The 56673-nt window shown below is 73.0% G+C and carries 53 protein-coding genes and 1 riboswitch (1 of these 54 only partly in view); of the genes, 25 read left to right on the plus strand and 28 right to left on the minus strand.

Going from position 1 to position 56673, the window contains the following annotated elements:
- Positions 1-531: 531 nt before the first annotated feature.
- On the minus strand, positions 532-1107 hold the full coding sequence (locus ABT360_RS21460; protein ID WP_444852295.1) for a flavin reductase family protein: 576 nt from the start codon (positions 1105-1107) through the stop codon (positions 532-534).
- Between the two features lie 297 nt (positions 1108-1404).
- Here ABT360_RS21460 and cdgB point away from each other — a divergent pair, with 297 nt between their 5' ends.
- Together cdgB and ABT360_RS21470 are read left to right on the plus strand one after the other, a co-directional pair.
- The gene (gene cdgB, locus ABT360_RS21465) at positions 1405-3063 is read left to right on the plus strand and encodes a diguanylate cyclase CdgB (RefSeq protein ID WP_351818713.1); all 1659 of its coding nucleotides are present in this window, start codon (positions 1405-1407) and stop codon (positions 3061-3063) included.
- Positions 3064-3128: 65 nt separating this feature from the next.
- Positions 3129-4094 (plus strand): carbohydrate-binding protein, encoded by a 966-nt coding sequence (locus ABT360_RS21470; protein ID WP_351818716.1) that lies wholly within the window; start codon positions 3129-3131, stop codon positions 4092-4094.
- Between the two features lie 23 nt (positions 4095-4117).
- Here the strand turns inward: ABT360_RS21470 and ABT360_RS21475 are convergent, their stop codons facing one another.
- From ABT360_RS21475 to ABT360_RS21495, 5 genes are all read right to left on the minus strand, one after another.
- Entirely contained in the window at positions 4118-4969 is an 852-nt protein-coding gene (locus ABT360_RS21475; protein WP_351818719.1) for a class II fructose-bisphosphate aldolase, read from the minus strand.
- Positions 4970-4983: 14 nt separating this feature from the next.
- A complete protein-coding gene (locus tag ABT360_RS21480; RefSeq protein ID WP_351818722.1) occupies positions 4984-5910 on the minus strand; it encodes a 1-phosphofructokinase family hexose kinase in 927 nt (308 codons plus the stop codon).
- Positions 5911-6040: 130 nt separating this feature from the next.
- Complete coding sequence (nagA, locus tag ABT360_RS21485; protein WP_351818725.1) at positions 6041-7309, minus strand: N-acetylglucosamine-6-phosphate deacetylase; 1269 nt, start codon at positions 7307-7309, stop codon at positions 6041-6043.
- Entirely contained in the window at positions 7309-8244 is a 936-nt protein-coding gene (locus ABT360_RS21490; RefSeq protein ID WP_351818728.1) for an ROK family protein, read from the minus strand. Before ABT360_RS21490 ends, nagA begins: the two co-directional genes overlap by 1 nt.
- A 76-nt stretch (positions 8245-8320) precedes the next feature.
- The gene (locus tag ABT360_RS21495) at positions 8321-9220 is read right to left on the minus strand and encodes an SIS domain-containing protein (protein ID WP_351818731.1); all 900 of its coding nucleotides are present in this window, start codon (positions 9218-9220) and stop codon (positions 8321-8323) included.
- Positions 9221-9350: 130 nt separating this feature from the next.
- Here ABT360_RS21495 and ABT360_RS21500 point away from each other — a divergent pair, with 130 nt between their 5' ends.
- The 3 genes from ABT360_RS21500 to otsB all read left to right on the plus strand — a co-directional run bounded on the left by ABT360_RS21500 (position 9351) and on the right by otsB (position 11779).
- Positions 9351-10619 (plus strand): extracellular solute-binding protein, encoded by a 1269-nt coding sequence (locus tag ABT360_RS21500; protein WP_444852296.1) that lies wholly within the window; start codon positions 9351-9353, stop codon positions 10617-10619.
- Positions 10620-10632: 13 nt separating this feature from the next.
- Positions 10633-10866 carry a DUF3263 domain-containing protein gene (locus ABT360_RS21505; RefSeq protein WP_351818734.1) on the plus strand — a complete coding sequence of 78 codons (234 nt, stop codon included), beginning with the start codon at positions 10633-10635 and terminating at the stop codon, positions 10864-10866.
- Positions 10867-10927: 61 nt separating this feature from the next.
- Entirely contained in the window at positions 10928-11779 is an 852-nt protein-coding gene (gene otsB / locus ABT360_RS21510) for a trehalose-phosphatase (RefSeq protein ID WP_351818736.1), read from the plus strand.
- 256 nt (positions 11780-12035) lie between these two features.
- Here otsB and ABT360_RS21515 read toward each other — a convergent pair whose 3' ends face one another.
- The gene (locus ABT360_RS21515) at positions 12036-13481 is read right to left on the minus strand and encodes an alpha,alpha-trehalose-phosphate synthase (UDP-forming) (protein ID WP_351818739.1); all 1446 of its coding nucleotides are present in this window, start codon (positions 13479-13481) and stop codon (positions 12036-12038) included.
- Positions 13482-13526: 45 nt separating this feature from the next.
- Positions 13527-14471 carry a glucosyl-3-phosphoglycerate synthase gene (locus tag ABT360_RS21520; protein ID WP_351818742.1) on the minus strand — a complete coding sequence of 315 codons (945 nt, stop codon included), beginning with the start codon at positions 14469-14471 and terminating at the stop codon, positions 13527-13529.
- Between the two features lie 115 nt (positions 14472-14586).
- Positions 14587-14731, plus strand: a riboswitch (SAM riboswitch).
- Here ABT360_RS21520 and thrC point away from each other — a divergent pair.
- The 5 genes from thrC to ABT360_RS21545 all read left to right on the plus strand — a co-directional run bounded on the left by thrC (position 14716) and on the right by ABT360_RS21545 (position 19523).
- Entirely contained in the window at positions 14716-16032 is a 1317-nt protein-coding gene (thrC, locus tag ABT360_RS21525; protein WP_351818744.1) for a threonine synthase, read from the plus strand. It overlaps the preceding riboswitch by 16 nt.
- A 38-nt stretch (positions 16033-16070) precedes the next feature.
- Entirely contained in the window at positions 16071-16349 is a 279-nt protein-coding gene (locus ABT360_RS21530) for a ubiquitin-like small modifier protein 1 (protein ID WP_351818747.1), read from the plus strand.
- A gap of 442 nt (positions 16350-16791) precedes the next feature.
- Positions 16792-16998, plus strand: coding sequence for a cold-shock protein (locus ABT360_RS21535; protein WP_008743607.1), 207 nt, complete (start codon positions 16792-16794; stop codon positions 16996-16998).
- A 364-nt stretch (positions 16999-17362) separates the two neighbouring features.
- Complete coding sequence (gene groL, locus ABT360_RS21540) at positions 17363-18985, plus strand: chaperonin GroEL (RefSeq protein WP_351818749.1); 1623 nt, start codon at positions 17363-17365, stop codon at positions 18983-18985.
- Between the two features lie 91 nt (positions 18986-19076).
- The gene (locus ABT360_RS21545) at positions 19077-19523 is read left to right on the plus strand and encodes an SRPBCC family protein (protein WP_351818751.1); all 447 of its coding nucleotides are present in this window, start codon (positions 19077-19079) and stop codon (positions 19521-19523) included.
- A 31-nt stretch (positions 19524-19554) separates the two neighbouring features.
- Here the strand turns inward: ABT360_RS21545 and ABT360_RS21550 are convergent, their stop codons facing one another.
- Positions 19555-19797 (minus strand): DUF397 domain-containing protein, encoded by a 243-nt coding sequence (locus ABT360_RS21550; protein WP_351818754.1) that lies wholly within the window; start codon positions 19795-19797, stop codon positions 19555-19557.
- A complete protein-coding gene (locus ABT360_RS21555; protein ID WP_351818756.1) occupies positions 19778-20620 on the minus strand; it encodes a helix-turn-helix domain-containing protein in 843 nt (280 codons plus the stop codon). The genes ABT360_RS21550 and ABT360_RS21555 overlap by 20 nt, the downstream gene beginning before the upstream one ends.
- 115 nt (positions 20621-20735) lie before the next feature.
- On the opposite strand from ABT360_RS21555, the gene ABT360_RS21560 reads away from it, so the two are divergent.
- From ABT360_RS21560 to ABT360_RS21580, 5 genes are all read left to right on the plus strand, one after another.
- On the plus strand, positions 20736-20933 hold the full coding sequence (locus ABT360_RS21560; RefSeq protein ID WP_351818759.1) for a hypothetical protein: 198 nt from the start codon (positions 20736-20738) through the stop codon (positions 20931-20933).
- Entirely contained in the window at positions 20930-21133 is a 204-nt protein-coding gene (locus ABT360_RS21565; protein WP_351818762.1) for a hypothetical protein, read from the plus strand. The genes ABT360_RS21560 and ABT360_RS21565 overlap by 4 nt, the downstream gene beginning before the upstream one ends.
- 117 nt (positions 21134-21250) lie before the next feature.
- Positions 21251-21874: a Uma2 family endonuclease gene (locus tag ABT360_RS21570; RefSeq protein WP_351818765.1), complete on the plus strand. Its 624-nt coding sequence runs from the start codon at positions 21251-21253 to the stop codon at positions 21872-21874.
- A 75-nt stretch (positions 21875-21949) separates the two neighbouring features.
- The gene (locus ABT360_RS21575; protein ID WP_351818768.1) at positions 21950-23377 is read left to right on the plus strand and encodes an ABC transporter permease; all 1428 of its coding nucleotides are present in this window, start codon (positions 21950-21952) and stop codon (positions 23375-23377) included.
- 30 nt (positions 23378-23407) lie between these two features.
- Positions 23408-24091 (plus strand): ABC transporter ATP-binding protein, encoded by a 684-nt coding sequence (locus tag ABT360_RS21580; RefSeq protein ID WP_351818771.1) that lies wholly within the window; start codon positions 23408-23410, stop codon positions 24089-24091.
- Here the strand turns inward: ABT360_RS21580 and ABT360_RS21585 are convergent.
- The 3 genes from ABT360_RS21585 to ABT360_RS21595 form a co-directional block, all read right to left on the minus strand.
- Entirely contained in the window at positions 24069-25454 is a 1386-nt protein-coding gene (locus ABT360_RS21585; protein WP_351818774.1) for a PTS transporter subunit EIIC, read from the minus strand. The genes ABT360_RS21580 and ABT360_RS21585 overlap by 23 nt on opposite strands.
- 68 nt (positions 25455-25522) lie before the next feature.
- Entirely contained in the window at positions 25523-26425 is a 903-nt protein-coding gene (murQ, locus tag ABT360_RS21590) for an N-acetylmuramic acid 6-phosphate etherase (protein WP_351818777.1), read from the minus strand.
- Between the two features lie 22 nt (positions 26426-26447).
- Positions 26448-27392, minus strand: a complete 945-nt coding sequence (locus tag ABT360_RS21595) for a MurR/RpiR family transcriptional regulator (protein ID WP_351818780.1) — start codon at positions 27390-27392, stop codon at positions 26448-26450.
- 65 nt (positions 27393-27457) lie between these two features.
- Here ABT360_RS21595 and ABT360_RS21600 point away from each other — a divergent pair, with 65 nt between their 5' ends.
- Together ABT360_RS21600 and ABT360_RS21605 are read left to right on the plus strand one after the other, a co-directional pair.
- A complete protein-coding gene (locus ABT360_RS21600; protein WP_351818783.1) occupies positions 27458-27814 on the plus strand; it encodes a hypothetical protein in 357 nt (118 codons plus the stop codon).
- Complete coding sequence (locus ABT360_RS21605; protein ID WP_351818786.1) at positions 27811-28080, plus strand: DUF4031 domain-containing protein; 270 nt, start codon at positions 27811-27813, stop codon at positions 28078-28080. The genes ABT360_RS21600 and ABT360_RS21605 overlap by 4 nt, the downstream gene beginning before the upstream one ends.
- On the opposite strand, the gene ABT360_RS21610 is transcribed toward ABT360_RS21605, so the two are convergent.
- From ABT360_RS21610 to ABT360_RS21625, 4 genes are all read right to left on the minus strand, one after another.
- A complete protein-coding gene (locus ABT360_RS21610) occupies positions 28034-29257 on the minus strand; it encodes a Cmx/CmrA family chloramphenicol efflux MFS transporter (protein ID WP_351818845.1) in 1224 nt (407 codons plus the stop codon). The two genes, ABT360_RS21605 and ABT360_RS21610, sit on opposite strands and share 47 nt — an antisense overlap.
- 54 nt (positions 29258-29311) lie before the next feature.
- Entirely contained in the window at positions 29312-29971 is a 660-nt protein-coding gene (locus ABT360_RS21615; RefSeq protein ID WP_351818789.1) for an HD domain-containing protein, read from the minus strand.
- A 700-nt stretch (positions 29972-30671) separates the two neighbouring features.
- Positions 30672-31373, minus strand: coding sequence for a copper homeostasis protein CutC (locus ABT360_RS21620; RefSeq protein WP_351818792.1), 702 nt, complete (start codon positions 31371-31373; stop codon positions 30672-30674).
- Between the two features lie 39 nt (positions 31374-31412).
- Complete coding sequence (locus ABT360_RS21625; protein WP_351818795.1) at positions 31413-32267, minus strand: hypothetical protein; 855 nt, start codon at positions 32265-32267, stop codon at positions 31413-31415.
- Positions 32268-32446: 179 nt separating this feature from the next.
- Here ABT360_RS21625 and ABT360_RS21630 point away from each other — a divergent pair, with 179 nt between their 5' ends.
- On the plus strand, positions 32447-34696 hold the full coding sequence (locus ABT360_RS21630; RefSeq protein ID WP_351818798.1) for a heavy metal translocating P-type ATPase: 2250 nt from the start codon (positions 32447-32449) through the stop codon (positions 34694-34696).
- A 243-nt stretch (positions 34697-34939) separates the two neighbouring features.
- Here ABT360_RS21630 and ABT360_RS21635 read toward each other — a convergent pair whose 3' ends face one another.
- Positions 34940-36886: a HelD family protein gene (locus tag ABT360_RS21635; protein ID WP_351818848.1), complete on the minus strand. Its 1947-nt coding sequence runs from the start codon at positions 36884-36886 to the stop codon at positions 34940-34942.
- Between the two features lie 302 nt (positions 36887-37188).
- Here ABT360_RS21635 and ABT360_RS21640 point away from each other — a divergent pair, with 302 nt between their 5' ends.
- Positions 37189-37362: a hypothetical protein gene (locus tag ABT360_RS21640; RefSeq protein ID WP_351818801.1), complete on the plus strand. Its 174-nt coding sequence runs from the start codon at positions 37189-37191 to the stop codon at positions 37360-37362.
- A gap of 18 nt (positions 37363-37380) precedes the next feature.
- Here the strand turns inward: ABT360_RS21640 and ABT360_RS21645 are convergent, their stop codons facing one another.
- From ABT360_RS21645 to ABT360_RS21655, 3 genes are all read right to left on the minus strand, one after another.
- A complete protein-coding gene (locus ABT360_RS21645; protein WP_351818804.1) occupies positions 37381-39048 on the minus strand; it encodes a DNA repair helicase XPB in 1668 nt (555 codons plus the stop codon).
- A 151-nt stretch (positions 39049-39199) separates the two neighbouring features.
- Positions 39200-39352: a hypothetical protein gene (locus tag ABT360_RS21650; RefSeq protein WP_351818807.1), complete on the minus strand. Its 153-nt coding sequence runs from the start codon at positions 39350-39352 to the stop codon at positions 39200-39202.
- A gap of 349 nt (positions 39353-39701) precedes the next feature.
- Positions 39702-42356 carry a helicase C-terminal domain-containing protein gene (locus ABT360_RS21655; protein WP_351818850.1) on the minus strand — a complete coding sequence of 885 codons (2655 nt, stop codon included), beginning with the start codon at positions 42354-42356 and terminating at the stop codon, positions 39702-39704.
- Positions 42357-42452: 96 nt separating this feature from the next.
- Here ABT360_RS21655 and ABT360_RS21660 point away from each other — a divergent pair, with 96 nt between their 5' ends.
- Together ABT360_RS21660 and ABT360_RS21665 are read left to right on the plus strand one after the other, a co-directional pair.
- A complete protein-coding gene (locus ABT360_RS21660; RefSeq protein ID WP_351818810.1) occupies positions 42453-43412 on the plus strand; it encodes a hypothetical protein in 960 nt (319 codons plus the stop codon).
- Positions 43413-43493: 81 nt separating this feature from the next.
- Entirely contained in the window at positions 43494-44123 is a 630-nt protein-coding gene (locus ABT360_RS21665; RefSeq protein WP_351818812.1) for an HAD family hydrolase, read from the plus strand.
- Here the strand turns inward: ABT360_RS21665 and ABT360_RS21670 are convergent.
- Complete coding sequence (locus ABT360_RS21670) at positions 44102-44350, minus strand: hypothetical protein (protein WP_351818815.1); 249 nt, start codon at positions 44348-44350, stop codon at positions 44102-44104. The genes ABT360_RS21665 and ABT360_RS21670 overlap by 22 nt on opposite strands.
- Before the next feature lie 151 nt (positions 44351-44501).
- Between ABT360_RS21670 and ABT360_RS21675 the strand changes: the two genes are divergently transcribed.
- Positions 44502-44885 (plus strand): cold-shock protein, encoded by a 384-nt coding sequence (locus ABT360_RS21675; protein WP_189550285.1) that lies wholly within the window; start codon positions 44502-44504, stop codon positions 44883-44885.
- A gap of 141 nt (positions 44886-45026) precedes the next feature.
- Here ABT360_RS21675 and ABT360_RS21680 read toward each other — a convergent pair whose 3' ends face one another.
- The 4 genes from ABT360_RS21680 to ABT360_RS21695 are packed head-to-tail and all read right to left on the minus strand — an operon-like array spanning position 45027 to position 48537.
- Positions 45027-45854, minus strand: coding sequence for a 1,4-dihydroxy-6-naphthoate synthase (locus tag ABT360_RS21680; RefSeq protein WP_444852298.1), 828 nt, complete (start codon positions 45852-45854; stop codon positions 45027-45029).
- An 11-nt stretch (positions 45855-45865) separates the two neighbouring features.
- A complete protein-coding gene (locus ABT360_RS21685; protein ID WP_351818853.1) occupies positions 45866-46678 on the minus strand; it encodes a futalosine hydrolase in 813 nt (270 codons plus the stop codon).
- Positions 46679-46680: 2 nt separating this feature from the next.
- Complete coding sequence (locus tag ABT360_RS21690; protein ID WP_351818822.1) at positions 46681-47163, minus strand: DUF2771 domain-containing protein; 483 nt, start codon at positions 47161-47163, stop codon at positions 46681-46683.
- Between the two features lie 27 nt (positions 47164-47190).
- Positions 47191-48537 carry an MFS transporter gene (locus tag ABT360_RS21695; protein WP_351818825.1) on the minus strand — a complete coding sequence of 449 codons (1347 nt, stop codon included), beginning with the start codon at positions 48535-48537 and terminating at the stop codon, positions 47191-47193.
- Positions 48538-48823: 286 nt separating this feature from the next.
- Here ABT360_RS21695 and ABT360_RS21700 point away from each other — a divergent pair, with 286 nt between their 5' ends.
- A complete protein-coding gene (locus tag ABT360_RS21700) occupies positions 48824-49747 on the plus strand; it encodes a DUF3027 domain-containing protein (protein ID WP_351818828.1) in 924 nt (307 codons plus the stop codon).
- Between the two features lie 264 nt (positions 49748-50011).
- Positions 50012-53119: a sacsin N-terminal ATP-binding-like domain-containing protein gene (locus tag ABT360_RS21705; RefSeq protein WP_444852297.1), complete on the plus strand. Its 3108-nt coding sequence runs from the start codon at positions 50012-50014 to the stop codon at positions 53117-53119.
- A 17-nt stretch (positions 53120-53136) separates the two neighbouring features.
- Here ABT360_RS21705 and ABT360_RS21710 read toward each other — a convergent pair whose 3' ends face one another.
- Both ABT360_RS21710 and ABT360_RS21715 read right to left on the minus strand, forming a co-directional pair.
- Positions 53137-55596 (minus strand): HAD-IC family P-type ATPase, encoded by a 2460-nt coding sequence (locus ABT360_RS21710; RefSeq protein WP_351818831.1) that lies wholly within the window; start codon positions 55594-55596, stop codon positions 53137-53139.
- A gap of 93 nt (positions 55597-55689) precedes the next feature.
- A complete protein-coding gene (locus ABT360_RS21715; RefSeq protein ID WP_351818834.1) occupies positions 55690-55962 on the minus strand; it encodes a DUF2530 domain-containing protein in 273 nt (90 codons plus the stop codon).
- A 193-nt stretch (positions 55963-56155) separates the two neighbouring features.
- Here ABT360_RS21715 and ABT360_RS21720 point away from each other — a divergent pair, with 193 nt between their 5' ends.
- On the plus strand, positions 56156-56673 hold the start of the coding sequence (locus ABT360_RS21720; RefSeq protein ID WP_351818836.1) for an NCS2 family permease. The gene runs 940 nt beyond the window's last position; 518 of the gene's 1458 nt are visible here — the first part of the coding sequence; its start codon is at positions 56156-56158; its stop codon lies beyond the right edge, outside the window.

A 56673-nucleotide genomic window follows, 5' to 3' on the forward strand; every position in this document is an offset into this window, starting at 1 on the left:
CCCACCGGCGCGGGCGTGGCCGTGCCCTCCTCCCGCGTCCCGCACCCGCCCACCGGCGCAGGCGGGGCCGTGCCCTCCTCCCGCGTCCCGCACCCGCCCTCCGGCGCAGGCGGGGCCGTGCCCCCTTCGCGCGTCCCGCACCCGCCCTCCGGCGCGGGCGGGGCCGTGCCCCCTTCCCGCGTCCCGCACCCGCCCTCCGGCGCAGGCGGGGCCGTGCAGGGTCGCCCCCGCAGAGGTCGGCGGCGCCGACACGGCTCCCGTGTCCGGGGCCCAGGGCCGCCGGCCTCGAGGAGGTGAGCCCGGAGGGGCCACGCCCCACCCACCGGCGCAGGCGCCGCCCCGGCCGGTTACCGGGAACGAGCACCGCCCCGCCCGTTGTGCCCACCCGTTCCGCCCTGCGGAACGACTGCCCACAACGGGGGGCGCCGGTGGGGACGACTGCCCACAACGGGGGCCCCGAACGGGAACGACTGCCCACAACGGGGGGCGCCGGTGGGGGCCGCTGGCCGCGGCAACTACCGCCCCCGGCCGTCAGGACAGGTGGCGGTAGTTGCCGCGGAAGTACGTCAGGGGGTCGCCGTCCCCGCCGGGGAAGCCGACCGTGAGGACGCGGGCGATGACCAACGTATGGTCGCCCGCCTCCACGCGCTGTTCCGTGCGGCACTCCAGCGTCGCCAGCGCCCCGCCGACGAGCAGCGCGCCGCTCGCCGCGCCTCGGGTGGTGGGGATGTCGGCGAACAGCAGCCGGTCGCTGACGCGGCCCTTCATGGCGAACCGGCCCGCGATCTGCCGCTGGCCCTCCGCGAGGACGGAGACGCCCCACAGCGGCTGCTCCGCCAGGAGGTCGTCCATGCGGGAGCCGTTGCGGAGGCTCACCAGGACCAGCGGCGGGTCCAGGGACACCGACAGGAAGGCCGTCGCCGTCATGCCGACGTCCTCCCCGCGCGGGCCCTCGTCCGGGTCGTGGGCCGTGACCAGCACCACACCGGCGGCCAGGCGGGACATCGCGGCCCGGAACTCGTCGTTGCTCACCCCCTCAGGATGAGGGACGCCAGGAGCGGCCGGGGTCTGGGTCTGGGTCTGGGTCGTCGGCAACACACCGGGCACGCTAACCCCGCCCCCGCCCGGCCCGCATCGGGCCAGGGGACCAGCCGCAGGTCCTAGGTCCAGAAGCGGTCCCGGCCCCATACTGTGCGTTCACCAGGAGTTCGGTGGCCGGTCACCCGCAGTTCGGCCATCCTCCGTAACCAACATCATCCTTTGTGACTTGAGTCACAGAGCGCAGGTTTTGTTGACCCTGTGTACCTGGGGCACAGCTCGCTGTGATTCAGTGGCGGTGACAGTGCAACAAGAGCGCCGATGAGAACCCTGGAGTTGCTGTCGAGGTCTCAGGGAGAGCGAGCAATGGAGACCGAGTCGGAGCCGTACGTCCGTCTTGCGACCCTGCGGCAGCTGCATCAGGTCGTCGCCAACCTCAACACGGCCCGCAGTCTGGCCGACACGCTGCAGACCGTCGCCGACGGCGTCACCGCCGGTCTCGGTTACGAGCTGGCCTGTGTGAACCTCGTACGCCCCGACGGTGACCTCGTCGTCGCCGCCTTCGCCGGCAGCCCCGCCGCCGAGGCGCTGATCACCGGCCGGGTCGGCTCCCGGGCCTCCTGGGAGCGGCGGCTGAGCATGGGCGAGGCGTGGGGCGAGCTCCGCTTCATCCCGCACACCGAGGGCTGGGTCCTGATAGAGGACGACGTACCCCAGTGGCACACCGATGGTCCCGAGCCCCGCTTCGAGGACGAGTGGCACCCCCGCGACCGCCTCTACGCCCCCATGTATGCCTCCGGCAGCGGCCGCGAGCTCCTCGGCGTCATCTCCGTCGACCGCCCGCGCAACGGCCGCCGCCCCGGCCCCTGGGGTCAGGAGGCGCTCCAGATGTACGCCTCCCAGGCCGCCATCGCGATCAGCAACGCACGCCTCCGCGCCAACATGCAGCGCGCCCTGGTCCGCCTGGAACGCGAGCAGCAGGCGCTGCGCGCCAGTGAGGAGTCGTTCCGCCAGGCCTTCGAGTACGCCCCCTCCGGCATGGCGATCGCCGAGATGGGCGGCGACCAGCACGGCCGGCTGCTGCGCGCCAACGACGCGCTGTGCCGGCTGCTCGGCCGCCCCGCCTCCGTGATGCGCCGCTATTCCTTCGCCGACCTCGTCCACCCCGAGGACATCGGCACCCTGCTGCGCACCTCCGCCGAGGGCGGCCGCGCCGAGCTGCGGCTGGCCCGCCGGGACGGCACCTACGTGTGGGTGTCGCTGCGCAACTCGGTGGTCGCCGACACCGCCGACGGACCGCGCTTCCTGCTCACCCACGTCGAGGACATCGAGGAGCGCAAGCGCCACGAGCTCCAGCTCGCCCACCGTGCCTCCCACGACGCGCTGACCGGCCTGCCCAACAGCGCCGAGCTGCGGGCCCGCCTCAGCTCCCGGCTGTGCTCCCGCCCGCACGCGGTGCGGGCGACGGCCGGGACGCACGAGGTCGACGCCTACGACGGCGGGGACTACGAGTACGGCGAGCACGCCTACCGGGGCGACGGCTTCGACTTCGGCGCCCGCGCGGAGGCCGGCGCGTACGACCACCATGTGCACGCCGTCGCCCCCGACACCGAGGTGGACGACGGTACGAAGGGCCTCGCCGTCCTCTTCTGCGACCTGGACGGCTTCAAGTCGATCAACGACCGGTTCGGGCACCACACCGGTGACGCGGTCCTCATCGAGGTGGCCCGCCGCCTGAGCGCCGGGGTCCGGGACGGGGACACCGTCGCCCGGCTCGGCGGTGACGAGTTCGTCGTCCTCGCCGACGGGCTGGGCGCCGCCGACGCCGCCGACCTGGCCGTACGCCTGCGCAACGCGATCATCCCGCCGATCCGGGTGGACGGGCGCGCGGTGCGCGTAGGGGCCAGTTTCGGGATCGGCTGGGCGGAGTGCGGAATGTCCGTCGAAGAGGTGCTGAACTCCGCTGACCAGCGGATGTACATCGAGAAGCGCTCCCGCTCGAAGGTTCACCGCCGAGCGGGGTAGGCCGTTCGAGGTAGGCTCGCCCGGGTCGGTGACCGCTGGCGAGCAGGGATGAGGAGTGACCAGGGATGGCTGCCGGTAACAACGGCGCGAGCACGCCCGAGGACGACGATCCGTTCGGCTACCTCTACGCGGACGGACAGACGGCGGGCGCGCAGTCGTCGCGTCAGGGCGGCGGCTACGGCTACCCGGGTCCGGCCGCTCAGCCGGGAGTGCCCAGAACGTCGTACAACCAGGTTCGGGCGGTCGGCGAGCGGCAGTACGGCGGTGGTGGCCAGGTGCCGCCGCAGCAGCAGTACCAGCAGCAGTACGCCCAGCCGAGCCCCCAGTACGCGGCCCCGGAGACCTACCCGGGCGCGGACCGGACCCGCCCGGTGCCCCAGGCACAGCCCCCGCAGCGCGGCGGCCAGGGCGGCGGCCCCAACACCAGGGGGCTGCTGATCGGCGCGGTCGCGGTCGTCCTGGTCGTGGTGATCGGCATCACGGTCGCCGTCCTGACGAACACCAAGGACGACGACAAGAACAACCAGGCCACCCCCTCGGCGCCCGCGACCCAGGTCCAGCAGTCCCCGAGCCCGGACGCCTCCAAGGCCGACGACAAGGAGCCGGTGGAACTGCCGAAGCAGGACGCGGCGACGCTCCAGCTCGGCGGCCCGGCCCGGCTGGGCACGGAGGTCAAGGGCGCGAAGGGCGCGGACGGCGCGTACGTCATGTTCAACGGCGCCGGCGGCTCCGCGAGCTGGACGGTCGACGTTCCGGAGGACGGCCCGTACACGCTGTTCCTGAGCTACAGCGTGCCGGGCAAGGACGCCAACGCGACCCTGTCCGTCAACGGTGAGGCGCCGCGCGAGATCAGGATGAAGAACTTCGCGCACGCGGCGGAGGGCGAGTGGGAGAAGGGCTGGACGTACACCTACTCCTACGCCGAGCTCAAGAAGGGCACGAACACGATGAAGATGTCGTGCGAGCCGGGCAACCAGTGCGAGGCGTACCTCGACCAGGTCTGGCTTCAGCAGGGCCACGTCAAGGGCTGATCACCGTCGTGGGCTGATCCCCGTCATGGGCTGATCACCGTCAGGAAGTGCGCCACCGTCCCCGTCATCGCCTCGCGAGCGGGGGCGAGGTATTTCCGGGGGTCCACCGTCTCGGGGTGGTCGGCCAGGAACGCGCGTACCGCGCCGGTGAAGGCGGTGTTCAGGGCCGTACCGACGTTGATCTTCGTCATGCCGGCCGCGATCGCCGCGCGGAGTTCGTCGTCCGGGACGCCCGACGATCCGTGCAGGACCAGCGGGACGGGGACGGCGTCGCGCAGGGCGGTGATCAGGGCGTGGTCGAGGGCGGCCGTGCGCTCGGTCATCGCATGGCTGGAGCCGACCGCGACGGCCAGGGCGTCGACGCCGGTGTCCGCGATGTACGCGGCGGCCTCCGCCGGGTCGGTGCGGACGCCCGGGGCGTGGGCGTCCAGCGGCGGCTCGCCGTCCTTGCCGCCGACCTCGCCCAGTTCGGCCTCGACCCAGATGCCCCGTTCGTGCCCCCACCGCACGGCGTCGGCGGTCGCCTTGACGTTGTCGCCGTAGCTCAGTTTCGACGCGTCGAACATCACGGAGCTGAAGCCCTCGGTGTGGGCGCCGCGCAGCAGCTCCGGCGAGACCACGTGGTCCAGGTGCAGGCCCAGCGGTGCGGTGGACGCGCGGGCGACGGCGGCCGAGGCGGCCGCGACGGCGCACAGGTCACCGCCGTGGAACTTCACGGCGTTCTCGGAGATCTGGAGGATCGCGGGCCGCCCCACCCGTTCGGCCCCCGCCGCGATCGCCTCCGCGTGCTCCAACGTGATGACGTTGAACGCGGCGACGGCGCCGTCCGCGGACCTGGCCCGGGCGATCAGTTCGCCGGTGGGGACGAGGGGCATGTGCGGTACCTCCATCAAGCGGCCGTGGCGTGCTCCGTCACCGTGATCCTGGACAGCAGTTCCCGGTATGTCGTCATGTCGAACTCGCCCGCCGCCGGAGCCAGGACCGTCGCCGCCGACAGGGCGGTCGCCCGGGCCAGCCGCTCGGGCCACGCCGCGCCCTCGACCAGGCCGGCCAGCAGGCCCGCCACCGCCGAGTCGCCCGCGCCGGTCGGGTTGCCCTTCACCGCCGTCGGCGGGGCCGCCCGCCAGGTGCCGTCCGGGGTGACCGCCAGCAGCCCGTCCGGTCCGAGCGAGGCGACCACGGCGTGGGCGCCCCGGCGGCGGGCGTCACGCGTGGCGCGCAGCGGTTCGCGGGAGCCGGTGAGCCGGGCCAGCTCGTCGGCGTTGGGTTTGATCAGGTCGGGGCGGGCGGCGATGCCCCGGCGCAGCGGTTCGCCGCTGGTGTCCAGCAGGACGGGGACGGACGCGGCACGGGCGCGGCGCACCAGGTCCGCGTACGCCCCGACGTGGATGCCGGGCGGCAGGCTGCCGCACAGGGCGACGGCGTCGGCGTCGCGCACCAGTTCCTCGTAGCGGGTGAGGAAGGCCGACCATTCGTCGGGCGTCAGGGTCGGGCCCGGCTCGTTGAGCTGGGTGGTGTCGCCGGTCGAGGCGTCCACGACGGCGACGGTGCGGCGCGTGGTCCCGGCCACCGGGACGAGCGCGTCGCGCACGGGCAGCGACGCGAGCAGACCGCGCAGGATGTCGCCGGTGGGGCCGCCCGCGAAGCCGGTGACCACGGTGTCGTGGCCCAGGGCGGCGAGGACGCGGGCGACGTTGACGCCCTTGCCGCCGGGGCGTTCGGCGACGTCGGTGACGCGGTGCGAGGAATGGGGAACCAGCGCGTCCACCGTGTAGGTGATGTCGAGCGCGGTGTTGAGCGTGACCGTCAGGATCACCCGTAACACCCCCGGGAGTACGCGCTTGCTTCCGCCTCTTGCTTGAAGCTTTCGGGTCCTGATCATGCCAAACCGAAGGCGGTTGGCCCAGTCCCCCGGCCCAACCGCCTTGCAGTAATTCATTCAAAAATCAGCCCAGTTGGGGCTCAATCACCCATTCGCCCTTACGCATGACACCCACCAGGGTGAATGCACGGTCCAGGACCACCAGGTCGGCGTCCTTGCCGGGCTCCAGGGAGCCCACCTTGTCCTCCACGCCGAGCAGCTTCGCCGGGTTGGCGGAGACCGCGCGCACGATCGACTCGACGGGCAGCCCGTCGATGGTCGCCGCCCGCTTGAACGCGGTGTCGAGCGTCAGGGTGGAGCCCGCGATCGAGCCGCCCTCCACCAGCCGGGCGACGCCCTCGCGGACCTCCACCTCCAGGGGGCCCAGGTGGTAGACGCCGTCGCCGAAGCCGGCCGCGTCCATCGCGTCGGTGATGAACGCGACCCGGTCCGGGCCGGCGTGATGGAACGCCAGTTCCAGGGCGGCCGGGTGCAGATGCGTACCGTCGTTGATCAGCTCGACGGTGACCCGCTCGTCCTCCAGCAGTGCGGCGATCGGGCCCGGCGCGCGGTGGCCGAGCGCGGGCATCGCGTTGTAGAGGTGCGTGGCGACGGTGGCGCCCGCGTCGATGGCCTCGACCGTCTGCTCGTACGTGGCGTCCGTGTGCCCGATCGCGGCGATGACACCGTGCTCGGCCAGCAGGCGTACGGAGTCGATGCCGCCGGGCAGTTCGGTGGCGAGGGTGACCATCCTGGCGTGGCCGCGCGCCGCGTCGACCAGCTTGCGCACCTCGGCCGGGTCCGGGTCGCGCAGCAGGGCCTCGCTGTGCGCGCCCTTGCGGCACGGCGAGATGAACGGCCCCTCGAAGTGGATGCCCGCGATGTCGCCCTGCTCGGCCAGCTCCGACAGCTCCCCGGCGCGGTGCGCGAGGAAGTCCATCTCACCGGTGACGGTGGAGGCGACGACGGTGGTGGTGCCGTGCAGCCGGTGCGTGTGGACGCCCTTCAGGACCTCCTCCACGGTCCCGGAGGTGAACGACGCACCACCGCCGCCGTGGTTGTGCATGTCGACGAACCCGGGCACCACCCAGTACCCGGTGAGGTCGACGTCCGGCGCGCCCGGGGCGTCCGCCGGGGTGTGGCCGCCGGTGGCCTGCGCGGTGCCGGCCTGCGCGGCGGCCCGCGCGGGGGCGCCGGACCGGACGCCGGTGGGTCCGGACGGCTCGGGGTTGCCGGGCGGCCCCGCCGGGGTCACCTCGGCGATACGGCCGTTCTCGACGATCACCCGCCCGTTGTCCACGATCCCGGTCGGCAGCACCACGCGGGCGCCGGCGAGAACCTTGCGATCGGCCATCAGGCGGATACCTCCGAACTGGCGAGTAGGTCCCAGGCGAGCAGGCCCGCGCCCAGGCATCCGGCGGTGTCCCCGAGGGCCGCCGGCACGATGGCGGGCAGCTTCTGGAACGTCACGCGTTCCTCGACGGCCGCCCGAAGGGGTGTGAACAACGTTTCCCCCGCCTCGGCGAGACCGCCACCGATGATGAGCGTGCGGGGGTCCAGCAGCGTGAGCGCGGTGACCAGGCCGTCGGCGAGCGCGGCGACCGCGTCCCGCCACACCCGTACGGCACGCCCGTCGCCCGATTCGACGGCCTTGGCGCAGTCCGCCGCGTCCGCCTCGGGGTCGCCGCTCGCCGCCGCCCACGCCCGCGACACGGCCGAGGCCGAGGCCAGCGTCTCCAGGCAGCCGCGCTGCCCGCAGCCGCACGCGGGCCCGCCGGGGCGGACCACGATGTGGCCGATCTCGCCCGCGTACCCGTGCGCACCCGCCTCGATGGCGCCGCCGATCCCGATGGCGCCCGCGATGCCGGTGCCCAGCGGTACGAACAGGAACCGGTCGGCGCCCCGGCCGGCGCCCACGCGGCCCTCGGCCAGCCCGCCGGTACGGACGTCGTGCCCGAGGGCGACCGGCAGGCCGCCGAGCCGCTGGGCGAGCAGGGCGCGCAGCGGGACGTCGCGCCAGCCGAGATTGGCCGCGTACACCGCGAGGCCCCGGTCCGGGTCGACGATGCCGGGTACGGCGACACCGGCGGCGACGGCGTCCGTGCCGTACCGCTCGCGGCCGTGGGCGTGGAGCTCGGCGGCGAAGCCGAGGATGGTCTCCACGACCGCGTCGGGGCCGCGCTCCCGGCCGGTCGCCCGGCGCGCCTCGTACAGCAGGGCCCCGTCGGCTCCGACCAGGGCGGCCTTCATCCCGGTGCCACCCACATCGAGGGCGATGACGTGTCTCACGGGAGACAGTGTCGCTCGTGAACCCGTGAAAGGTCTAGTCCACTTCCCTGGATTGTTGCCCCTGCATACAAATGGGCTACTGGGTCAGGATCACACTCCGGGTGAGGTTGCGCGGCCGGTCCGGGTCGTACCCCTTCGCCTCCGCGACCGCCACCGCCAGCCGCTGCGCCCGGATCAGGTCCGCCATCGGGTCGGCGCTCTCCTGCGCGTGGAGCGTGCCGCCCACCCGCTTCACCTCGTCCGCCAGCCCCTCCGGCACCGCGCCGAACACCCAGGCCACCCGATTCGGGCCGGTGATCGCGATCGGGCCGTGCCGGTACTCCATCGCGGGGTACGCCTCCGTCCACGCGCCCGCCGCCTCCCGCATCTTCAGCCCCGCCTCCAGCGCCAGGCCGTACGTCCACCCCCGGCCCAGGAACGTCCACTGCTCCGCCCCGGCCACCGCCTCCGGCAGCGGATCCGCGACCGCCGCCTCCGCGTCCTCCGCCGCCTCCGCGACCGGCTTGACCCCCGGTACCCCGCCCAGGGCCGCGCGCAGGAACGCCAGTGCCGTCGTCGCGAACCGGGTCTGGACCACCGACTCCTCGTCCGCCCAGTCCAGCACCGCGACCGCGTCCGCCGTGTCCATCACCGGCGTCTTCGGATCGGCCGTCAGCGCCAGCGTCGGCACCCGGCCCCGGACCCGCCCCAGCAGGTCCAGCACCTCCGTCGTCGTACCCGACCGGGTGATCGCCACGACCCGGTCGTACGAGCGGGAGGACGGGAACTCCGACGAGGCATACGCGTCCGTCTCGCCCTGGCCCGCCGCCTCCCGCAGCGCCGCGTACGCGATGGCCATGAACCAGGACGTCCCGCAGCCGGTCACGGCGACCCGCTCGCCCGGCTGCGGCAGGCCCTCGCCGAACGACGCGGCCGCCTCGGCGGCGCGGCGCCAGCAGGCGGGCTGGGTGGCGATCTCTGCTGCGGTACGTGACATGCGCGGACGCTCCTACAGCTGCGGAGGAAACTGGCCAGTCTTCGGCCAAGCGATACCCAGGTGGTGTAGACCTCATCCGCGCTGTGGGAAAATCAACGGTCCAGCAGGAACACAAAAGTGGGGAAGAGTTGTGCAGCGCCGCTACACAGGACTGACCGCGGCGGTGGCCGCACTGAGCATGGCGGCGACGCTGGCCGGCTGCGGGATCGGCGACGGTGACGAGGACGTCACCCTCAAGCTGGTCGCCGCCGACTACGGCAGCGGCGCGGGCAACACCTCCCAGAAGTACTGGGACGGTCTCGCCCGCTCGTTCGAGAAGACGCACCCCGGCATCACGATCGACGTCGACGTCATGTCCTGGAAGGACGTCGACCGCGAGGTCGCCGAGATGGTCGAGAACGGCAAGGCGCCCGACCTGGCGCAGATAGGCGCGTACGCGGACCACGCCGCCGCGGGCCGGCTCTACAAGGTCGAGGAACTCGTCCCCATCCCGACGCAGGCCAACTTCCTGCCCCTGCTCAGCCGGGCGGGCGAGGTCGACCGGGACCAGTACGGCATGCCGTTCGCGGCCAGCACCCGGCTCCTCTTCTACAACAAGGGCCTGTTCGACAAGGCCGGCGCCAAGCCGCCGAAGACCTGGAACGACATCCGGGCCGCCGCCGAGAAGCTCAAGGGCGAGGGGGTGACCCACCCCTTCGCGCTGCCGCTCGGCGCCGAGGAGTCCCAGGCCGAGACCATGATGTGGATGCTGGCTGGCGGCGGCGGGTACCGCGACACCGGCAACATCACCTACGACATCGATTCCAACGAGAACGTCGCCACCTTCACCTGGCTCAGGAACAACCTCGTCGGGAAGGGACTGACCGGCCCCGTCGCCCCCGGCGACCTCGACCGGCAGGAAGCCTTCGACGCCTTCGTACGCGGTGACGTCGGCATGCTCAACGGCCACCCCACGCTGATGGAAGCCGCCGAGAACGCCGGCGTGGAGGTCGGCAAGGTGCCCATGCCCACCCCCGACGGTGAGCCCCGGCCCGCGATGGGCGTGGCCGACTGGATGATGGCCTTCAAGCAGAACGGCCACCGCAAGGAGATCGGCGCGTTCCTGGAGTACGTGTACCAGGACAAGAACGTGCTGGCCTTCTCCGACCAGTACGACATCCTCCCCGTCACCAGCACCGCCAGCGCCGCCATGCGCGAGGACCCCAAGCACAAGGACCTGTGGCCGTTCCTGGACGAGCTGCCCACGTCCGAGCTCTACCCGGTGGGCCGCACGTCGTGGGCGAAGGTGAGCGAGAGCGTCAAGAAGAACATCGGCAAGGCCGTCGCGCCCGGCGGTGACCCGGACGCGGTGCTGGCGGGCATCGCACGGGACGCCAGGGACGCGGAGGCGGCCGAGTAACTATGTTGCTCATATGACCGCCGAGCCACTCACCGAACGGGACCGTGCCGTCCTCGCCATGGAGCGGCGCTCCTGGCCCGGCCCCGGCGCCAAGGAACGTGCGATACGCGAGCAGCTGGGCCTGTCGCCCACCCGCTACTACCAGCTGCTCAACGCCCTCCTCGACGACCCGAGGGCCCTCGCCCACGACCCCGTCACCGTCAACCGGCTGCGGCGGCTGCGCGCGTCGCGGGAGGCCCGGCGCTGAGGTGCGGGGCGCGGGGGTGCCGGGGGTGTGGGGCGCGGGGGGTGTGGATAGGTTTCGGTGCATGGGCACCCCACCGGATTCCTCGCCGTCCCTGCCGCGTCCCGCCACGCCCGCCGGCCGCGAGGGCCTCGCGGCGTTCCTGGCCCGCCCCGGGCGGGCGGTCGTCGCGCTCGACTTCGACGGCACCCTCGCCGACATCGTGGACGACCCCGAGCAGGCCCGCGCCCACCCCGGCGCCGTCCCCGCCATCGCCGCGCTCGCCCCGCGCCTCGCGTCCGTGGCGGTCATCACCGGCCGCCCGGCGGGTGTCGCCGTGCGGTACGGCGGCTTCGCCGGGGTGCCGGGCCTGGAGCGCCTGGTCGTCCTCGGCCACTACGGCGCCGAACGGTGGGACGCCGTCACCGGTACCGTCCAGGCCGCCCCCGAGCACCCCGGCGTGGCGGCCGTCCGCGCCGAACTGCCCGGGTTCCTGGACCGGGCGGGCGCGTGGCGCGGCACGTGGATCGAGGAGAAGGGCCGCGCGGTGGCCGTCCACACCCGGCGCGCCGACGACCCGCAAGCCGCGTTCGACGCCCTGCGCGTCCCGCTGGCGGACCTCGCGACCCTGCACGGCCTGGTTCTCGAACCGGGCCGCCTGGTCCTCGAACTGCGCCCCCCGGGCGTCGACAAGGGCGTGGCGCTGACGGAGTACGTACGCGAGATCGGCGCGGAGGCGGTGGTGTACGCGGGCGACGACCTGGGTGACCTGCCGGCGTTCGCCGCGGTGGAGAAGCTGCGGTCGGACGGGGTGCCGGGGCTGCTGGTGTGCAGCGGCAGCGGCGAGGTCCCGGAGGTCGCGCAACGGGCCGACCTCCTGGTGCCGGGCCCCCGGGGTGTGGTGGGTCTGCTGTCCGCGCTGGCCGCCGCCGTCTGAAACGGTCCCGCAGCCGGAGTGCGGGGCGGTCGCCTGCCGGGGGGTGGTGGGGTGCGGCCCCTCCGGGCTCACCTCCTCGAGGCCGGCGGCCTTGGGTTACGGGTGAGGGAGCCCGGCCTTTGCCGCCAACCTCTGCGGGGGCGACCCTGCACGGCCCCACCCCGGTCGTAGTTCGTCTGACGGTCGGAATCGTTTCCCGGCGCGTGGTGCGGGGCGGCCGTCTCTGCAGCGCCGCGTATGGGGGCGGAGCCCCCGGTCAGGCCGACCGCAGCGCGTTGAGCTGGTCGAGGAACCAGCGGGCCGGGGGCAGGGCGGTGGCCGCCGCGGCGAGGCGCTTGGTGCGGTCCGCGCGCTCGGCGGGGGGCATGGAGAGGGCCTCGTGGAGGGCGTCCGCCGTGCCGACGACGTCGTAAGGGTTCACCGTGATCGCGTCGTCGCGCAGCTCCTCGTACGCGCCCGCTTCCCGGGACAGCACCAGCGCGCAGCCCGCGTCCGAGACGACCGGGACCTCCTTGGCGACGAGGTTCATGCCGTCCCGGATGGGGTTGACCAGCGCCACGTCCGCCAGGCGGTACGCGGCGAGCGAGCGGGCGAAGTCGTCCTCGACGTGGAGGATCACCGGCGTCCAGCCGTCGCGGCCGTACTCCGCGTTGATCTCGTCGGCGAGCCGGGAGACCTGGGCGGTGTACTCGCGGTAGACCGGCAGGTCCTGGCGCGAGGGGTACGCGAACGCGAGGTGCACGACGCGCTCGCGCCACTCGGGCCGCTCGGCCAGCAGGTGCCGGAAGGCCAGCAGCCCGCGGACGATGTTCTTGGACAGCTCCGTGCGGTCGACGCGGACGACCGTCCTGCGGTCCGGGCCGATCTGGTCGCGCAGCAGCGCCATGCGGTCGTCCACGTCCGGGCGGCGTGAGCGGTCGCGGAGGAACTCGGCGTCCGCGCCGAGGCCGTGCACGCCCAGGTGGGTCTGGTGGGGCTTGCCGTGCGCCCAGTACTGCACGATCGGCGACTGGTCCTTGGGCCAGTGCGTCGTCACGTCCATGTCCCGCAGGGACTTCGCGCAGCAGTCCTGGAAGGCCTTCAGCCAGCGCCAGGTCAGGAAGCCGAGCCGGTCCGCGCCGAGCATGCCGAGGAGGAGCTCCTCGGCGATGTCGTCCGGGAGCATGGAGAAGTACTCCGGCGGCGCCCACGGCGTGTGCGAGAAGTGGCCGATGCGCAGGTCGGGGCGGAGCTCGCGGAGCATTCCGGGGACCAGGGCCAGGTGGTAGTCCTGGACGATCACGACCGCGCCGTCCGCCGCCTCCACCGCGAGGGCCTCGGCGAAGGCACGGTTGTAGAGGCGGTAGGACCCCCACTGGCGGCGGAATTCCGCGTCGAAGACGGGCTCCAGCGGCGTCTGGTACAGCATGTGGTTCACGAACCACAGCACGGAGTTCGCGATGCCGTTGTACGCGTCGGCGTGCACCGCCGCGTCGATGTCGAGCATCTTCACGCCCGGCTCGGCCGCGACGCCCTGCCGCACCGCCTGCCGGTCGCCGTCGCTCAGCGCGGCGCACACCCACAGCGCGCCCGCGTCCGGCCCGATCGCGGACAGTCCCGACACCAGTCCGCCCCCGCCGCGCCGGGCGTCGAACGTCCCGTCCTCACGTGGTACGTAGCTGACCGGACCGCGGTTCGAGGCGACAAGAATCTGGGCTGCCATGGAGACGAACCTAGCCCGTTGCGGAAACGCTCAAACGTACGGCCCTCAGGCCACCCGGCGGCGCCGTGCGTACTCGGCCACCTCGGTCATCGGCGGGCGTTCCTCGGTGTCGACGTCGTGCGTACGCGGTACGAAGCCGTCGTCCCCGCGGTCGAACTGCGTCAGCCGCGGCCGCACCAGGTGCCCCCGCGACAGCCGCAGCTGCGCCGTCCGGTAGATCGCCGCCGCCATCCGGCCCAGCGCCCGCTCGTCCTGGTGCCGGTGCTTGCGCACACCCACGTCCACCTGCGCGAGGGCGTCGAGGCCCACGGTGTGCAGGGCGTCGACGAGGAGGCCCAGTTCCACTCCGTAGCCGACGGGGAAGGGGAGACGTTCGAGAAGGGAGCGGCGGGCCGCGTACTCGCCGCCCAGCGGCTGGACGAACCCGGCGAGCTGCGGCCAGTGCAGGTTCAGCAGCGGCCGCGCCACCAGCTCGGTCACCCGGCCGCCCTGCCCGGGGGAGCCGGCCAGGGGGCGGTCGTACATGGCCTTGACGAAGTGGACGGACGGGTCGGTGAGGAGGGGGCCGACGATCCCGGTGACGAAATCGGCCGAGAAGTCACGCAGGTCGGCGTCGACGAAGCAGACGATGTCGCCGGTGGTGGCGAGGAGGGAGCGCCACAGCACCTCGCCCTTGCCGGGGAGGGCGGGTACGCGGGGGAGTATCGCGTCCCGGTGCACCACGCGCGCCCCGGCCGCGGCGGCGACCTCGGAGGTCCGGTCGGTGGAGCCCGAGTCGATCACCAGGAGTTCGTCGACGAGCGGGGTGGAGGCGGACATCAGCTCGCGGCGGATCACGGTGACGATGTCGCCGACCGTCGCCTCCTCGTTCAGTGCCGGCAGCACGACACTGACGGTCGTCCCGTGCTTGGCCGCGAGCAGCCGGTCGAGCGGTCGGTCGGCCACGGACCAGGACCGCCGCTCCAGCCAGCGCTCCACCTCTTCCAGCACGTGATCTCCATCTCGCGTATCGGACGACCATCTCAAGCGTCCGGGGGTTCGGTTACAGTCTTGAACAACGCGGATGGCCGTCGCATGTCGGGTCCCCGCGGAAACAATCGAATACCGCTCATCCAGAGGGGCAGAGGGACACGGCCCGTTGAAGCCCCGGCAACCCTCCAGTCGGCACTCGCAAGCTCTTGCGCGAGGCCCCGGCTAGGGAAGGTGCCAAATCCGTCTCATGGCGAAGTGCGCCATGAGGAAGATGAGGAGAAAGGGCCTCGCCTCCATGGCTGTACAGACTGTCGCCACCGCCAAGAACGTCGACCTCGGGCCTGCTTCCGCCCTCTCCTGTCGCGAATGCGGCGAGCGCTTCGCGCTCGGTCCCATTTTCGCCTGTGAGCTGTGTTTCGGGCCGCTCGAGATCGCCTACGACCTGCCGGTGGGTGACCCGGAAGCCCTGCGCAAGCAGATCGAGGCCGGTCCCGCCAACATCTGGCGGTACGCCCCTCTCCTGCCCGTGCCGGCCGACGTGACCGACAAGCCGAACCTGAACCCCGGCTGGACCAAGCTCGTCCAGGCGGACAACCTGGCGCGCGAGCTGGGTGTCGAGCCGGGCAAGCTGTTCGTCAAGGACGACTCCGGCAACCCGACGCACTCCTTCAAGGACCGCGTCGTCGCGCAGGCGCTCGAGGCGGCGCGCGCCTTCGGCTTCACCACCCTGTCCTGCTCGTCGACGGGGAACCTGGCGGGTGCCGTCGGCGCCGCCGCCGCCCGCGCCGGTTTCCGTTCCTGCGTGTTCATCCCGCACGACCTGGAGCAGGGCAAGGTCGTCATGGCCGCCGTCTACGGCGGCGACCTGGTCGGCATCGAGGGCAACTACGACGACGTCAACCGCTTCTGTTCCGAGCTCATCGGCGACCCGCTGGGCGAGGGCTGGGGCTTCGTGAACGTGAACCTGCGGCCGTACTACGCGGAGGGTTCGAAGACCCTCGCGTACGAGATCTGCGAGCAGCTGGGGTGGAAGCTGCCCGACCAGCTGGTCGTCCCGATCGCGTCCGGCTCGCAGCTGACGAAGATCGACAAGGGGCTCCAGGAGCTCATCAAGCTGGGCCTGGTCGAGGACAAGCCGTACAAGATCTTCGGTGCCCAGGCGGAGGGCTGCTCGCCGGTGTCGACGGCCTTCAAGGCCGGTCACGACGTCGTACGGCCCCAGAAGCCGAACACCATCGCCAAGTCGCTCGCCATCGGCAACCCGGCCGACGGCCCCTACGTCCTGGACATCGCCCGCCGGACCGGTGGCGCGGTGGAGGACGTCGACGACCAGCAGGTCGTCGACGCGATCAAGCTGCTGGCGCGTACGGAGGGCATCTTCGCCGAGACGGCGGGTGGCGTGACCGTGGGCGTGACGAAGAAGTTGATCGAGGCGGGCGTGCTGGACCCGTCCCTGACCACGGTCGTGCTCAACACGGGCGACGGCCTGAAGACCCTCGACGCCGTCGCTCCGACCACCGGCCCGACCGCGACGATCCGACCGAGCCTGGACGCGTTCCGCGACGCCGGCCTGGCCTGACCCTGACTTGAGCCTGTACTGAGAGGCAGCATCACGACATGAGCGTCAACGTCCGCATCCCCACCATCCTCCGTACCTACACCGGCGGCCAGGCCGAGGTCACGGCGGAGGGCGCGACCCTGTCCGAGGTCATCGAGTCGCTGGAGAAGAACCACCCGGGCATCGCCGCCCGTGTCCTGGACGACCAGGGCAAGCTCCGCCGCTTCGTGAACGTGTACGTCAACGACGACGACGTGCGCTTCGAGCAGGGTCTCCAGACCGCCACGCCCGACGGTGCGGGTGTGTCGATCATTCCGGCCGTCGCAGGCGGCTGCTGACGCAGGCGGCGTGACGGACTTTGCCCCCTCCGTGAGAGAAGCGGAGGGGGCAATTCTGCATGGTTGAGCGCGGTAGAGTTGGGGAAGTCCCCGCCGCTGCCTGTGCCGCACGCATATGAGAGATTGCGCGGCCGCGACAAGATGCAGTCAATGTACCCCCGCGAATTGTGCCATTTTGGGTGCTTTGCCGGGCCCGACTTGCCCAGGATTCTGGCCCCTTCGGCCGCATTTTCCGTTCATCCGTGCTCGGATTTCTCGTCCGATTGACCTGTTGCAGACGGCAGTTGGGCAGATACATTCAGCGGCGGTCGACGCGTTCCGGCGCACGCCCGCTGGGGTATCCCCAGGCCCCCAGGGCCTCGGGGAGCTGTCAGCGGGTGAGGTCTGACCCGGGTCCGCGAAGTGCGGTCCTGTGCAAGGGCCAGTAATAGGGGAGTTAGGCATGGCTCAGGGCACCGTCAAGTGGTTCAACGCGGAGAAGGGGTACGGCTTCATCGCGGTCGACGGTGGTGCGGATGTTTTCGTCCACTACAGCGCGATCCAGATGGACGGCTACCGCACCCTTGAAGAAGGTCAGCGAGTCGAGTTCGAGATCTCGCAGGGCCAGAAGGGTCCGCAGGCGGACATGGTCAAGCTCGCCGCCGGCTGAGAGCCGCGTCGCGATCGACCGACCATCGACTGTCGACATCGCAAGTGCCGAGGGGCTCGCGTTCCAGGGGACGCGGGCCCCTCGCGCATGTCCGGACGATGCCCGGGTGGGGTCCCGGCGGGCCGCGGCGAGGGGTCGGCACGGCCTCGGCGGAGGGCCGGATCTGCTGGAGGCGCTTGCACTCGCATGGGTCGAGTGCTAATCATTGGCGTTAGCACTCTGAAGGTGAGAGTGACAACGAAGGACCGAGTCGGTGAGGTCCGCAGGCCGGTGGGGCAAGGAACCACTTCAGGCAGGCAGGCCGTCCGTCGCGGGCGCCAGCGCGGTCCGGAGCATCCACCCCAGTCCGGGAGGACCACTTCACATGGCCAAGATCATCGCGTTCGACGAGGAGGCACGGCGCGGCCTCGAGCGCGGCATGAACCAGCTCGCCGACGCCGTCAAGGTGACCCTGGGCCCCAAGGGTCGCAACGTCGTCCTCGAGAAGAAGTGGGGCGCCCCCACGATCACCAACGATGGTGTTTCCATCGCCAAGGAGATCGAGCTCGAGGACCCGTACGAGAAGATCGGCGCCGAGCTGGTCAAGGAAGTCGCCAAGAAGACGGACGACGTCGCCGGTGACGGTACGACCACCGCGACCGTCCTCGCCCAGGCGCTCGTCCGCGAGGGTCTGCGCAACGTCGCCGCCGGCGCCAACCCGATGGCGCTCAAGCGCGGCATCGAGACCGCCGTCGAGGCCGTCTCCGGTGCGCTGCTGGAGCAGGCGAAGGATGTCGAGACCAAGGAGCAGATCGCTTCCACGGCCTCCATCTCCGCCGCCGACACCCAGATCGGCGAGCTCATCGCCGAGGCCATGGACAAGGTCGGCAAGGAAGGCGTCATCACCGTCGAGGAGTCCCAGACCTTCGGTCTGGAGCTGGAGCTCACCGAGGGTATGCGCTTCGACAAGGGCTACATCTCGGCGTACTTCGCCACCGACATGGAGCGTATGGAGGCGTCGCTCGACGACCCGTACATCCTCATCGTCAACTCCAAGATCTCCTCGGTGAAGGACCTCCTCCCGCTGCTGGAGAAGGTCATGCAGTCCGGCAAGCCGCTGCTGATCATCGCCGAGGACGTCGAGGGCGAGGCCCTGTCGACCCTGGTCGTCAACAAGATCCGCGGCACCTTCAAGTCCGTCGCCGTCAAGGCCCCGGGCTTCGGCGACCGCCGCAAGGCCATGCTGAACGACATCGCCATCCTCACCGGTGGCCAGGTCATCTCCGAGGAGGTCGGCCTCAAGCTCGAGAACGCCGGCCTGGACCTGCTGGGCCGCGCCCGCAAGGTCGTCATCACCAAGGACGAGACCACCATCGTCGACGGTGCCGGTGACAGCGACCAGGTCGCGGGTCGCGTCAACCAGATCCGCGCCGAGATCGAGAACTCCGACTCGGACTACGACCGCGAGAAGCTCCAGGAGCGCCTGGCGAAGCTGGCCGGCGGCGTGGCCGTCATCAAGGCCGGTGCCGCCACCGAGGTCGAGCTCAAGGAGCGCAAGCACCGCATCGAGGACGCGGTGCGCAACGCCAAGGCCGCCGTCGAGGAGGGCATCGTCGCCGGTGGTGGCGTGGCCCTGCTCCAGGCGTCCAGCGTCTTCGAGAAGCTGGAGCTCCAGGGCGACGAGGCGACCGGCGCCAACATCGTGCGCCTGGCGCTGGAGGCCCCGCTCAAGCAGATCGCCGTCAACGGTGGTCTCGAGGGTGGCGTCATCGTCGAGAAGGTGCGCAACCTGCCCGTCGGCCACGGCCTGAACGCCGCGACCGGTGAGTACGTCGACATGATCGCCGAGGGCATCATCGACCCCGCCAAGGTGACCCGTTCCGCTCTGCAGAACGCGGCCTCCATCGCGGCGCTGTTCCTCACCACCGAGGCCGTCATCGCCGACAAGCCGGAGAAGGCCGCGGCCGGTGCTCCGGGCGGCATGCCGGGCGGTGACATGGACTTCTGATCCTCCCGGATCGGACGCAGTCCTGACGCTGACGAGGGCGGTACCCCCACTCCCAGGGGGGTACCGCCCTCGGGCGTTCTACGCTGGGGTTATGGCCGTCGACGTCCTGACCGAGACCGTGATCGACGCCCCCTGCGACGCCGTCGCCGCGTACGCCGCCGATCCCTCGAACGCGCCCGAGTGGTACGTCAACATCGTCTCCGTGGAGTGGGAGACCTCCTCGGAGGTCGAGGTCGGCGCACGGGCCGCGTTCGTCGCCCGCTTCCTGGGGCGGCGGCTCGTCTACACCTACGAGATCGTCGAGTACGAGCCCGGGCGGCGGCTGGTCATGCGCGCCGACCAGGGGTCGTTTCCCATGGAGACCACCTACACCTGGGAGCCCTACGGCGTCGAGGGCGACCGTACCCGCATGACCCTCCGGAACCGGGGCGGAGGAGGCAGCCGGATCCTCGCCGCCGCCATGCGCCGCGCCAACCGGAAGGACCTCGCGATGCTGCGGCACCTCCTGGAGACGCGCTACGGCCCCGGGGCCGCCTGAGCCCCGAGGCCGCGCGTCGCTCTTGTCGCTCTTATCGCTTGAGGTCCGCCACGAACGCGGACCATGCGGCGGCCCGGAACACGAGCTTCGGGCCGGTGGGGTTCTTGGAGTCACGGACGGGGACGAGGTCGGGGTGGCCATCGGCGACTTCGAGGCAGTCGCCGCCGCTGCCGCCGCTGTGGGTCGACTTGCGCCACCTGGCGACTTCGAGGCAGTTGCCGCCGTCCCCGCCGCTGTATGTGGACTTGCGCCACTCAAGGATGTCGATCTTCATGGGCGTAATCCTCCGCCACTGATGTGATCAGGGCCAGGGATTCCCTGGGTGACAGTGCGCTGGCCCCGAGGAGATCGTAGGACAGTTCGTAGTGTTTGACGGTGGCGGGGTCGTCCTGCAACTGCCCCGTGCCCAGCCCTTGCAGGTACGCGAGCGGTGGTGCGTCGTCGAAGGCCATCAATTTGAGGGCGCCTTCGAGCGCCATGTGCGCGCCTGCCTCGAATGGCAGGACCTGCACGATCACCCGGTGGGCGCGGCCCAACTCCGCAATGTGTTGGAGGGCCTCGGCCATCACCGCCGGGCCGCCGACCTCTCGTCGCAGGACCGCCTCGTCCAGAACCGCCCAGAACAGCGGCTTCGTTGGGTCGTCGAGGATCCGCGCGCGGGCGAGCCGCGCCTCGACCAGGCCGTCGATGGCGTCTTCCGTCGCGGTGGGCTGGTACGCGCGGAACACCTCACGCGCGTACCGCTCCGTCTGGAGCACGCCCGGGATCAGCAGCGGGGCGTACTCCTTGATCGACGTCGCGACCGCTTCCGCCTCCGCCGCTTCCGCGAAGTGATCGGGGTATCGCGACTTGTTGGCGGCCTCGCAGTTCCGCTGGAAGAACCCGTTCGTGCCCAGTACGTCATCGATCTGTGCCGCGAACTCCGGTTGCATCCGCCGCGTGCCGGCCTCCAGCTGGCCGATGAACGAGCCGCTCACGAAGAGCTTCTCGCCCAGCTTCTCCTGGCTGAACTCGGCCTTTTCGCGGGCGTGGCGCAGTTCGGCGCCGAGCAGTGCCCTGGGCGAGGAGGACGGGTCGAGATCCTTCGGACCGGGCATGTGTCAACTCCCGTTAGCACAGATGGGGTTGTTGGGCCGCCTTTGTGTTCAGACTAGCCGCGAATCGACCACGCTGTGTACAGAACCCGAACACTCAGCGTGGAGGTGCCTGGTCATGGGGACGCGATCCGTGGAGCAAGTGGTGGACCAGCTGCGGGACGAACTCGGCAGGGTGGGCGTGACCCTGCCGTCCCTGCGGGTCGACCCGGTGTCGGCCGCGAGTGACGTGCCGTACCCGCTCGTGGAGCTGGGGCGCTGCAACGTGGACACCGCCATGCGCCTGGTCGCCGTCCTGCACGAGGCGCGGCGATGAGCGCGCCCGAGTACATGATCGACGGCCGGGACGGGCGGATCGGTGAGGTCATGGGCCGCGTCGGCGGCTATGTGCAGCTGCGTCCGCTGGGCGGCGGGCGGGAGTGGGACTGTCCGCCGGACGCCCTGTCGCCGGCTCCGCCGGGCGAGGTTCTGCGAGCGCGCGTTCGGGAGTTGAACAGACAGGCCCGCCTGCCGTGAGGGTGCCGGGTCCGTGCGCTGCTCACACGATCGTGGGACGCTGAGGAAAGGGGCGCTTCCCCGGCGCCCCGTCGATCTACATTCGCCTTCCTCAGGCCACGGGAGAAGGGACCCGCGATGACAGCCGCGACGGTCGAGAACGACCCGGCCCCCGAGACCCCCCCTACGTGGGAATTCATGCTGGACGCCTGGCGTGGGCTGGACGTGCCCGAGGGCTGGCGCGCCGAGATCGACAAGGGGAAGATTTTCTTGGTACCGCCGCCACACGCGCACCACAACGGCATCGCCGAGGTCGTGCAGCGCCGCCTCTACAGGGGGCTGCCCGACGAACTGGGCATCTACCAGACCCTCGGAGTGCACATCGCGCCGCTCGACAAACTGTACGTTCCCGACCTGGTCGTGATGCCGACCGACTTGATCGCTGCCGCCGACCCGGACACGTACGACCCCGTCGACGCGTCCGAGGCCCTGCTGATCGTGGAGATCACCTCCAAGAACAACGCCACGGACGACCGGACCAGGAAGTACCACGCCTACGCGCGCGCCCTGGTCCCGATGTACCTGCTCATCGACCGGTACGACACCCGTGGCGCGATGGTCACCCTGTTCGCGGACCCGCAGGACGGCACGTACAAGCAGTCCGAGCAGGTGCCGTTCGGGAAGGTGCTCACCCTGCCCGAGCCGTTCGGGGTCGCGCTGGACACGGCGGCGTTCCCGGGCGGCGCGGGGGCCGGCGCGTAACGTCCGTGCCGCTTCTCATGCGACTCTCACCGGGGGCTTAACCCCCCATCACGCCGCGTCCATAGCTTTCGCGGCATGTTCTTCACCTATCTCCGGCGCGAGTTGCGCCGTCGACGCAAAGCGGCGCTGGTCGTCGCCTCGGGGCTCGCCCTCGGAATCGCGCTGGTCATCGTGGTCGACTCGGTCACGGCCGGGATGAACCGGGCCCGGGGCAAGGTGTTGGAGTCGCTGTACGGGCTGGGGACCGACATGACGGTCACCAAGGCCGCCTTGCCGCCAGGGGAAGGCGATGCCGTTCGGCGGCCCCGGTTCCGGTTCGACGCGAGCGGGGAGGGTGGCGGGGCACAGAGCCAGGACGTCGTCATGGTGCAGGGGTTCGAGACGCTCGCCGCCTCGACCGTCGTGAAGGTCGCCGGACAGGACGGGGTGGCGGACGCCGTCGGTGGGCTGAACGCACGGGTGTTGAAGGTCGACGGGCAGTTCAAGCGCGGCGAGGCGCAGTCGGGGAAGCCTGGTCAGGGCGGTGGCCGGGTACAGGGGGGCGGGGCCGACTTCGGGGTCGACTCGTACACCGTGTACGGGACCGATGTCGCCCACCTGGGGCTCGGGCCGCTGACGTCGTCGGAGATCACCTCCGGGCGTACGTTCACGGCGGCCGAGACGTCCGCCAAGGTGGCCGTCGTCGACAGCGCGTACGCCAAGGAGCAGGGCCTGGCCGTCGGGGAGAGGCTGACCGTCTCCGGTACCGCGTACCGCGTCATCGGCGTCGCGACCGCCGACAGCGGGGACGCCGCCGCCGACGTCTACCTGCCGCTCGCCGAGGCGCAGACGCTCGCCGACGCCAAGGGCAAGGTGACGACGGTGTACGTCCGGGCGACCGACTCCCAGCGGATCGAGGACGTCAGGACCGCTGTACAGAAGAACGTTCCGGGGACCACCGTCACCACGTCCGCCGACCTCGCCGACACCGTCTCCGGGTCCCTGTCGACCGCCTCCGGCCTGGCGGCGGGAGTGGGCACCTGGCTGTCGATCGTCGTGCTGGGCGCGGCGTTCGTCGTGGCGGGGCTGCTGACGTCGTCGGCGGTCAGCAGGCGGGTGCGGGAGTTCGGCACCCTCAAGGCGCTGGGGTGGGGGAGCGGGCGCGTCACCCGTCAGGTGGTCGGCGAGGCATTGGTCCACGGGCTGATCGGCGGAGCGCTCGGGATCGGCGTCGGGCTGGCCGGGGCGTGGGCCGTCACGGCGTTCAGCCCGACGCTGACGGCCGAGCTGGGCGGGGACGCCGGTGGCGGCGGACAGCGGTTCGCCGGGGGGCCGGGCGGTGGCGGGCCGGCGGGGGACGCCGCGACCCGTGCCCTGGACATCGCGCTCACCGCGCCCGTCTCCCTCACCACCATCGCGCTCGCCGTGGCCCTCGCCGTCGCGGGCGGTCTTGTCGCGGGCGGGTTCGGCGGATGGCGTGCCTCCCGGCTGCGGCCCGCGGACGCGCTGCGCCGCATCGCATAGATCCCTCACCAAGACTGGAGTTGTCAGCACATGTACCAGCTCAGTGGCGTCACCAAGCGCTACCGGCGCGGCAAGGAGACCGTCCAGGCCCTCGACGGGGTGGACCTGATCATCGAGGACGGCGGGCGGCTGGTCATCCAGGGCCCGACCGGCGGCGGCAAGTCCACGCTGTTGCAGATGCTCGGCGGCCTGGACCGGCCCACGGAAGGGCGCGTGCTCCTGGACGGCACCGACCTGGCCACGCTGCCCGAGGCGCGGCTGACGCGCCTACGGGCGGAGAAGATCGGTTTCGTGTTCCAGGGCTTCAACCTGGTGCCGACGCTCACCGCCCTGGAGAACGTGGAGACCGCCCTCGTACCGCTCGGGCTGAAGGCCGCCGAGCGGCGCGAGCGGGCGGCGGAGGCGCTGGTCGCGGTGGGGCTGGGGGAGCGGCGGTGCCATCTGCCCGGCGAGTTGTCGGGCGGGCAGCAGCAGCGCGTCGCGATAGCGCGGGCGCTGGTGAAGCGGCCGGCGGTGCTGCTGGCGGACGAGCCGACCGGGAACCTCGACGAGTCGATGCGCGACGAGATCATGGACCTGCTGGAAGGGCTGTGGGAGGAGAACGGGCTGACGTTCGTGATGGTCACCCACGACACGGCCCTGGCCCGGCGCGCGCCCCGGCTCGCCGTGATCCGCAAGGGGCGGGTCACGATCAGGGAGCAGGTGGTGCGCTGAGCAGCGGTTTGCCGATGCCGAAGAGGTACGTGGCGGCGAACCCGGCCACGTACCCGGTGAGCAGCCCGCCCGCGTAGACGGCGACGGTGGTCATGGCCAGGCCCCGGTCGCCGTCGAGCAGCGGGAACAGCGCCCAGCCGGACGGGCCGATCGCCGTGGAGCCGACCTTGTCGCCGAGCATGTTGAACAGCCCGATGAACCCGCCGCCGAACGCCCCGCCCACGCACGCGGTGATGAACGGCCTGCCCAGCGGCAGCGACACGCCGTAGATGAGCGGCTCGCCGACTCCGAGGAGCCCCGCGGGGAGGGCGGACTTGATGGTGCGGCGGAGGTCGGTGCGGTGGCGGAGGCGTACGTAGACGGCGGCTGCCGCGCCGACCTGGCCCGCGCCGGCCATCGCGAGGATGGGCAGGAGGACGGTGTGGCCCTGCTGCTCGATCAGGGTGGTGTGGATCGGGATCAGGGCTTGGTGCAGGCCCAGCATGACGAGGGGCAGGAACAGCCCGCCGAGTACGAACCCGGCGACCGCCCCGGCGTGCGCGAGGAGCCAGTCGGCGGCCGTGCCGATGGCCGTGGACACCCCACCCGCGACGAACATCAGGCCGTAGACGGTGACCAGGCCGGACACCAGCACGGTGAGGGTGGGCGTGACGAGTACGTCGAGGGCCTCGGGGACGTGCCGTCGGCACCACTTCTCCACGTGGACGGCGAGCAGGGCGGCGGCCAGGGCGCCCAGGACGCCGCCCTGGCCGGGGGAGAGCTGCTGGCCGAAGGCCTCGACCCTGGCGACGCCCGCGTACACGATGATCGCGGCGACGGCACCGCCGAGGATCGGCGTACCGCCGAACTCCTTCGCCGTGTTGAGGCCGACGAACACGGCGATCAGCGCCATGAAGCCGGAGGCGATGGCGGCGAGGGCGGGGGTGAGGGCGGGCAGCCAGTGGAGGTTGAGGAGCAGGCCGTTGAAACCGGCGATGATGCCGCAGCCGATGAGGGCGGGGATGAGCGGCACGAAGATGTTCGCGACGCGACGGAGGAGGAGCTTGGCGGGGGTGGCGTTCCGCTCCTTCTGGGCGGCCTTGATGGCGGCGCCCCGGGACTGGAGGAGGAGTGCCTCGAACTCGGGGGTGACGCGGGCGACGGTGCCGGGGCCGAGGACGATCTGGTAGGTCGTACCGTCCTCGACGACGCCGAGGACGGCGGGGTGGGCCTTGAGCGCCTCGTCCTGGACGAGCGTGCGGTCGAGGAGGCCGAGGCGGAGGCGGGTCATGCAGTGGGCGACGGAGGTGACGTTCGCGGCGCCGCCGACGAGGGGGAGGAGGGCGGTGGCGGTGGCGCGGGGGTCGTGTGCGGGTGCGGTCATGGCGCGGATGGTGCCAGGGGGCGGGCGGTGTGCGGCGGGTGCGCGCCGCTGGGTGGGTCGGGCCCCGCCTATTGGTCGAGTGCCGCTCGCAGGTGGCCGCCCGACTTGGTGAGGAGCTGGGTGGCCGTGTCCGGGTCGACGCCCGCCAGGAGCGTGAGGATCGCGGGCTTGACCTCGCCGTCCGTTGCCGTGAGGGCGGCTTCGATCTCGGCGTCGGACGCGCCGGTGGCGAGGGCGACGATCCGGTGGGAGCGGGCGCGGAGCTTCTCGTTGGAGGCGCGGACGTCGACCATGAGGTTCCCGTACGTCTTGCCGAGCCGGATCATCGTGATCGTCGAGATCATGTTGAGGACCAGCTTCTGGGCGGTGCCCGCCTTCAAACGGGTGGAGCCGGTGAGGAGTTCGGGGCCGACGACGACCTCGATGCCGTGCTCGGCTGCGGCCGCGAGGGCGCTGCCCGCGTTGCAGGACAGGCCGATCGTCAGGGCGCCCTTGCGGCGGGCGTGTTCGACCGCGCCGATGGCGTACGGGGTGCGGCCGGAGGCGGAGATGCCGACGACCGTGTCGTCGGGGGTGAGGGACAGGGCGTCCAGGTCGGCGGCTGCCAGGTCCTTGGAGTCCTCGGCGCCCTCGACCGCCTCCAGCATGGCGGCCGGGCCACCCGCGATCAGGCCGACGACCTGGGTGGGGGCGGTGTTGAAGGTGGGCGGGCATTCGCTGGCGTCCAGGACGCCGAGCCGCCCGGCCGTGCCGGCGCCCGCGTAGACGAGACGGCCGCCGTGCGCCATACGGTCGGCGGTGGCGTCGATGGCGGCGGCGATACGGGGCAGCTGGCCGGCGACGGCGCCGGGGACGGACCGGTCCTCGGCGTTCATCAGGCGGGCGATCTCCGCGGTGGGCAGGCGGTCGATGTCCGCGAGCTCGGGGCGGAAGGCTTCCGTGGTGAGGGCGGACAGTTCGGAGGGGTTCATGCGGGCGTGCTCTTTCGGCCGGTCAGCGGGTGCGGGGTGAGTGGCGGTGCGCGAGGGCCTCGTACGACGCGGAGAGCGCGGGGGCGGCCGTGTCGTACGTACGCTGCGTGACTCCGGTGAACAGGCAGTCGATGACGAGGAGCTGGCTGGTGCGGGAGGACATGGCGGCGGGGCGCAGTTCGCTCTCGCGGGCCGTGGAGGTGGTGAGTATGTGGTCGGCGTACTGGGAGACTGGGCCGTCCGGGCGGCCGGTGATCGCGACGGTCGTCGCCCCGTGGTCGAAGGCGACGCGGAGCGGTTCTATGACGTCGCCGGTGGAGCCCGAGTGGGTGATGGCGATGGCGACGTCGCCGGAGCGGAGCTGGACGGCGTTGGTGACGGCGAGGTGCGGGTCGCTGTGGGCGTGCGCGACCAGCCCGATGCGCAGCAGCTTCTGGGCGAGGTCCTGGGCGACGAGGCCGGAGGCGCCGACGCCGTAGATGTCGGTCCGGCGGGCGGCGGCCAGCGCGGTGACGGCGGCGCCGAGCTGGATGGTGTCGAGTCCGGCGGCGGTGTCGGCGAGGGTCTGCTGCTCGTCGTGGGCGAGCTTGGCGACCACGTCCGCTATCGGGTCGTCGACGGCGATGTCGGCGGTGACGGAGGGCGCCCGCCCGGACTGCTGCTGGGCGGCGAGCCCGGCGAGGGCGAGGCGCAGGTCGCGGTAGCCGGGGTAGCCGAGGAGGCGGGCGGTGCGGACGACGGTCGCCTCGCTGGTGCCGGTGAGCTCGGCGAGGCCGGTGACCGTGAGGGCGGCGCAGCCGGCGGGGTCGGCGGCGACGGCTTCGGCGACGCGCTGCATGGAGCGGGTCATGGACGGTCCGAGGGTGCGGACCTTGGCGGCGAGGGCGGCCGGGGCCGGGGCGGGGGCGGGGGCGGCCTCCCCGCCGGGTCTGCCGTTGCTGAAAATTTCCTTCACGATTTTCGTCACATCTGAAAGGTATTTTCAGCCCGGTGGGCCGTCAACCCCTCCGGACCTGGGGTGACAATGGCTCCATGGACGCCGTAGACCCCCTGGAGCAGGCCCTGCACGCCGCGCGGGCGCTGGTCCTCGCCGACCTCATGGCGCGGAAGGTCGCCGAGGCCGAGGTCGTCTCGCTCGTGGAGAACGCGGTGACGCACCGCCGCTGGTGGGTCGAGCAGTGGCCGGAAGGCATCGAGTACGTCGCCGGGCTGGTCGCGCAGGACGTCCAGGACGCACTGCTGGAGCGGTACGGCCGCTGGCCGCTGTGCCCGGTGTGCAGCTCCGGCGACCCGCACGCGCTGGACGTGGAGCCGGAGCTGGGCCCCGACCCGCACTGGGTGTGCGGCAAGGCCGGTGTCGTGGTGGCGCGGGTCGGCGGCCTTACGTGACGGTCTACATCGACCCGCCGAACTGGCCGGGCCACGGCCGCATGTGGTCCCACATGGTGAGCGACGTGTCGTACGACGAGCTCCACGCCTTCGCCGCCCGGATCGGCGCCCCGCCCCGCGCCTTCGACGGCGACCACTACGACGTGCCCTCCGAGCGGTACGCGGACGCGGTGGCGGCGGGCGCGATCGAGGTGGGCTCCAAGGAACTCGTACGCCGGCTCACGGAGTCGGGCCTGCGGCGCCCGAAGCGGCGGGCGACTCCCTGAGCGAGTTGTCCGACCGGGTCACCACCCGGGACGTCGAGGTGTGCAGGCGCAGGGCCACGGCCGCCGCCGCGAGACCCAGGAGCGTCATGGCCGCGCCCGCCCAGGCCGTCGACGGGAAGCCGAGGCCCGCGTCGATGACCGTCCCGCCCAGCCACGGGCCGCCGGTGTTGCCGAGGTTGAACGCGGCCGTCGTGGTGGCGCCCGCGAGGGTGGGGGCCGCGCCGGCGACGTTGAACATCCGGGCGTTGAGCGCAGGGGCGGTGAAGAACGCCGAGACACCGAGCAGGAAGGCGAGAACGGTCGTGGCGACCGGGCTGGACGCGAACACCGCGAGCGCCACCAGGAACAGCGTCGACGCCGTGATGCCGCTCAGCATCACCCCGAACAGGTGGGCGTCCGCGACCCGGCCGCCGACCGTCGTGCCGACCAGCGCGCCGATGCCGAAGAGGGCCAGCACGGTCGGCACCCAGCCGGAGTCGAGCCCCGCCACATCGGTGAGCAGCGGCGCCAGGTAGGAGAACGCGCAGAACACGCCGCCCGCGGCGAGCGCGGTGACCGCGACCGCGAGCCAGACCTGCCGGTCGCGGTAGATGGTCAGCTCGCGCTTCAGCCGCGGCTTCTCGGCGGGCAGGGGGATGCGCGGGATCAGGGTCACCACGCCCACCAGGGCGATCGCCGAGGCGGCGCCGACCGCCCAGAACGCGGAGCGCCAGCCCAGGTGCTCACCGAGGAACGCGCCGGCCGGGACGCCGAGGACGTTCGCGATGGACAGGCCGCCGATCATCACCGCCATCGCGCGGGCGCGGGACCCGACCGGGACCATCGCGATCGCCACGGCCGCGCCCACCGCCCAGAACCCCGCGCAGGCGAGCGCGCTGACCACGCGGGACGCGAAGAGGATCCCGTACGACGGAGCGAGCGCCCCCACGAGCTGCCCGACGCCGAACGTGCTGATCAGCGCGATGAGGGTGGTCTTGCGCGGCAGCCGCAGCGTGGCGACCGCGAGGAGCGGCGCGCCGATCACCATGCCGATCGCGAACGCGGATATCAGCAGGCCCGCACGCGGGATCGACACGCCCATGTCGTCGGCGATCGGCGGCAGCAGCCCGGACAGCATGAATTCGCTCGTGCCGAGCGCGAAGACGGACAGGCCGAGGATGTAGACGGCGAGGGGCATGCGGGTGCGTTCGGCGGATGACGGCATGCCAGGGGTCAACGCGCCGGTGATCCCTTACATTCCCGGGGCGCCGGTCTCCAGCAGCTTCAGTTCCGTGGTCAGGTTCTGCCGGGCCCTCTCCTCCCACACGCGGGCGCCGTGCGGCGTACGGAACAGGCACGGCAGGCCCAGCAGCTGCCGCAGCACCGCCGCGCGGCCTTCGCGGAACGCGTCGTCCGGCACGAAGCCGTACTCCTCCCGGACGGCCGCGGCGTAGGCGGCGTACGCGTCGGGCGCGGCGGCCAGGACCGCGAGGTCCGCGTCGCACAGCACCTCGCCGTTGCGGTCGCCGTCCGCCGGGTCATGGGTGACGGTCAGCCGGACCAGGCGGGCGACCTCCGCCGTGTCCGCCTCCCCGATGCCCAGCTCGGGCAGGGCGCGCTCGGCGAGCCGTGCGCTGCGCTCCTCGTTGGTGGACCGCTCGGGGAGGTAGACCGCGTCGTGGAACCAGGCGGCGAGGCGTACGAGGTCGGGGTCGTCGGCGTGGTCCGCGAGCTCGTCGACGCGGTCGAGGACCGCGAGGAGGTGATCGGTGGTGTGGTACCGCCGCTGCGGCTCGGCCCAGCGGGCGAGGAGGTCGTCGGCGTACCGGTCGGCATGGGGAGCGTCACGCACGGCCGACGCCCAGCGGCGGCGGAGGTCATCGTGGGCGGGGTGAGCGGGAAGGGACGCCATGGGGGCCATTGTGCCGGGTGGGCCCGCGCCCCCACCCACGTCCCGCGGCCGTCGTACCACCGGGGTGGGGCCGTGCAGGGTCGCCCCCGCAGGGGCCGGCGGCTTCGGCGGGGCTCCCTGACGCGTGACCCGAGGCCGCCGGCCCCGAGGAGGTGAGCCCGGAGGGGCCACGCCCCACCCCCACCGGCAGCCCACCGGGGCCGCACCGGCACAACGCACCGCCCCCGGGGCGAACCGGAACAACGCACCGCCCCTGGGGCGAACCGGGAACAGGCACCGCCCCTGGGGCGAACCGGGAACAGGCACCGCCCCCGGGGCGAACCGGAACAACGCACCGCCCCTGGGGCGAACCGGGAACAGGCACCGCCCCGGTCCGTTGTGCCCACCCGTTCCGCCCTGCGGAACGACTGCCCACAACGGGAGGGGGTGGGGTGGGAGGAGCCCCCGCGGAGCGACTGCCCACAACGGGGGTGGCGGGGCGACCGCCCTGCGGAACGACTGCCCACAACGGGAGGAGGTGGGGAGCCGCCCTGCGGAACGACTCCCCACAACGGGAGGGGGGTGGGGTGGGAGGAGCCCCCGCGGAGCGACCGCCCACAACGGGGGTGGCGGGGCGACCGCCCTGCGGAACGACTGCCCGCCACGGGAGGGGCGGGGGCGGCCGCCCTGCGGGACGACGGCCCGCGACGGGGGCCGGGGGTCAGGCTCCGGCGTCGATCGCCGTGCGCCAGGTGCGGACCGCGGTGGGGGAGACCGGGGCCGACCAGCCGGAGGGGCGGGCGGCGCCGCCGATGTGGAAGGCGGTGGCGCCACCGGCGAGGAGCTCCGGGACGTGGTCCAGCCGGAGGCCGCCGCCCACCAGGAGCTGCGGCTCGTAGCCCGGTTCGCCGCGCCGCGCCGCGGCGGCCTCGGCCAGCAGGGTCGGCAGGCCCTCGTCGACACCGGCCGCCGAACCGGCCGTGAGGTACGCGTCCAGGCCCGGGAGGTCCGCGAGCTGCTTGCGCGCCGCGTCCCGGTCGACCGCCCGGTCGAGGGCCCGGTGGAACGTCCAGCGGCAGCCCTCCAGCTCGGCGACCAGCCGCTCGACGGCCACCAGGTCCACATGGCCGTCGGCGTCGAGGAAGCCGAGGACGAACTCGTCGGCACCCTCCTCCCGCAGCTCCCGGGCCACCCGTACCAGCGCGTCGATGTCGCCCGCGGCGAACCCGTCGGCCAGGCGCAGCATCACGCGCAGCGGGATGTCCACGGCGGCGCGGATCCGGCCGTAGGTCTCGCGGGACGGGGTGAGTCCGTCCGCGGCGATGTCGGTGACCAGTTCGAGGCGGTCCGCTCCTCCGGCCTGTGCGGCGATCGCGTCCTCCGCGTCGAGGGCGATCACCTCCAGGACTGCACGGTTGCTCACTGACGACTCCATTCGCTACAGGTCTAGTCCAATGCCAGCCTAGTGCGCGTGCACCGTGAAGGCGGCCGTACGCACCTTCCCGTCGTGCTTGAAGTCCAGGAAGAGCCGGTACGCGCCCGTGCTCGGAGCCGTCGCCGTGAACGACACCTCCGGCCCGGCGGGTCCCTCGTGCGGGTGGACGTGCAGGTAGGCGAGGTCGCCGGCGCGCAGTGCGACCAGGTGGCCGTACGCGCCCAGGTACGGCTGGAGGTCCGTGACCGGGCGGCCGCCCCGGCTGATTCTCAGCGTCAGCTCGCTCGCCCGCCCCGGCGCGGGTGTACCGGCGAGCTCGACGCGGTAGCCGTCGACCTCCGCCGCCCGACTCGGCGCCGGCAGCGCCGCCGGGCGGTACGCCCCCGCCACCGCGAGGTCCGCCCCGAGTGTCAGCGCCTTGCCGCCCGCGGGCGTGAAGTCGGCGAACGCCCGGTAGTCACCGGCCTCGGGCAGCTCGACCGGGGTCGACCAGGTGCCGTCGGCTCCCCGCACGGGGTGCAGGTGCCGGTACACGGTCAGGTCCCGCGAGGCGAGGATGAGGTGCAGTTCCTTGCCGTGCTCACGCTCGTAGGCCGTGACGGTGCGCCCGTGCGCGTCCCGGATGGTGAACCGCAGCTCACCCCGCTTCCCGGCCGTGAGGGCCGACGGCTCCAGGGCGAGGGTGTGGCCGCCCTCCGAGACCTGGAGCCCGCCGGGGGTGACGGAGGCCGCCGCCGGTGGCGTGTCGTGGCCTCCGTGCCGCGCGGCCGGGCGCTCTTCCGCCGCGACGACCGGGCCGACGCCTTTCCCCACCCCGTACGCCGTGCCGAAGGTCGCGGCGAGCGCGGCGGCGAAAGCGGTGATCTTCACTCCGGTGTTCATGGCGACTCCCGTGGTCATAGGGCTGGGACGTGCGTTCTCCCATGCCCGCCACCATACCCCCCTGGGGTATCAAGTCAAGTCAGTCGATCGCTTGCCTCCTGATACCCCCTGGGGGTATACATGGACCCATCGAGGACGACATACCCTGTCGGGGTATCAATCGGCGAGGAGCAGCACCCATGAGCACCACGACGACGACACCCGGCCCCGCGGCCGAGGTCGAGCTCGCCATCGGCGGCATGACCTGCGCCTCGTGCGCGGCCCGTATCGAGAAGAAGCTCAACCGCATGGACGGCGTCACCGCGACCGTCAACTACGCCACCGAGAAGGCGAAGGTGACGTACGCCGACGGGGTGCGGGTGGCCGACCTCATCGCCACCGTCGAGGCGACCGGCTACACCGCCGAGGAGCCCGCGCCCCCGGCGCCCGAGGTCCACGAGGAGCGGCAGCCCGACGAGCTGCGTCCGCTGCGGCAGCGCCTCGTCACGGCCGTCGTCCTCTCCGTACCCGTGATCGCCATGGCCATGGTCCCGGCTCTCCAGATCGAGTACTGGCAGTGGCTCTCCCTGACCCTGGCCGCGCCGGTCGTCACCTACGCCGCCTGGCCCTTCCACCGCGCCGCCTTCACCAACGCCCGGCACGGCGCCGCGACGATGGACACGCTCATCTCGGTCGGTACGTCGGCGGCGTTCCTGTGGTCGCTGTGGGCGCTGTTCTTCGGCACGGCCGGCACGCCCGGCATGACGCACCCCTTCGAGCTGACCATCGCCCGCAGTGACGGCGCCGGGAACATCTACCTGGAGGCCGCCGCCGGTGTCACCGCGTTCATCCTGGCCGGCCGCTACTTCGAGGCCCGCTCCAAGCGCAAGGCGGGCGCGGCGCTGAGGGCCCTGCTGGAGCTGGGCGCCAAGGACGTCACCGTGCTGCGCGGCGACCGGGAAACCCTGATCCCGGTGGGGGACCTGCGGGTCGGCGACCGTTTCCTGGTCCGGCCCGGCGAGAAGATCGCCACCGACGGCACGGTCGCCGAGGGCACCTCCGCCGTGGACGCCTCCATGCTCACGGGCGAGTCCGTGCCGGTCGAGGTGGGCGTCGGCGACGCCGTCACGGGCGCCACCCTCAACGCCGGCGGCCGGCTGGTCGTCGAGGCCACCCGGGTCGGCGCCGACACCCAGCTGGCCCGCATGGCGAAGCTGGTGGAGGACGCGCAGAACGGCAAGGCCGCGGCCCAGCGCCTCGCGGACCGGATCTCCGCCGTGTTCGTGCCCGTCGTCATCGGCCTGGCGCTCGCCACGCTCGGCTTCTGGCTCGGCAACGGCTCCGGTCTCACCGCCGCGTTCACGGCCGCCGTCGCCGTACTGATCATCGCCTGCCCGTGCGCCCTCGGCCTCGCGACGCCCACCGCCCTCATGGTCGGCACCGGGCGCGGGGCCCAGCTCGGCATCCTCATCAAGGGCCCCGAGGTCCTGGAGACCACCCGCAAGGTCGACACCATCGTCCTCGACAAGACCGGCACCGTCACCACCGGCAAGATGACCCTGCTCGCCGTCCACACCGCCGAGTCGACGGACGAGGCCGAGGTCCTGCGTCTCGCGGGCGCCCTGGAGCACGCCTCCGAGCACCCCATCGCCAAGGCGGTGGCCACGGGCGCGGCGGAGAAGGTCGGCACCCTCCCCACCCCCGAGGACTTCGCCAACATCGCGGGCCTCGGCGTCCAGGGCGTCGTCGAGGGCCACGCGGTGCTGGTCGGCCGCGAGCGACTGCTGGCCGACTGGTCCATCGGGCTGCCGGCCGCCCTGGAGCGCGCCAGGCACGAGGCGGAGGCCGCCGGCCGTACCGCCATCGCCGTCGCCTGGGACGGCGAGGCCCGCGCGGTCCTGGAGGTCGCGGACGCGGTCAAGGACACCAGCGCCGAGGCGATCGAGCGCCTCCGCGCTCTGGGCCTCACGCCCATCCTCCTCACCGGCGACAACCGCGCGGTCGCCGAGGCCGTGGCCGCCGAGGTCGGCATCGACGAGGTGTACGCCGAGGTCATGCCGGAGGACAAGGTCGACGTGGTCAAGCGCCTCCAGGCCGAGGGCCGCTCGGTCGCCATGGTCGGCGACGGCGTCAACGACGCGGCCGCCCTCGCGCAGGCCGACCTCGGGCTGGCCATGGGCACCGGCACGGACGCCGCCATCGAGGCGGGCGACCTGACGCTGGTACGCGGCGACCTGCGCGCCGCCGCCGACGCCATCCGCCTCTCGCGCCGCACCCTGGCCACCATCAAGGGCAACCTCTTCTGGGCCTTCGCCTACAACGTCGCCGCCCTGCCGCTCGCCGCCGCGGGGCTCCTCAACCCCATGATCGCGGGTGCGGCCATGGCGTTCTCGTCGGTCTTCGTGGTCGGCAACAGCCTCCGGCTGCGCGGCTTCAGGGCAGCGGCGTAGCCGCCCGGGGCTCCGTGCCCCGCCCCTGGGGCCGGAGCCCCGACGGGCCCACCGGCGTGGGCGGCCCACCGTGGGCGCGACCCGACGGGCGGTCCCCGTCGGCAGGGGGCGGGCACCACGCCCCGTCCGTGTGAGGCAGCCCGCTGAAGGCCCCGCCCACAAGGGCCGGCCGCCCGCGTGGACCCGGTGGGGTCACCCGAGCGGGGGCGGTTCCGTGCCGGGGCCGGACGGGGCCTCGCCCCGTCAGGCCAGCTGCGGCGGCAGCGGCGCCGTGTGCAGGACCGTCAGGCCCGAGACCGCCCTCGTCAGGGCCACGTACAGGCGCCGCAGACCGGTGCGCTCGTCGGGTTCCCCGTCGACGACCGCCGCCGGCTCGTCGAGGACGACGTAGTCGTACTCCAGGCCCTTCGCCAGCGACGCCGGGACCAGCGTCAGGCGCGACCGGGCCGACGTCTCCTCGCCCGGGGCCAGCCAGGGCAGGCCGGCCTCCCGCAACGCCTCCGCCAGCACCGGAATCCGCGCGTCCGCCGCGATCAGGCCGATCGAGCCCTCGTGCCGGAGCGAGTCGCGGCACGCCGCCACCACCGACGCGCTCAGGTCCTCCACGTGCCGTACCTCCAGCGAGCCCGGCGACTCACGCACCGACCGCACCTCCGCCAGCCCCGGCGACATGTGCGGCAGCAGCCGCGACGCGTACGCGATCACCTCGCGAGGCACACGGAAACCGGCCGTCAGCTCCTCCACCACCGCGTCCGGCTTGCCCAGGTGCGCCAGCGCGTCCGCCCAGCTCGCCGTCGCCCACGGCGTGGTGCCCTGCGCGAGGTCGCCCAGCACGGTCGCCGAACCGGTCGAGCAGCGTCGCCCCACCGCCCGGTACTGCATCGGTGACAGGTCCTGCGCCTCGTCCAGGACCACGTGGCCCAGCGACGGCGTGCGCTCCACCAGGTCGGCCGCCTCGTCGATCAGCACCGCGTCCGCCGCCGACCACTTCGCCGACCTCACCGAGCGCGGCGGCTTCGTCCACAGCACGGCCTTCTGCTCCTCGGCGGACAGCAGCCCCTCCGCGTGCTCCGCGAGGAACTCGGCGTCGGACAGCAGCCGCAGCACCAGCTTCGCCGGGTCGACGGCGGGCCACACCGCCTTGACGACCGCCTTCACCGCCGCGTTGCGCGCCACCGCGTCCTGCACCCGGTCGTCCGGCGCCTCGCCCGCCTGCTCCATCCGCACCAGCACCGCGTGAGCGATCCGCTGCGGAAGGGCGTCCCGCGCGGCCCCGTACCGGATGTCCCGGTCGAGCAACTCGCGCACGATCTCCTCCAGTTCGTACGCGGGCACCCGCCAGCGCCGCGAACCGCGCACCACCATCAGCGGCTCGGCCGGCAGCGTGACGTGCGACCGCACGGCCCGCCGCAGCACCTCGGCCATCCGGGCGTCGCCCTTGACCACGGCCGCCACGGGGTCGTCGGCGCCCCGCACCTCGACGTGCGCGACCAGGTCGTCGACGGTCGCCTGCTTCACCTCCAACTCACCGAGCGCGGGCAGCACCTGCTCGATGTAGTGGAGGAAGGACCGGTTCGGGCCGATCACCAGTGTGCCGGTGCGGGCCAGCCGCTCCCGGTGCGCGTACAGCAGGTACGCCACCCGGTGCAGGCCCACCGCCGTCTTGCCCGTCCCCGGCCCGCCCTGCACACACACCGTGCCGCCGAGCCCCGACCGTACGATCTCGTCCTGCTCGGGCTGGATGGTCGCGACGATGTCCCGCATCGGGCCCACGCGCGGCCGCTCGATCTCCGCCTGGAGCAGCTTGGACGCCTTCTCCGCCTCCGCCGGGTCGGACAGGTGCTCGTCCTCGTACGCCGTGAGGTCCCCGCCCGTGTACCCGAAGCGCCGCCGCAGCGCCACGTCCTGCGGGTCCTTCTTCGACGCCCGGTAGAACGGCTGCGACACCGGCGCACGCCAGTCGACGACCATCGGGTCGCCGTCCGCGTCGTGCACGTGCCGCCGCCCGATGTAGAACCGGTGCCCTTCCTGCGTGGTGGGCAGGTAGTCCAGCCGCCCGAAGAACAGCGGCGTGTGGGAGAGATCGGCGAGCGCCTTGATCCGTTCCTCGATCTGCGACGACAACACGGCGGCGTTGACCCAGTTCGCGGTGACGTCGCGGATGTCCAGGGCCTGGACGTCCTGGCGCATGGCGCGCAGCGCGGCGCGCGAGGCCGCGAGATGGGCGCGCTCCTGGGAGAGCGGATCGGGCACGGCGAAGCCTCCGGGGGTCGTACGCGGGGTGACGGCGGGCCGACCGGTTTCCGACCGGAGGGCGGCGCTCCACGAGAGGGAGGCGGGCAAGGCCGGCGATTCTAGCCACGCGCCGAAGGAGCGGCGAGCGAATATCCGACCCGTAGGGGATGCCGTATGCCTGGAGTCGTACGCGGACGGCACCGGGGTTCGGTCTGCGGACCGATGTACCGCCCCGTCCCGGAAACCATCATGGAGACATGACCACAGCCACCCTCCACAACGCCTCCGGAGCCACCGCCCTCGGCGCGACACGGCACCCCGCCCACCGCCTCGGCAACGCCCTGCGCGCGATCAAGGTGTTCGCCGAAGCGGCGTTCGGGGTCGTCGTCCTCGGTGAGTTCGCCGAGGAGGCCGGCGTCAGGCGCCGCTGAGATCGGGCGCCGCTGAGATCAGGCGCCGCTGAGATCCGGATCCGCGTCCCGGGAGAACAGCTCGTCCGCGTCGACGATCCGGTACGCGTACCCCTGCTCGGCCAGGAACCGCTGGCGGTGCGCCGCGAAGTCCTGGTCGATCGTGTCCCTCGCGACCACCGAGTAGAAGTGCGCCTGGTGCCCGTCCGCCTTCGGCCGCAGCACCCGGCCCAGGCGCTGTGCCTCCTCCTGGCGGGACCCGAAGGTCCCCGACACCTGAATGGCGACGGTCGCCTCCGGCAGGTCGATCGAGAAGTTCGCCACCTTCGACACCACCAGCACGCTGATCTCACCCTGCCGGAACGCCTCGAAGAGCTTCTCGCGCTGCGCGTTGGGCGTCTCGCCCTTGATCACCGGCGCGTCCAGGTGCTCGCCCAGCTCGTCGAGCTGGTCGATGTACTGGCCGATGACCAGGATCTGCTGGCCGGCGAACTTCCGCACCAGCGCCTCCGCGACCTTCTGCTTGGTCGCGGTCGTCGCGCAGAAGCGGTACTTCTCCTCCGTCTCGGCGGTCGCGTACGCGAGCCGCTCGCTGTCGGTGAGGTTGACCCGCACCTCGACGCAGTCGGCGGGCGCGATGTACCCCTGCGCCTCGATCTCCTTCCAGGGCGCGTCGAACCGCTTCGGACCGATCAGCGAGAACACGTCCGACTCGCGGCCGTCCTCGCGCACCAGCGTCGCGGTCAGGCCGAGGCGCCGCCGCGCCTGGAGGTCGGCGGTGAACTTGAAGACCGGCGCGGGCAGCAGGTGCACCTCGTCGTAGACGATCAGGCCCCAGTCGCGGGAGTCGAACAGCTCCAGGTGCGGGTAGATGCCCTTCCGCTTGGTCGTCAGCACCTGGTAGGTGGCGATGGTGACCGGGCGGATCTCCTTCTTCGTCCCGCTGTACTCGCCGATCTCGTCCTCGGTCAGCGACGTCCGCTTCACCAGCTCGTGCTTCCACTGGCGGGCGGAGACGGTGTTGGTCACCAGGATCAGGGTCGTCGCCTTGGCCTGCGCCATCGCACCCGCCCCCACCAGCGTCTTCCCCGCGCCGCAGGGCAGGACGACGACGCCCGAACCACCGTGCCAGAAGCCCTCGACGGCCTGCCGCTGGTACGGGCGCAGCGCCCAGCCGTCCTCGGCGAGGTCGATACGGTGCGCCTCGCCGTCCACGTACCCGGCGAGGTCCTCGGCCGGCCAGCCCAGCTTGAGCAGCGTCTGCTTGATCTGGCCGCGCTCCGAGGGATGCACGACGACCGTGTCGGGGTCGATGCGCGCGCCGACCAGCGGCTGCACCTTCTTGGAGCGGAGGATCTCCTCCAGGACCGGCCGGTCGGTGGTGGTCAGGACCAGCCCGTGCGTGGGGTGCTTGGAGAGCGTGAGCCGCCCGTAGCGGGCCATCGTCTCGGCGACGTCCACCAGCAGGGCGTGCGGCACGGGGTAGCGGGAGAACTCGACCAGCGCGTCGACCACCTGCTCCGCGTCGTGCCCGGCCGCCCGCGCGTTCCACAGGCCCAGCGGGGTGACCCGGTAGGTGTGGATGTGCTCGGGCGCGCGCTCCAGCTCCGCGAAGGGAGCGATGGCGCGTCGGCAGGCGTCGGCCTGCTCGTGGTCGACTTCGAGCAGCAGTGTCTTGTCGCTCTGGACGATCAGGGGTCCGTTCACGCCTCACCCTTTCCTGGCGGCCTCGGTGTGTGGCCAAACATCCAGTGTTACGCATCGGCGGCGTAAGCAGCCGGGCCGCGGTGGATGAGTAGCCGCACACGGGGACGAGGAATAGGCGTGGCGTGGACGGTGAGGTGCCCGCCCGTGACGGTCAGATCAAGGGGCTGTTGAACAGCGGGCCCTCGATCTGGAGATCGGCCAGGGGGCCGCCGATCGGCGGCAGGGGGGAGGCGGCGGCGGGGGTGGCGAGCGCGGTGAACAGCAGGGTGGCGCCCGTCAGCAGGAGGGCGATACGTCGGCTCATTGCGGTTCCTCATCCGTGGACGGCGCAAGGGGACGGGCCCGCACCTTCCGTGGTGGTGCGGGCCCGGTCGCGGCGGGGGCGGGCGGTCAGAGCGTGACGCCGCCCCCGAGATCGATGCCGATGGCGGCGGCCTGGGTGGTGATCGCGGAGAGGAACGCGGCGGTGGTCAGCAGGACGGTGGTGACTCGACGACGCATGGGACGACCTCTTTCCTGTGGTGCCGTTCGGGACGTCTCGTGGCTGCCCACGCCGCACCGGGGACATGCGGAAGGTCCCCCTGTGGTGGGATATGGGTCACTCACGGGCGGTAAATCCGCCGCCCGGGCGCATGATCCGCCGCAGGGCGGGATCAGGTCGGGTCGTCGGCGAGTTCCGCCACACCCGTGATGCGGTGCAGCGGGTAGGTGCGGACCTCGTCCGCCGTGTGGTCGTACGCCGTGACGAAGCCGCCCTCCACCCGGACCGGCGCGATGACGCGCTGGCTGGCGGCGCCCTCGGCGTTGACGTAACCGATCCAGACGGCGGAGCCGGTCATCGCGGCGGCCTGGACGGTGGCGAGGGTCTCGGCGGCGGAGGTGCGGGGCGGCTCACCGTCCCCCGCCGCGCGGCCGGCCGGCTCCTGCTTGCGGACGACCGTGGAGGCGAGGTCACCGGCGCGGATCGCCTTCACGGCCGCGCCCAGCAGCGTGGCGTCCGGCTCGGGCGGCCCCTCCGGCACCGGCGCGGGCGCCGTGCGCGCCGGGGTGCGGTACGTGTGCGCCCGGGTGATCAGGACGTCGCCCTCCGCGGACTCGGCCGCCGGGGCGAAGCCCATCGACCGCAGCCCCTCCAGGAGTGTCGCGGGGTCGGCCTGGGCGGCCAGCACGGTGGGCGCGAGGCGCCGCAACCGCAGGGACGCCGACCGCTTGTCGGCGAGGATCTCGCCCAGCACGGCGTCGTCGTCGCAGCGTACGTAGGCGGAGGCGGCGCCCACCCGGAGGTGGCCGTGCTTCCGCGCGACGTCGTCGATGAGGTAGGCGAGCGGCTGCGGAACCGGCGTGCGGGAGTGGGCCGCGAGGAAGGCGTGCAGGTCGGCCGCCGCCTGCCCGGCGTCGAGGGCGCGGCGTACGGAGGCGGGCGTGAAGCGGTACACCGTGGCGCCGCCCTTGGACTCGACGTCCGCGACCACAGCCAGCATGTCGGCGAGCGGGCGCTTCAGGGGGCCGGGGGCGACGGCCGTGAGGTCCGCCTGGAGCAGTACGTGGTCGACCGGCTCGGGCAGCAGCGGCGCGAGGAGCGCGGCGGCGCCCGCGTGGGTCGCCGTGGCGGCGTGGGCGGGGCGGCGGCCGTTGTACGCCTCGGGCGCGGGCACGGCCGGGCCGGGGACGGTCGCCCTCCGCGGCTGGTCCTGGGCGTGCCCGTGGGCGTCCTGGGCGTGCCCGTGTCCGTGCGGGTCGGCGGCGTGCCCGTGCGCGCTGGTGGTGTGCCCGTGGGCCTCCGGGGCGTGCCCGTCCACCGGGTGGTCCGTGCCGGGGGCCGGGGCGCCGGGCAGCAGGGCCCGGCCGTGGGCCGAGAGGGCACCGCGGCCCGTCACGCCCAGCAGTTCCGCCTCCGTCAGCGTCCAGCTCGCCAGCCGGGCGCGCAGGTCCGCGCCCGCCTGCCCGGCGCCCCGCCCGTCCCGCAGCGGGCGTTCCCAGCGCAGCCGGGCCAGCAGCGTCTCGGGGTCAGGGGACGCCCCGGCCGGGAGCCCGGCCAGCAGCGTCAGCACCCGGCGGCGCACCTCCGGCGCGGCGCCCCGGTCGAGGTCGGGTCCGAGCGCCGCGAGCGTGCGCCCCTTGGCGTCCTGGGAGCCCACCAGGCCCGGCGTACGCGTCGCGGCCAGCCACGCCCCGGCGAGCCGCGCCCACCGCTCGGCGGCCGGGAGGGCCAGCCACTCGTCGAACGCGGGCGTCGGCGCGTACCGTTCGTCCGCCTCCCCGTCCGGCGCGACCAGCCCCGCCGCGTACGCCACCTCCAGCCAGAACGCGGCCACCTGTTCCGTGACGTCCAGCGCCACCGCCGTCCGCTTCAGGTCCCGTACGGACATGCCGCCCGCGCGCAGTACCGCAGGGCCGCCCTCGTTCCACTCCTTCGCGAGTTCCTCGATGGTCGCGAGCGCGGTGTACGCCTGGCCCGCCGCCGTACTGTCCACAACCTGTGGACGGTATTCGCGGGCGGGCGTGACGGCGGGCGGCACCGGCTCGGGCACCCGGTGCGCGCGCCCGGCGCGCAGATGCAGCGCCGCCTCGCGCGGCAGCACCACCGTGCGCGCCGTCGCGGGCAGCAGCAGGCCCCGGTCGCGCAACCAGCGCACCGGCGGCGCCGGGTTCGGCGTCACCTCGCCGTACGGCGGCCCCCACACCAGCCGGTCCAGCACCCCCAGGGCCTCCACCGGCGCGGTGTCCAGCAGCGCGCCCATCCGCTCCCGGTCCGTGAACAGGTCCGTCAACGCGGCGACCGCCGACACCGGATCGTGTGTCGTCGGCAGCCCCGCCGTCGCGATGATCTCCTGGAGCCGGGTCGGCGACATGCCCGCCGTCGCCTCCGCGACCGTCGGTCCGAGGCCCGTGGGGGAAGGGTGCTGCGGCGAAGGGGCCAGCACCTCGCGGGCGGTCCGCACCAGCCGGAGCCGGTCGTCGTCGCCCCACAACAAGGCCTGTTCGCGCAGGGTTCCGACCGCGCGCGGCAGCGCCGCCACCACCTCCGCGTCGCCCTCGTCGCCGGCCATCAGCCCGAGCAGTACGGGATACGGGGCCGGGTCCGGCGCCACAGCGAGCGCCTCGGCGGTCTGGAGCGTGAACCGGTCGAGCCGCTCCAGCGCCCGTACGACACTGGCGCGGGTCCCGGCCCGGGTGGCGAGCTGGGTCAGGTCGCTCGGAACGGGAACCAGCAGGTCGGGACGGGCGCGCAGCAGCGCGGCCAGGCCCTCGTCACCGCGGGCCCGCAGAGCCTCCGCCAGGGTGCGCGGAGCCGCCGTACCGCCCATGCCTTCGGTTCCTGCGGCCACGTGCGCCTCCCGATCGAGCTCACCGGTCCCCATCCGGACCACGTTAGCCCCTGCGCAGGCGCTAACGTCGTGACGGTGGGGATCGAGAGCGACCAGCTGGTCTTCGACTACCTGAGCCGGGTGGGTGACCTGGCCCAGCAACACCACCTGTCCTCGCAGACGCGGATGCGGCTCGTGGCCTCGCTGCGCGCCGAGATCGACAGCAGGCGGGCCAAGGACGACAGCCCCGGGGCGGTGCGCGGCATTCTCACCGCCCTCGGCACGCCGGACGAGGTGGTCGGCGCGGCCGCGTCGGGCGGCGGTGGTCCGGCGGGCGCGGCCGCGTCCGGCGGCGACGGTCCGGCGCGCCCCGCCGTACCGGTGCAGCGCACACCCCGTACGCGGTTCCGCCGACGCCCCGACGCCCCGGAAGTCCCGCCCTCGCGCGAGACGCCCGCGGCGGAGGCGTGGAGCCCGCACCTGGCCGGCATGGACGAGGTCGGCGTGTCGGTGGAGCAGCCGGACTGGTGGCGTGTCCAGGAGGGGCTGCCGCCCGGGTTCCAGGGCGGGGTGGAGATCCCCGACATGCTGAAACCCCCGCCGAAACCGCAACCGGAAGCGGTCGACCCGGCCCCTGACCCGGCCGCGGTGCCGGACGCTCCCGAGGCGCCCCCGGCCCCGGCGCCGGCGCGCCGCCGGCTGTCCGTGCCCCGACTGCGGCTCGGCCACCCCATGCTCGTGGCCGCCGCGGTGCTGCTGGTGGCCGGCGTCGTCCTCGGCTCGTGGCTCGCCCTGCTCGGCGGCTGGCTCCTCGCGTACGCCTCGGGGCGCCTCAGCCGTGCGGAGGCGAAACTGGCGGTGTTCGGCCTGCCGGGGGCCGTCGCCGCGGGCACCGCGGTCTGGCTGTGGGGCCGCCTCGACCGCCGCTGGGGCGACCCGATCGCGCCGGGCGGCGACGCGATGGGCGAGGCGCTCGGCGCCGCCTGGCCCTGGACCCTCCGCGCGGCCGCCCTCGCCTCCGCCCTCTACCTCCTCTGGCGCGCCCGCCGCACCTGACACCCGGAGCCGCCCGGGCGTGTCGGCCCCGCACGAGCGGGGCCGGTCCGAGCAGGTGGCCGAAACCGGCCGACCGGCACAATGACCCCCATGGTCCCCACTCCGACGGTCGGCTTCGACCTCGACATGACCCTGATCGACTCCCGGCCCGGCATCCACGCCGCCTACCGGGCGCTGTCCGCCGAAACGGGCGTGTGGATCGACGCCGACCTGGCCGTCACCCGCCTCGGACCGCCCCTGGAACAGGAGCTGGCGCACTGGTTCCCGGCGGACCGGATTCAGGAGATGGGCGACCGCTACCGGGAGATCTACCCCAGGTACGCCATCGAGCCGACCCTCGCGATGCCGGGCGCGAAGGATGCGATTCAAGCCGTTCGCGCGGCGGGCGGCCGGGCCGTCGTCGTCACCGCCAAGCACGAGCCGAACGCCAAGCTCCACCTCGCGCACCTGGGAATGGAGCCCGACGCGGTGATCGGCTGGCTGTGGGCCGAGGCCAAGGCGGAGGCACTGCGCGAACACGGCGCGAGCGTGTACGTCGGCGACCACATCGGCGACGTGCGCGGCGCCCGCACGGCCGGCGCCCTCGCCGTCTCCATACCCACCGGACCGTGCGACGCGGACGAGCTGCGGGCGGCCGGCGCGGACGTCGTCCTGCCCGACCTGACCGCCTTTCCGGCCTGGTGGGACGCCTACAGGGCCGACTTGGCCTGACGGCGCTGGGCCGCGATCGAGCGCAGCACGCCGGCGCCGGCGATCACGAAGCCGACGCCCATCAGCATGCAGACGGCGTACGCGATCGGCGGGAACGGATCGGTACCCAGGAACAGGGGGGCGACCGTGACGAGAGTGGCCACGGCACCGACGATGAAGACGATCCCGCCGGCACGGACGAGGCCGTCGCCGGGGGCGGCGCCGCTCGCGGGGGTTTCACTATGCATTCGGCCAGGGTAGTTCCCTGGCCGGAGGAACAGACCGGCGACGTCTTGTCAGCAGCCGCTGGACCATTAGCCTTGGTCTTGGCGGGCCGTGCGGCCCGCTGTAGTGCTATCCAGAGCCAGTTTTTTATCGAGTACGAGGACGAGGACAGACGTGCCTACCGGCAAGGTCAAGTGGTTCAACAGCGAGAAGGGCTTCGGCTTTCTCTCCCGCGACGACGGCGGCGACGTCTTCGTGCACTCGTCGGTGCTCCCTGCCGGAGTCGAGGCCCTCAAGCCCGGCCAGCGCGTCGAGTTCGGCGTGGTCGCGGGCCAGCGCGGTGACCAGGCGCTTTCGGTGACGGTCCTCGACCCGACCCCGTCGGTCGCGGCGGCGCAGCGGCGCAAGCCGGACGAACTGGCGTCGATCGTCCAGGACCTGACGACGCTGCTGGAGAACATCACCCCGATGCTGGAGCGCGGCCGCTACCCGGACAAGGTCCACGGCAAGAAGATCGCCGGCCTGCTGCGGGCGGTCGCCGACCAGCTGGACGTCTAGGGCCTCTCGTTCGGATCTTGCTGGGCTCGTGACGCCTGATCCAAACGAAAGACCCTGGCTCTCCCGACCCGCCTCCGGCCACCGGCCGGAGGCGGCCGTCACACGAAGGACAGCGCGTCGGGATCCAGGGCGGGGCGGCCGTCAGGGGAAGGACAGCGCGTCGGGCTTCAGGGGCGGGACGAGGCCCTCGGCCGCCGCGCGGGTCAGCAGGGCGCGGACCGCCGCGTAGCCGGCTTCGCCGAGGTCGGCCGTGAAGGCGTTGACGTAGAGCCCGATGTGCTGATCGGCCACGGACCGGTCCATCTCCTGGGCGTGTTCCCGTACGTACGGGCGCGACGCCTCCGGGTCGTCCCAGGCCATACGGACCGATGCGCGCGCCGACTCGGCGAGCAGCTTCAGCGTGTCCGAGCCCAGCGAGCGCTTCGCGATGATCGCGCCCAGCGGGATCGGCAGCCCCGTCGTGGCCTCCCAGTGCTCGCCCATGTCGGCGAGGCGGTGCAGGCCGTACCGCTGGTAGGTGAACCGGGCCTCGTGGATGACCAGGCCCGCGTCGACCCTGCCGTCCCGCACGGCGGGCATGATCTCGTGGAACGGCATCACCACGACCTCGCCGACCCCGCCCGGGACGACGTCCGCCGCCCACAGCCGGAACAGCAGGTACGCGGTCGAGCGTTCGCTCGGCACCGCGACCGTGCGGCCCGCGAGATCCAGCCCCGGCTCGCGGGTCAGGACCAGCGGCCCCACTCCGTGGCCCAGCGCGCCGCCGCACGGCAGCAGGGCGTACTCGTCCAGGACCCACGGCAGCACGGCGTACGACACCTTCAGGACGTCCAGCTCACCCCGCTCGGCCATCCCGTTGGTGATGTCGATGTCCGCGAACGTCACATCGAGCGCGGGCGCGCCGGGGACGAGGCCGTGTGCCCAGGCGTGGAAGACGAACGTGTCGTTCGGGCAGGGGGAGTAAGCGATCCGCACGGGGGTCACAGGTCCTCCAGGAAGACGGTGGTGCCGAGCAACTGGAAGGTGCGCCGCAGGGACTCCAGCGCCTCGCCGATCCGCCAGGCGGCCCGGTCGCGCGGGCCGACGGTGTTGGAGACGGCGCGGAGCTCGACGACGGGTACGCCGTGGGCGGTGGCCGCCTCGGCGACGCCGAACCCCTCCATCGCCTCGGCCCCGGCGCGGGGGTGACGGGCGATCAGCTCGGCGGTGCGGGCGGCGGTGCCGGTGACCGTGGACGCGGTCAGCACCGGCGCGACGACGTGCCGCTGCCCGCCCTCGTGGAGGGCCTCGGCGATCCGGCCGGTCAGCCCGGGCGGCGGCAGGTGGACGGAGCGGCCGAAGCCCAGCTCCTCGACGGCGACGTACCCCTCGGGCGTGTCGGCCCCCAGGTCGGCGGCGACGATCGCGTCGGACACGACGACCGCCCCGAGGGGCGCGTGCGGAGGGAAGCCACCGCCGATGCCGGTGGAGACGACGAGGTCGTACGCGTACGGCGCTGCGGCGAGCGCGCTGGTCGCCGCGACGGCCGCGGCGGCGGGGCCGACGCCCCCCGCGACGACGTCCACGACCGCTCCGTCCGGTGCGGCCCCGAGGATCACGGGCGCCGCCCCGGAGGCCTCCGGAGCGTGCCGTGCCGGCGGACCCGCGGCGCGGGGGCCGGGTGCCGGACGGTGCAGGCGCGTCACGGTGCGGCCCGACGCGAGGACGCGCGGGGCGGACGCCGCGTAGCCGTCGAGGCCGGCGGTGACGGAGTCCGACTCCGCTGCCACCGCCGTCACGACGAGGACGCGCAGGGTCAGGATTCCTTCTTCAGCTCGAAGTGCCAGATGCCCGTCAGCTTCTTGCCGCTGGTCTCGACGATGCTGATCTGTGCCGAGTTCGCGGTCTCACCGGTCTGGCTGGAGAGGAACGCGCTGGCCGGGATCGACCGGTACGTCTTCTTGTAGGGCTCCTGCTCGGCGCGCTGGCCGCCGATGAACAGCGTCCAGCCGTTCTCGGCGATCTCGGGGTCGACGCCGAAGCGGATCCGGTCGTCGGCCGAGACGGTGATGGTCTTCTCCGCCTTCTTGTCCAGGCAGGTCTGGATCTGCGACTCCTTGATCGCTTCGCCGTCGTTGTAGCAGGTCGCTTCGGCGTTGACCGAGTCGGACCCGACCGTCACGGTCGCGAGCGGGGTCGGCTTGGAGCCGCATGCGGAGAGTACGAGGAGTCCGGCGGAGACGGCACCCAGAGCGACGCCGGCCCGGCGGGCCTTACCGGAAGTGAACGCAACGGTCATGGCTCGAAGGCTATACGCCGCCCCGTGTCACGCCGCGCGGGGGTGCGGCGTGCCGCGCCGCGCGGCCGTCAGCAGGCCCCGTACGGTCACCGCCACGCCGAGCGCCAGGATCCCCGCCGCGACCGACATGCCGAGCGTGCCGTTCAGCGGCAGGGCGATGCCGATCGCGCCGCCGACCACCCACGCCATCTGGAGCAGCGTCTCGGAGCGGGCGAACGCCGACGTCCGCACCACCTCCGGCACGTCCCGCTGGATCATCGCGTCCAGCGACAGCTTCGACAGTGCCTGCGACAGCCCCGCCACCGCGCCCAGGGCCGCCACGGCCACCCCGCCGAAGAACACCGCCGCCACGATCGCCGCCGTCATCGCGAGCGTCACCATCGCGGCGACGATCAGCTCCGGCGCCCGGGACCTGAGCAGCGCGCCCAGCGCCGTACCGCACGCGTTGCCGACGCCGGCCGCCACACCGACGATGCCCAGCGACACCGCCGCGCTCTGCCCCGACAGCGGGTGCTCCCGCAGCAGGAAGGCGAGGAAGAAGATCAGGAAGCCGGACAGCACGCGGTGCGCGGCGTTCGCCTGGAGGCCGTGCAGGACGGACGGACCGACCGTGCGCAGGCTCGGTCTGCGCTCGCCGTGCGTCAGCATGTGGGCCTTGCGCTCGCCCTTCGCCGAGTCCACCTTGTGCGGCATCGACAGCGCCAGGAGCGTCCCCCCGGTGAACAGCACGCACGCCCCGTACAGCGGCCACTGCGGGCCGATCTGCTGCAACCCCACCCCCATGGGGGCGGCGATGCCCGTCGCGAGCAGGCCGGCGAGGGTGACCCGGGAGTTCGCCTTCACCAGGGAGAAGCCGTGGGGCAGGAGTCTCGGTACGACGGCGCTGCGCACCACCCCGTACGCCTTCGACGCGACGAGCACCCCGAGCGCCGCCGGATACAGCTCCAGGTCACCGGTGGCGACCGCGCCGGACAGGGCGATGGCGAGCACCACGCGGGTGCCCATCGCGCCTGCCATCGCCGCGCGGCGGCCGTGCGGGATGCGGTCCAGGAGCGGGCCGATGACGGGCGCGAGGAGCGTGAACGGGGCCATGGTGATGGCGAGATACAGCGCCACCCGGCCGCGGGCCTCGTCGGTCGGGACGGAGAAGAAGACCGTGGAGGCGAGGGCGACGGTGATCATGACGTCACCGGCGCCGTTCACGGCGTGCAGTTCGATCAGTTTGCCGAGACCCGATTCACCCGCGCCGTGGGCGTGTGTCGCTTTTCGGATACCGCGCGCGGTGCCCGTGAACGGCAGGTGGAGGGCACGGCCGACCCGCCGGCCCGCCCTTCGGAGCGGCCCGGCGGCCTCGGACGACCTCGCGGTTGCCACCTCGTCATAGTGCCCCAGCAGTCCCTTTGGTGAACCGTGATGAGAGCTACTTGGGGCGGGCAGGTGGGCGGCGGGCTGCGGAGGGGGTAGCGTGCGTAGCGCGCCACCGGCGGAAGTTCTCGGCCGCGCGCCTCTTCGGCATCCCGCAGAATGGATGACGATAGGTGTGCCCGAGACACGTCGGGCGCGGACGTCGATGCGGCCCGTTGGTCCGCTCCGCCCGCCGCCCGTACATCGCGAATCGGCCGGCGCATCTGTGAGACGGCGTAGGAGATGAGCGAGACCTGTGAGTGCTGCGACGACGCGAAGCCGTACTGCGCGTACCCCCGCCCCCGACCGCCTGTGCGCCGAGGCGGTGGACCTTGCGCGGGAGGCGGCCGCCGAGGTGGCCGCGCCCGGGGTGGTGGGCGAGCACACCGGCGTCGTCGCAGAGGGCGACCGGGTCGTCACGCACTTCTTCGAATGCCGTGAGCCCGGCTACCGGGGGTGGCGCTGGGCCGTGACGGTGGCCCGCGCGTCCCGCGCGAAGGTCGTCACGCTCGACGAGACGGTCCTGCTGCCGGGGCCCGACGCGCTGCTGGCCCCGGAGTGGGTGCCGTGGAGCGAGCGGCTGCGCCCGGGCGACCTGGGCCCCGGTGACCTGCTGCCGACCGAGCAGGACGACCTCCGTCTGGAGCCCGGGTACACCGGCGAGGACGTCCCGCCGCCGAACTCCCCCGTGTCGGAGGAGATGGCCGAGCTCGTCGAGACCGAGGACGCCGACCTCGTCACCCGTACGCCCTCGCGGGGATCCATCGCGGCCGTCGCCGAGGAGCTGGGCCTGCGCCGGGCGCGGGTGCTGTCGCGGTACGGGCTGCACGTCGCGGCCGACCGGTGGGAGGAGAACTTCGGCGCGAAGACCCCCATGGCCCAGGCGGCCCCGGCGCCGTGCGTGTCGTGCGGGTTCCTGATGCCGCTGGGCGGGTCCCTGAAGCAGGCGTTCGGCGTGTGCGCCAACGAGTTCTCGCCGGCCGACGGGCACGTGGTGTCCCTGACGTACGGCTGCGGCGGCCACTCCGAGGCGGCCGTCATGCCCAAGCCGCCGCGCCCGGCTCCGCCGGTCCTGGACTCGATGGGCGCCGACGAGTTCCCCCTGCGTCCCGCCCGCGACAGCGGCTCGGTGCCCGCCGTGTCCCCGGACGCCGCCTCCGAGGACCTCGGCCACAGCTAGCCCTCCCGCCGGGCGGGTGCGCCTCGCGGCGGGTGCGCCCCGTGCGGGGCCAGGGGGTTTGCGCGCCCGCGTGGGGTGTTCGGGGGCCGGGTCCTGCGGTGACCCCGCAGCGGCCCAACGGCGACCGACCCCGCAGGGGCGACCCGGCCCGGGCGCCGCCCCGGGTGTACCAGTCGGCCCCGGGGGCCGAGGCCCTGGTTCGGCTGCGGCACGCGGTACCTTCGGGCCCCGGAACATGCACAGCCGAAGAGAGCGGAGCACGACGTGAGCGTGAGGGCGACGGCGACCGATGGGGCCGACCCGTTCGGGACCGCGCGACTGCGGCGCGGGGTGCTCGACGCGTGGGGCGCGGGGCCCGCCCGGTTCCGGGAGGACGCCAACGCCGAGGAGGACCTCGCACTCGGCGGCTACCGCGACCGGCTGGTCGTGGAGCTCGCGCAGAACGCCGCCGACGCCGCCGCCCGCGCGGGCGTGCCCGGCCGGCTCCGGCTGACCCTGCACCCGGCTGACGCGGACGGCCCCGCCGTACTCGCGGCCGCCAACACCGGCGCGCCCCTGGACGCGACCGGCGTCGAGTCGCTCAGCACGCTGCGCGCCTCCGCCAAGCGGGAGGGTCACGAGGGCGCGGTCGGCCGGTTCGGCGTCGGGTTCGCCGCGGTGCTCGCGGTGAGCGACGAGCCGGCGGTCGTGGGCCGGCACGGGGGCGTGAGGTGGTCGCTGCGCGAGGCCCGCGAGATGGCCGCCGAGGCCGCGCAGGCCAGCCCCGGCCTGGGCGACGAGCTGCGCCGCCGCGACGGCCACGTACCGCTGCTGCGCCTCCCGCTGCCCGCCGAGGGCACCGCACCGGAGGGGTACGACACGGTGGTGATCCTGCCGTTGCGGGACGCCGCCGCCGTGGACCTCGCCGAACGGCTGCTCGCCGGGATCGACGACGCCCTGCTGCTGACCCTGCCTGGCCTCACCGAGGTCGTCGTCGAGACTCCGAAGGGCACGCGGACGCTCACGCGCCGACAGCAGGACGGGTACGTCCACATCGACGACACGGACGGCGGCACCCGGCGGTGGCGGACCGTCAGCCACCAGGGCGCCATCGACGCCGAGCTGCTCAAGGACCGGCCCGTCGAGGAGCGGCTGCGGCCGCACTGGGCGGTGACCTGGGCGGTGCCCGTCGACGGCGAGGGCGCCCCCGCCCGCCCCCGTACCGCGCCCGTGGTGCACGCCCCGACGCCCACCGACGAGCCGCTCGGCATCCCGGCCCTGCTCATCGCCACGTTCCCGCTGGACACCACCCGCCGCCATCCGGCGCCCGGTCCGCTCACCGACTTCCTGGTGCGCCGCGCGGCCGACGCGTACGCCGAGCTGCTCGCCGACTGGCGGCCCGTGACGACGGGCACGATCGACCTCGTGCCGGGACCGCTCGGCAAGGGCGCCCTGGACGGGGAGATCCGGGGCGCCGTGCTGGAGCTGCTGCCACGCGTGGCGTTCCTGGCCCCGGCGGCGGCCACGGAAGAGCTGACGGCCCTGCGCCCGTTCGAGGCGGAGGTCGTGGAGGGCGCGGGCGCCGACGCCGTACGCGTCCTGGCGGAGGTCCTGCCGACGCTGCTGCCCGCCGGCCTCGAGCGCCGCACCGAGCTGCGCGCCCTCGGCGTGGCCCGTCTCTCCCTCGGCGACGCGATCGACCGGCTGGCGGGCACCGAGCGCACCCCCGAGTGGTGGCACCGGCTGTACGAGTCGCTCGCGGGCGTCGACCCCGACCGGCTGACCGGCCTTCCCGTGCCGCTCGTCGGCGGACGTACCGCCACCGGCCCCCGGCACGTCCTGCTGCCGCTGCCGGACACGCCCACCGACCTGACGCGGCTGGGCCTGAAGGTCGCCCACCCGGACGCCGCCCACCCGATCCTGGAGAAACTCGGCGCCCTGCCCGCCACCCCGCGCGCCGTGCTCACCACCCCGCAGGTGCGGGCCGCCGTCGCCGGATCGCTGGACGCGGGCGACACCTGGGACGAGGAGGCCCTGGACGCGGACGAGCTGGCGGACACGGTTCTCGCCCTCGTACGCGACGCCGGTCTGGAGCCCGGCGACGAGCCGTGGCTGGGGGCGCTCGCGCTGCCCGACGAGGACGGCGAACTGGCGCCCGCCGGTGAACTGGTCCTGCCGGGCAGTCCGTTCGCCGCCGTCATGCGCGAGGACGAGCTGGCGCTGGTGGACGCCGAGCTCGCCGAGCGGTGGGGCGAGCAGCCGCTCGCCGCCTGCGGGGTGCTCGCGGACTTCGCCCTCGTACGGGCCACGGACGTCGTCCTCGACCCGGACGAACTGGAGCCCCGCGACGGGGACTTCGCCGAGCCCGACGACGTCGGCCTGCTGGACGCCGTCGACGTGTGGTGCGAGGACGTGCTGGACCGGCTGCCCGAGACGCCGGTGCCGCCGGTCGCGACCGAGATCGTCGCGGTGCGGGACCTGGACCTGGTGGACGACGACGCCTGGCCCGAGGCGCTGGCGCTGCTCGCCCGGCCGCCGCTGCGCGACGCGCTCACCCAGCCGGTGCGGGTCCTGCTGCCGGACGGGACGACCGAGACGGTCCGCTCGTACACGGCGTGGTGGCTGCGCGACCACCCCGTGCTGGACGGCCGCCGCCCGGCCGGGCTGCGGGCCGCCGGGGTGGACCCGCTGCTGGAAGGGCTGTACGACTCGGTCGACATCGCGTCCGGCTTCCAGGACCCGCAGGTGCTGCGCGCCCTGGGCGTGCGGACCTCCGTCGCCGCACTGCTGGACGAGCCGGGCGGCGCGGCGGAGCTGCTGGGGCGGCTCGCCGACCCGGACCGTGAGGTGACCGCCGCCCAGCTGCACGGCCTCTACACCGCCCTCGCCGACCTGGACCCCGAGCAGGTGACCCTCCCCGACGAGCTGCGCGCGGTCGTCGACGGCGAGGTGCGGGTGGTGGACGCGGCCGACGCGCTGATCGCCGACGCGCCCGACCTGTTGCCGCTGGTCGGGGGCCGTGCGCTGCTGCCGGTGGCCCCGTCGCGGGCGGCGGACCTGGCGGAGCTGTTCCAGGTGCGGCGGCTGAGCGAGGAGGTCGAGGCGGAGGTCACGACGGACGGCGAGGAGCACGACGTACCGGAGTCGGTGCACGCCCTGCTCGGTCCGGCCACGCCCGCGACGTACGTCGAGCACGAGGAGCTGCGCGCGGGCGGCGTGGAGCTGGACTGGCGCCGCACCCCGGACGGCACCGTCCACGCGGCCACCCTGGAGGGCGTCGCGGCGGGCCTCGCCTGGGCGGCGGGCCAGTGGCCGCGCCGCTTCGAGGTGGCGGCGCTGCTGGAGGACCCGTCCCGTACGGCGGAGCTGGCCCGGGACCGCTGGTTCGACTGACCGTCCGCCCGAGGGGCCTACGCCGGGAACCTGCGGTCCACCCACCGCCAGGCCAGCTCCACCGTCGCGGCGCCCGCCGCCGCGACGGCCACGGCCAGCCAGGGCATCGTCGTGCCCACCAGCCGCAGGGCGAAGAAGTCCTGGAGCCAGGGCACGACGAGCACCAGCAGGAACGCCCCGCCCATGACCGCGACCAGCGCGATCCGCCACCACGTGTAGGGCCGGGCGACGATCGCCAGTACCCACATCGACACCAGGAACAGGGTGAGCGTCGCCGCGCTGGTCTCGGCGCTCAGCGCGTCCGGCCCGCTGTAGTGGGCGCGGGCGAGCAGGTACGTCGCGAAGGTCGCCGCGGCGGCGACGATCCCGCCCGGGATCGCGTACCGCATCACCCGGCGTACGAAGTGGGGCTTCGCCCGTTCCTTGTTGGGCGCGAGGGCCAGGAAGAAGGCGGGCGCGCCGATGGTGAGGGTGGACAGCAGGGTGAGGTGACGGGGCAGGAAGGGGTACTCGATGCCGCTGCACACCACCAGGATCGCCAGCAGCACCGAGTAGACCGTCTTGGTGAGGAAGAGCGTCGCGACGCGGGTGATGTTGCCGATGACGCGGCGGCCCTCGGCGACGACGGAGGGCAGGGTGGCGAAGCTGTTGTTGAGCAGGACGATCTGGGCCACGGCTTTCGTCGCCTCCGAGCCGGATCCCATGCTGACGCCGATGTCCGCGTCCTTCAGGGCCAGCACGTCGTTGACGCCGTCGCCCGTCATGGCGACCGTGTGGCCGCCGGACTGGAGCGCGCCGACCATGTTCCGCTTCTGCTGCGGGGTGACGCGCCCGAAGACGGCGCCGTCGTCGAGCGCCTTGGCCATCGCGTCCTGCTCGGCGGGCAGCCGGCGGGCGTCGACGGTCTGCTCGGCGCCGGGCAGGCCGAGCTTGCCGGCGACGGCGCCGACCGAGACGGCGTTGTCGCCGGAGATGACCTTGGCGGCGACGTTCTGGTCGGCGAAGTAGGCCAGGGTGTCGGCGGCGTCGGGGCGCAGCCGCTGCTCCAGGACGACGAGGGCGGCGGCGTGGGCGGTCGCGGTGACGTCGGGGTCGTCGAGCTCGCCGGTGACCTTCGCCAGGAGCAGTACGCGCAGCCCCTGCTGGTTGAGGTCGTCGATCTCGTCGAGGACGGGGTCGACGTCGGGGAGGAGGACGTCGGGGGCGCCGAGGAGCCAGGTGCTGGTCTGCCCGTCGCCCTCGCTGAAGGCGGCGCCGCTGTACTTGCGTGCGGAGGAGAACGGCAGCGCCTGGGTGCACCGCCACCGCTCGGTGTCCGGGTAGGCGTCGATGATCGCCTGGAGGGAGGCGTTCGGGCGGGGGTCGGACTCCCCGAGAGCGCCGAGGACGGTGCGTACGTACGCCTCGTCCGAGCCGCCCAGGGTCCGTAGCTCGGTGACGTCCATGCCGCCCTCGGTGAGCGTGCCGGTCTTGTCGAGGCACACGACGTCGACGCGGGCGAGCCCTTCGATGGCGGGCAGCTCCTGCACGAGGCACTGTTTGCGGCCGAGCCGGATGACGCCGATGGCGAAGGCGACGGAGGTGAGGAGGACCAGCCCCTCGGGGATCATCGGCACGATGCCGCCGACGGTCCGGGCGACGGAGTCCTTGAAGTCGACGTCCTTGACGACGAGCTGGCTGATGACGAGCCCGATCGCGGTCGGCACCATCATCCACGTCACGTACTTGAGGATCGTGGAGATGCCGTTGCGCAGCTCGGAGTTGACGAGGGTGAAGCGGGACGCCTCTTCGGCGAGCTGCGCCGCGTATGCCTCGCGTCCCACCTTGGTGGCGGTGAACGCCCCGCCGCCCGCGACGACGAAGCTGCCGGACATGATCTGGTCGCCGCGCTTCTTCACCACGGGATCGGCCTCGCCGGTGAGCAGCGACTCGTCGATCTCCAGGTTGTCGGCCTCGGCGACCTCGCCGTCGACGACGACCTTGTCGCCGGGGCCGAGTTCGATGCAGTCCCCGAGGACGATCTCCGACATGTGGACCTCGGCCGCCGTACCGTCCCGCCGGACGGTGGGCTTGGTCTCACCGATGACGGCGAGGGAGTCGAGGGTCTTCTTGGCGCGCAGCTCCTGGATGATGCCGATGCCGGTGTTGGCGACGATGACGAACCCGAACAGGCTGTCCTGGATCGGGGCGACGATCAGCATGATCACCCACAGGACGCCGATGAGCGCGTTGAAGCGGGTGAAGACGTTGCCCCGGACGATGTCGACGGTGGAGCGGGAGCTGCGTACGGGTACGTCGTTGACCTCGCCCCGGGCGACCCGCTCGGCGACCTCGGCGGCGGTCAGCCCGGCGGGCCGGTGCTGGACGGGTGGCTGTACCGGGTGGACGGGGTCGAGTTCCGCCCCCGCGTCGATGCCGGGCCTGCCGGGATCGGCGCCGTTGGAGCCGTCGGTCTCGATCTTCGCCCGCTGCGTCATGTTTTCGACGGTACGACCGTCCCCGCCCCCGCACACCGCGAGCGGCGGGAAGATCCGCCTCAGGTACGACGGGAATGGTCCCGTGGCCGTACGTCAGTCGGTGTCGCCGTGCGGCCGCTCGGCCGCCGCCACCCGCTTGAGGGCCGCGTCGCGTCTGCGGACGTACCAGATGCCGATCAGTCCGAGCCCGGCGCCCGCGAGGCAGGTCCACACCCACCAGGTGAGGTCGCGGTCGGCGAACCAGCCGTAGAAGGGGACCTGCGCCAGGAAGAGGACGAACCAGATGATCGTGCCGCCGGTGATGGTGGCGACGACGGGCCCCTCCAGGGGCTCGGGTGCCTCGTGCTTGGGGGTCCACTTCGCCATGCGCACAGTGTAGGCGGGGGCTCAAGGGCGGCTCGCGACCCTTGTGCGGGCGGGCTCTACGCGCGGAGATACCGATCTTCGCATGATGCCTTCATACTGAAACGGCTTGTGTCTGACCGGTTTCTTTCGTGTGAACGACCAAACACGACCGGTTATGACCCCTTCCCGCCCCCTCCGTACCCTGAGGTTTCGCATGCCCTCCTCGGCCACCACGCTGACGGACGCCGGTGCCCAGCCGCCGTCCTCCCAGCAGCCGACCAGCGGCCGCCTGGACCGCTTCTTCAAGATCTCGGAGCGCGGCTCCACGGTCGCCCGCGAGGTACGCGGCGGATTCGCGACCTTCTTCGCGATGGCCTACATCATCGTGCTGAACCCGATCATCCTCGGCAGCGCCAAGGACATGTACGGGCACCAGCTCGACGGCGGCCAGCTGGTCACCGCCACCGTGCTGACCGCCGCGTTCTCCACGCTGCTGATGGGCGTCATCGGCAACGTACCGATCGCCCTGGCGGCCGGCCTCGGCGTCAACACGGTCGTCGCCCTCCAGCTCGCCCCCCGCATGTCGTGGCCGGACGCCATGGGCATGGTCGTGCTGGCCGGCTTCGTGGTGATGCTGCTCGTGGCCACGGGTCTGCGTGAGCGGGTGATGAACGCCGTCCCCGTCGGCCTGCGCAAGGGCATCGCCATTGGTATCGGCCTGTTCATCATGCT

This window comes from Streptomyces sp. NPDC000229 (assembly GCF_040300825.1).
Taxonomy (GTDB): Bacteria; Actinomycetota; Actinomycetes; order Streptomycetales; family Streptomycetaceae; genus Streptomyces.

Bases quoted from the DNA above. Each gene is read 5' to 3' on its own strand.
- ABT360_RS21625 (WP_351818795.1), bottom strand. From the start codon at position 32,267: ATGAACACCGGAGTGAAGATCACCGCTTTCGCCGCCGCGCTCGCCGCG.
- ABT360_RS21575 (WP_351818768.1), top strand. From the start codon at position 21,950: ATGTTCTTCACCTATCTCCGGCGCGAGTTGCGCCGTCGACGCAAAGCG.
- otsB (WP_351818736.1), top strand. From the start codon at position 10,928: ATGGGCACCCCACCGGATTCCTCGCCGTCCCTGCCGCGTCCCGCCACG.
- ABT360_RS21560 (WP_351818759.1), top strand. From the start codon at position 20,736: ATGGGGACGCGATCCGTGGAGCAAGTGGTGGACCAGCTGCGGGACGAA.
- ABT360_RS21515 (WP_351818739.1), bottom strand. From the start codon at position 13,481: ATGGCAGCCCAGATTCTTGTCGCCTCGAACCGCGGTCCGGTCAGCTAC.
- ABT360_RS21670 (WP_351818815.1), bottom strand. From the start codon at position 44,350: ATGCATAGTGAAACCCCCGCGAGCGGCGCCGCCCCCGGCGACGGCCTC.
- murQ (WP_351818777.1), bottom strand. From the start codon at position 26,425: ATGAACCCCTCCGAACTGTCCGCCCTCACCACGGAAGCCTTCCGCCCC.
- groL (WP_351818749.1), top strand. From the start codon at position 17,363: ATGGCCAAGATCATCGCGTTCGACGAGGAGGCACGGCGCGGCCTCGAG.
- ABT360_RS21690 (WP_351818822.1), bottom strand. From the start codon at position 47,163: ATGACCGTTGCGTTCACTTCCGGTAAGGCCCGCCGGGCCGGCGTCGCT.
- thrC (WP_351818744.1), top strand. From the start codon at position 14,716: ATGAGGAAGATGAGGAGAAAGGGCCTCGCCTCCATGGCTGTACAGACT.
- cdgB (WP_351818713.1), top strand. From the start codon at position 1,405: ATGGAGACCGAGTCGGAGCCGTACGTCCGTCTTGCGACCCTGCGGCAG.
- ABT360_RS21475 (WP_351818719.1), bottom strand. From the start codon at position 4,969: ATGCCCCTCGTCCCCACCGGCGAACTGATCGCCCGGGCCAGGTCCGCG.
- ABT360_RS21655 (WP_351818850.1), bottom strand. From the start codon at position 42,356: ATGGGCGGTACGGCGGCTCCGCGCACCCTGGCGGAGGCTCTGCGGGCC.
- ABT360_RS21600 (WP_351818783.1), top strand. From the start codon at position 27,458: ATGGACGCCGTAGACCCCCTGGAGCAGGCCCTGCACGCCGCGCGGGCG.
- ABT360_RS21640 (WP_351818801.1), top strand. From the start codon at position 37,189: ATGACCACAGCCACCCTCCACAACGCCTCCGGAGCCACCGCCCTCGGC.
- ABT360_RS21470 (WP_351818716.1), top strand. From the start codon at position 3,129: ATGGCTGCCGGTAACAACGGCGCGAGCACGCCCGAGGACGACGATCCG.
- ABT360_RS21545 (WP_351818751.1), top strand. From the start codon at position 19,077: ATGGCCGTCGACGTCCTGACCGAGACCGTGATCGACGCCCCCTGCGAC.
- ABT360_RS21710 (WP_351818831.1), bottom strand. From the start codon at position 55,596: ATGACGCAGCGGGCGAAGATCGAGACCGACGGCTCCAACGGCGCCGAT.
- ABT360_RS21665 (WP_351818812.1), top strand. From the start codon at position 43,494: ATGACCCCCATGGTCCCCACTCCGACGGTCGGCTTCGACCTCGACATG.
- ABT360_RS21615 (WP_351818789.1), bottom strand. From the start codon at position 29,971: ATGGCGTCCCTTCCCGCTCACCCCGCCCACGATGACCTCCGCCGCCGC.
- ABT360_RS21650 (WP_351818807.1), bottom strand. From the start codon at position 39,352: ATGAGCCGACGTATCGCCCTCCTGCTGACGGGCGCCACCCTGCTGTTC.
- ABT360_RS21530 (WP_351818747.1), top strand. From the start codon at position 16,071: ATGAGCGTCAACGTCCGCATCCCCACCATCCTCCGTACCTACACCGGC.
- ABT360_RS21535 (WP_008743607.1), top strand. From the start codon at position 16,792: ATGGCTCAGGGCACCGTCAAGTGGTTCAACGCGGAGAAGGGGTACGGC.
- ABT360_RS21580 (WP_351818771.1), top strand. From the start codon at position 23,408: ATGTACCAGCTCAGTGGCGTCACCAAGCGCTACCGGCGCGGCAAGGAG.
- ABT360_RS21610 (WP_351818845.1), bottom strand. From the start codon at position 29,257: ATGCCCCTCGCCGTCTACATCCTCGGCCTGTCCGTCTTCGCGCTCGGC.
- ABT360_RS21585 (WP_351818774.1), bottom strand. From the start codon at position 25,454: ATGACCGCACCCGCACACGACCCCCGCGCCACCGCCACCGCCCTCCTC.
- ABT360_RS21555 (WP_351818756.1), bottom strand. From the start codon at position 20,620: ATGCCCGGTCCGAAGGATCTCGACCCGTCCTCCTCGCCCAGGGCACTG.
- ABT360_RS21570 (WP_351818765.1), top strand. From the start codon at position 21,251: ATGACAGCCGCGACGGTCGAGAACGACCCGGCCCCCGAGACCCCCCCT.
- ABT360_RS21495 (WP_351818731.1), bottom strand. From the start codon at position 9,220: ATGTCACGTACCGCAGCAGAGATCGCCACCCAGCCCGCCTGCTGGCGC.
- nagA (WP_351818725.1), bottom strand. From the start codon at position 7,309: ATGGCCGATCGCAAGGTTCTCGCCGGCGCCCGCGTGGTGCTGCCGACC.
- ABT360_RS21630 (WP_351818798.1), top strand. From the start codon at position 32,447: ATGAGCACCACGACGACGACACCCGGCCCCGCGGCCGAGGTCGAGCTC.
- ABT360_RS21635 (WP_351818848.1), bottom strand. From the start codon at position 36,886: ATGCGCCAGGACGTCCAGGCCCTGGACATCCGCGACGTCACCGCGAAC.
- ABT360_RS21715 (WP_351818834.1), bottom strand. From the start codon at position 55,962: ATGGCGAAGTGGACCCCCAAGCACGAGGCACCCGAGCCCCTGGAGGGG.
- ABT360_RS21505 (WP_351818734.1), top strand. From the start codon at position 10,633: ATGACCGCCGAGCCACTCACCGAACGGGACCGTGCCGTCCTCGCCATG.
- ABT360_RS21565 (WP_351818762.1), top strand. From the start codon at position 20,930: ATGAGCGCGCCCGAGTACATGATCGACGGCCGGGACGGGCGGATCGGT.
- ABT360_RS21550 (WP_351818754.1), bottom strand. From the start codon at position 19,797: ATGAAGATCGACATCCTTGAGTGGCGCAAGTCCACATACAGCGGCGGG.